General features: G+C 69.2%; 48 protein-coding genes (2 of these 48 cut by a window edge). 41 read left to right on the top strand and 7 right to left on the bottom strand.

What is annotated here, in order from left to right:
- From mraZ to FXO18_RS15380, 20 genes are all read left to right on the top strand, one after another.
- A protein-coding gene (gene mraZ / locus FXO18_RS15475) for a division/cell wall cluster transcriptional repressor MraZ (protein WP_149362042.1) crosses the window boundary here: on the top strand, positions 1 to 260 show its 3' portion. 172 nt of this gene lie to the left of the window's left edge; 260 of the gene's 432 nt are visible here — the last part of the coding sequence; the start codon falls outside the window, past its left edge; its stop codon occupies positions 258 to 260.
- Between the two features lie 233 nt (positions 261 to 493).
- Positions 494 to 1,486 carry a 16S rRNA (cytosine(1402)-N(4))-methyltransferase RsmH gene (rsmH, locus tag FXO18_RS15470; RefSeq protein WP_149362041.1) on the top strand — a complete coding sequence of 331 codons (993 nt, stop codon included), beginning with the start codon at positions 494 to 496 and terminating at the stop codon, positions 1,484 to 1,486.
- Positions 1,483 to 2,217 carry a hypothetical protein gene (locus tag FXO18_RS15465; RefSeq protein ID WP_149362040.1) on the top strand — a complete coding sequence of 245 codons (735 nt, stop codon included), beginning with the start codon at positions 1,483 to 1,485 and terminating at the stop codon, positions 2,215 to 2,217. The genes rsmH and FXO18_RS15465 overlap by 4 nt, the downstream gene beginning before the upstream one ends.
- A 104-nt stretch (positions 2,218 to 2,321) precedes the next feature.
- Entirely contained in the window at positions 2,322 to 4,094 is a 1,773-nt protein-coding gene (locus tag FXO18_RS15460; RefSeq protein WP_149362039.1) for a peptidoglycan D,D-transpeptidase FtsI family protein, read from the top strand.
- A 173-nt stretch (positions 4,095 to 4,267) separates the two neighbouring features.
- The gene (locus tag FXO18_RS15455; protein ID WP_235900718.1) at positions 4,268 to 5,866 is read left to right on the top strand and encodes a UDP-N-acetylmuramoyl-L-alanyl-D-glutamate--2,6-diaminopimelate ligase; all 1,599 of its coding nucleotides are present in this window, start codon (positions 4,268 to 4,270) and stop codon (positions 5,864 to 5,866) included.
- On the top strand, positions 5,863 to 7,407 hold the full coding sequence (locus tag FXO18_RS15450; protein ID WP_149362037.1) for a UDP-N-acetylmuramoyl-tripeptide--D-alanyl-D-alanine ligase: 1,545 nt from the start codon (positions 5,863 to 5,865) through the stop codon (positions 7,405 to 7,407). The genes FXO18_RS15455 and FXO18_RS15450 overlap by 4 nt, the downstream gene beginning before the upstream one ends.
- A complete protein-coding gene (mraY, locus tag FXO18_RS15445) occupies positions 7,404 to 8,486 on the top strand; it encodes a phospho-N-acetylmuramoyl-pentapeptide-transferase (protein ID WP_149362036.1) in 1,083 nt (360 codons plus the stop codon). Before FXO18_RS15450 ends, mraY begins: the two co-directional genes overlap by 4 nt.
- A 9-nt stretch (positions 8,487 to 8,495) precedes the next feature.
- Positions 8,496 to 10,004, top strand: a complete 1,509-nt coding sequence (gene murD / locus FXO18_RS15440) for a UDP-N-acetylmuramoyl-L-alanine--D-glutamate ligase (RefSeq protein WP_149362035.1) — start codon at positions 8,496 to 8,498, stop codon at positions 10,002 to 10,004.
- Complete coding sequence (gene ftsW / locus FXO18_RS15435; RefSeq protein WP_149362034.1) at positions 10,004 to 11,590, top strand: putative lipid II flippase FtsW; 1,587 nt, start codon at positions 10,004 to 10,006, stop codon at positions 11,588 to 11,590. The genes murD and ftsW overlap by 1 nt, the downstream gene beginning before the upstream one ends.
- Before the next feature lie 36 nt (positions 11,591 to 11,626).
- Positions 11,627 to 12,757 carry an undecaprenyldiphospho-muramoylpentapeptide beta-N-acetylglucosaminyltransferase gene (murG, locus tag FXO18_RS15430; RefSeq protein ID WP_149362033.1) on the top strand — a complete coding sequence of 377 codons (1,131 nt, stop codon included), beginning with the start codon at positions 11,627 to 11,629 and terminating at the stop codon, positions 12,755 to 12,757.
- The gene (murC, locus tag FXO18_RS15425) at positions 12,754 to 14,259 is read left to right on the top strand and encodes a UDP-N-acetylmuramate--L-alanine ligase (RefSeq protein ID WP_149362032.1); all 1,506 of its coding nucleotides are present in this window, start codon (positions 12,754 to 12,756) and stop codon (positions 14,257 to 14,259) included. Before murG ends, murC begins: the two co-directional genes overlap by 4 nt.
- Positions 14,256 to 14,939: a cell division protein FtsQ/DivIB gene (locus FXO18_RS15420; protein WP_235900717.1), complete on the top strand. Its 684-nt coding sequence runs from the start codon at positions 14,256 to 14,258 to the stop codon at positions 14,937 to 14,939. The genes murC and FXO18_RS15420 overlap by 4 nt, the downstream gene beginning before the upstream one ends.
- A 287-nt stretch (positions 14,940 to 15,226) precedes the next feature.
- A complete protein-coding gene (gene ftsZ, locus FXO18_RS15415) occupies positions 15,227 to 16,465 on the top strand; it encodes a cell division protein FtsZ (RefSeq protein WP_149362031.1) in 1,239 nt (412 codons plus the stop codon).
- 77 nt (positions 16,466 to 16,542) lie between these two features.
- Positions 16,543 to 17,253 (top strand): peptidoglycan editing factor PgeF, encoded by a 711-nt coding sequence (gene pgeF, locus FXO18_RS15410; RefSeq protein ID WP_149362030.1) that lies wholly within the window; start codon positions 16,543 to 16,545, stop codon positions 17,251 to 17,253.
- Positions 17,250 to 17,993, top strand: a complete 744-nt coding sequence (locus tag FXO18_RS15405) for a YggS family pyridoxal phosphate-dependent enzyme (protein ID WP_149362029.1) — start codon at positions 17,250 to 17,252, stop codon at positions 17,991 to 17,993. The genes pgeF and FXO18_RS15405 overlap by 4 nt, the downstream gene beginning before the upstream one ends.
- A 105-nt stretch (positions 17,994 to 18,098) precedes the next feature.
- Positions 18,099 to 18,767, top strand: coding sequence for a cell division protein SepF (locus FXO18_RS15400; protein WP_149362028.1), 669 nt, complete (start codon positions 18,099 to 18,101; stop codon positions 18,765 to 18,767).
- 67 nt (positions 18,768 to 18,834) lie between these two features.
- Positions 18,835 to 19,131, top strand: coding sequence for a YggT family protein (locus FXO18_RS15395; RefSeq protein ID WP_407936488.1), 297 nt, complete (start codon positions 18,835 to 18,837; stop codon positions 19,129 to 19,131).
- A gap of 21 nt (positions 19,132 to 19,152) precedes the next feature.
- Positions 19,153 to 19,929, top strand: coding sequence for a DivIVA domain-containing protein (locus FXO18_RS15390; protein ID WP_235900716.1), 777 nt, complete (start codon positions 19,153 to 19,155; stop codon positions 19,927 to 19,929).
- Between the two features lie 464 nt (positions 19,930 to 20,393).
- The gene (gene ileS, locus FXO18_RS15385) at positions 20,394 to 23,519 is read left to right on the top strand and encodes an isoleucine--tRNA ligase (RefSeq protein ID WP_149362104.1); all 3,126 of its coding nucleotides are present in this window, start codon (positions 20,394 to 20,396) and stop codon (positions 23,517 to 23,519) included.
- A gap of 216 nt (positions 23,520 to 23,735) precedes the next feature.
- On the top strand, positions 23,736 to 24,248 hold the full coding sequence (locus FXO18_RS15380; protein ID WP_149362026.1) for a hypothetical protein: 513 nt from the start codon (positions 23,736 to 23,738) through the stop codon (positions 24,246 to 24,248).
- 123 nt (positions 24,249 to 24,371) lie between these two features.
- Here the strand turns inward: FXO18_RS15380 and FXO18_RS15375 are convergent, their stop codons facing one another.
- The gene (locus tag FXO18_RS15375) at positions 24,372 to 25,379 is read right to left on the bottom strand and encodes a hypothetical protein (protein WP_149362025.1); all 1,008 of its coding nucleotides are present in this window, start codon (positions 25,377 to 25,379) and stop codon (positions 24,372 to 24,374) included.
- Between the two features lie 101 nt (positions 25,380 to 25,480).
- On the opposite strand from FXO18_RS15375, the gene lspA reads away from it, so the two are divergent.
- The 9 genes from lspA to FXO18_RS15330 all read left to right on the top strand — a co-directional run bounded on the left by lspA (position 25,481) and on the right by FXO18_RS15330 (position 36,002).
- Positions 25,481 to 26,086 (top strand): signal peptidase II, encoded by a 606-nt coding sequence (gene lspA / locus FXO18_RS15370; RefSeq protein WP_187774399.1) that lies wholly within the window; start codon positions 25,481 to 25,483, stop codon positions 26,084 to 26,086.
- On the top strand, positions 26,083 to 27,009 hold the full coding sequence (locus FXO18_RS15365; protein ID WP_149362024.1) for an RluA family pseudouridine synthase: 927 nt from the start codon (positions 26,083 to 26,085) through the stop codon (positions 27,007 to 27,009). The genes lspA and FXO18_RS15365 overlap by 4 nt, the downstream gene beginning before the upstream one ends.
- Positions 27,010 to 27,041: 32 nt before the next feature.
- The gene (locus tag FXO18_RS15360) at positions 27,042 to 27,635 is read left to right on the top strand and encodes a hypothetical protein (protein WP_149362023.1); all 594 of its coding nucleotides are present in this window, start codon (positions 27,042 to 27,044) and stop codon (positions 27,633 to 27,635) included.
- An 8-nt stretch (positions 27,636 to 27,643) separates the two neighbouring features.
- Complete coding sequence (rarD, locus tag FXO18_RS15355; RefSeq protein WP_149362022.1) at positions 27,644 to 28,588, top strand: EamA family transporter RarD; 945 nt, start codon at positions 27,644 to 27,646, stop codon at positions 28,586 to 28,588.
- 44 nt (positions 28,589 to 28,632) lie between these two features.
- Complete coding sequence (dnaE, locus tag FXO18_RS15350) at positions 28,633 to 32,175, top strand: DNA polymerase III subunit alpha (protein ID WP_187774398.1); 3,543 nt, start codon at positions 28,633 to 28,635, stop codon at positions 32,173 to 32,175.
- A 44-nt stretch (positions 32,176 to 32,219) separates the two neighbouring features.
- Entirely contained in the window at positions 32,220 to 33,491 is a 1,272-nt protein-coding gene (locus FXO18_RS15345) for a serpin family protein (RefSeq protein WP_149362020.1), read from the top strand.
- A gap of 53 nt (positions 33,492 to 33,544) precedes the next feature.
- On the top strand, positions 33,545 to 34,000 hold the full coding sequence (locus FXO18_RS15340) for a nitroreductase family deazaflavin-dependent oxidoreductase (protein ID WP_149362019.1): 456 nt from the start codon (positions 33,545 to 33,547) through the stop codon (positions 33,998 to 34,000).
- A 96-nt stretch (positions 34,001 to 34,096) separates the two neighbouring features.
- Positions 34,097 to 35,446: a threonine ammonia-lyase IlvA gene (ilvA, locus tag FXO18_RS15335; RefSeq protein WP_407936487.1), complete on the top strand. Its 1,350-nt coding sequence runs from the start codon at positions 34,097 to 34,099 to the stop codon at positions 35,444 to 35,446.
- A 100-nt stretch (positions 35,447 to 35,546) separates the two neighbouring features.
- Positions 35,547 to 36,002, top strand: a complete 456-nt coding sequence (locus tag FXO18_RS15330; protein ID WP_149362017.1) for a DUF6918 family protein — start codon at positions 35,547 to 35,549, stop codon at positions 36,000 to 36,002.
- A 24-nt stretch (positions 36,003 to 36,026) separates the two neighbouring features.
- Here FXO18_RS15330 and FXO18_RS15325 read toward each other — a convergent pair whose 3' ends face one another.
- A complete protein-coding gene (locus FXO18_RS15325; RefSeq protein WP_149362016.1) occupies positions 36,027 to 37,112 on the bottom strand; it encodes a hypothetical protein in 1,086 nt (361 codons plus the stop codon).
- Positions 37,113 to 37,157: 45 nt separating this feature from the next.
- Positions 37,158 to 39,206 carry an acyltransferase family protein gene (locus FXO18_RS15320; protein WP_187774397.1) on the bottom strand — a complete coding sequence of 683 codons (2,049 nt, stop codon included), beginning with the start codon at positions 39,204 to 39,206 and terminating at the stop codon, positions 37,158 to 37,160.
- A gap of 215 nt (positions 39,207 to 39,421) precedes the next feature.
- Here FXO18_RS15320 and FXO18_RS15315 point away from each other — a divergent pair, with 215 nt between their 5' ends.
- The 6 genes from FXO18_RS15315 to bsaP all read left to right on the top strand — a co-directional run bounded on the left by FXO18_RS15315 (position 39,422) and on the right by bsaP (position 45,329).
- The gene (locus FXO18_RS15315; RefSeq protein WP_149362014.1) at positions 39,422 to 40,459 is read left to right on the top strand and encodes a sigma-70 family RNA polymerase sigma factor; all 1,038 of its coding nucleotides are present in this window, start codon (positions 39,422 to 39,424) and stop codon (positions 40,457 to 40,459) included.
- A gap of 48 nt (positions 40,460 to 40,507) precedes the next feature.
- Positions 40,508 to 41,827 (top strand): adenosylmethionine--8-amino-7-oxononanoate transaminase, encoded by a 1,320-nt coding sequence (locus FXO18_RS15310; RefSeq protein ID WP_235900715.1) that lies wholly within the window; start codon positions 40,508 to 40,510, stop codon positions 41,825 to 41,827.
- Between the two features lie 62 nt (positions 41,828 to 41,889).
- Positions 41,890 to 42,966, top strand: coding sequence for an 8-amino-7-oxononanoate synthase (locus FXO18_RS15305; RefSeq protein WP_149362101.1), 1,077 nt, complete (start codon positions 41,890 to 41,892; stop codon positions 42,964 to 42,966).
- Positions 42,967 to 43,025: 59 nt separating this feature from the next.
- Positions 43,026 to 43,748, top strand: a complete 723-nt coding sequence (gene bioD, locus FXO18_RS15300) for a dethiobiotin synthase (RefSeq protein ID WP_149362013.1) — start codon at positions 43,026 to 43,028, stop codon at positions 43,746 to 43,748.
- A 125-nt stretch (positions 43,749 to 43,873) separates the two neighbouring features.
- Positions 43,874 to 44,917 carry a biotin synthase BioB gene (gene bioB, locus FXO18_RS15295; RefSeq protein ID WP_149362012.1) on the top strand — a complete coding sequence of 348 codons (1,044 nt, stop codon included), beginning with the start codon at positions 43,874 to 43,876 and terminating at the stop codon, positions 44,915 to 44,917.
- Between the two features lie 85 nt (positions 44,918 to 45,002).
- Positions 45,003 to 45,329, top strand: coding sequence for a biotin synthase auxiliary protein BsaP (gene bsaP, locus FXO18_RS15290; RefSeq protein ID WP_407936486.1), 327 nt, complete (start codon positions 45,003 to 45,005; stop codon positions 45,327 to 45,329).
- Positions 45,330 to 45,515: 186 nt separating this feature from the next.
- On the opposite strand, the gene FXO18_RS15285 is transcribed toward bsaP, so the two are convergent.
- The gene (locus FXO18_RS15285; protein ID WP_149362011.1) at positions 45,516 to 48,482 is read right to left on the bottom strand and encodes a type II toxin-antitoxin system Rv0910 family toxin; all 2,967 of its coding nucleotides are present in this window, start codon (positions 48,480 to 48,482) and stop codon (positions 45,516 to 45,518) included.
- Between the two features lie 209 nt (positions 48,483 to 48,691).
- Here FXO18_RS15285 and FXO18_RS15280 point away from each other — a divergent pair, with 209 nt between their 5' ends.
- The 5 genes from FXO18_RS15280 to FXO18_RS15260 all read left to right on the top strand — a co-directional run bounded on the left by FXO18_RS15280 (position 48,692) and on the right by FXO18_RS15260 (position 52,793).
- Complete coding sequence (locus FXO18_RS15280; protein ID WP_149362010.1) at positions 48,692 to 49,186, top strand: general stress protein; 495 nt, start codon at positions 48,692 to 48,694, stop codon at positions 49,184 to 49,186.
- A 4-nt stretch (positions 49,187 to 49,190) separates the two neighbouring features.
- Positions 49,191 to 49,814, top strand: a complete 624-nt coding sequence (locus tag FXO18_RS15275) for a suppressor of fused domain protein (RefSeq protein ID WP_149362009.1) — start codon at positions 49,191 to 49,193, stop codon at positions 49,812 to 49,814.
- Between the two features lie 38 nt (positions 49,815 to 49,852).
- The gene (locus tag FXO18_RS15270; RefSeq protein WP_149362008.1) at positions 49,853 to 50,710 is read left to right on the top strand and encodes a PHP domain-containing protein; all 858 of its coding nucleotides are present in this window, start codon (positions 49,853 to 49,855) and stop codon (positions 50,708 to 50,710) included.
- A gap of 29 nt (positions 50,711 to 50,739) precedes the next feature.
- A complete protein-coding gene (locus FXO18_RS15265; protein WP_149362007.1) occupies positions 50,740 to 51,186 on the top strand; it encodes a hypothetical protein in 447 nt (148 codons plus the stop codon).
- Positions 51,187 to 51,587: 401 nt separating this feature from the next.
- Positions 51,588 to 52,793: an NAD(P)-dependent malic enzyme gene (locus tag FXO18_RS15260; RefSeq protein WP_407936485.1), complete on the top strand. Its 1,206-nt coding sequence runs from the start codon at positions 51,588 to 51,590 to the stop codon at positions 52,791 to 52,793.
- Positions 52,794 to 52,860: 67 nt separating this feature from the next.
- Here the strand turns inward: FXO18_RS15260 and FXO18_RS15255 are convergent, their stop codons facing one another.
- Together FXO18_RS15255 and FXO18_RS15250 are read right to left on the bottom strand one after the other, a co-directional pair.
- Positions 52,861 to 53,700, bottom strand: a complete 840-nt coding sequence (locus FXO18_RS15255; protein ID WP_149362005.1) for an SDR family NAD(P)-dependent oxidoreductase — start codon at positions 53,698 to 53,700, stop codon at positions 52,861 to 52,863.
- Complete coding sequence (locus tag FXO18_RS15250) at positions 53,697 to 55,289, bottom strand: flavin-containing monooxygenase (protein WP_149362004.1); 1,593 nt, start codon at positions 55,287 to 55,289, stop codon at positions 53,697 to 53,699. The genes FXO18_RS15255 and FXO18_RS15250 overlap by 4 nt, the downstream gene beginning before the upstream one ends.
- Positions 55,290 to 55,364: 75 nt before the next feature.
- On the opposite strand from FXO18_RS15250, the gene FXO18_RS15245 reads away from it, so the two are divergent.
- Complete coding sequence (locus FXO18_RS15245) at positions 55,365 to 56,045, top strand: TetR/AcrR family transcriptional regulator (protein ID WP_149362003.1); 681 nt, start codon at positions 55,365 to 55,367, stop codon at positions 56,043 to 56,045.
- Between the two features lie 120 nt (positions 56,046 to 56,165).
- On the opposite strand, the gene FXO18_RS15240 is transcribed toward FXO18_RS15245, so the two are convergent.
- A protein-coding gene (locus FXO18_RS15240) for a multifunctional oxoglutarate decarboxylase/oxoglutarate dehydrogenase thiamine pyrophosphate-binding subunit/dihydrolipoyllysine-residue succinyltransferase subunit (RefSeq protein WP_149362002.1) crosses the window boundary here: on the bottom strand, positions 56,166 to 57,671 show its final stretch. It continues 2,172 nt past the right edge of the window; the window shows 1,506 of its 3,678 coding nt (coding positions 2,173–3,678); its start codon lies off the right edge, out of view — the gene reads right to left on this strand; its stop codon occupies positions 56,166 to 56,168.

Raw genomic sequence — 57,671 nt, 5'->3', positions numbered from 1 at the left:
TGTCGAGGAGTGACCCGAGCGCGCGCGCGTTCATCCGAGGCCTGGCCGCAGGAGCGGACGAGCAGCACCTCGACGCGCAGGGGCGGATCAGCATTTCGTCGGCACACCGGCGATGGGCTGGCTTGCAGAAGGAATGCGTGGTGGTGGGATCCGTCGATTTCATCGAGATCTGGGACTCCACCGCATGGGACAGCTATCTCTCGGACAACGAGGAGGGCTACTCGACAGCAGCGGACGAGGTGTTGAAAGAAATTCTGTAGCGACTGCAGTGATTGATGCCCGTGTCGGCACACGAGCGGATAGCGACCAGCCAGGTGCGGCGTGGCCTCTATCCGGTTCGGCCCCTGACGTACTTCCCCAACGCCAGGTGCTCTTACCGGATGGGGACCACGCCGCACACGATGAAGAATCCGCCACTCCTGGTCGCGAACCATCACCGCGTGTGCCCCGAGCCTTCAGCGATCCCCCCGCCGTCATTCGTGTAGGAGCGTGCATGAGCGATCCGATGCCCGAGCATCATCGCGAGACCGCCGAGCGTCACCTCCCGGTCATGGCGGACCGGGCGGTCGAGCTGCTGGGCCCCGCGATCGAACCACCCGGCTCGGTCCTGGTCGACGGCACGCTCGGACTCGCAGGACATGCCGAGCGATTCCTCATGGAGTTTCCGGAGCTGGTCCTCGTCGGGCTCGACCGTGATACGAACGCGCTGCGGCTCGCTGGCGAGCGCCTGCGACCGTTCCGCGATCGCATCCATCTCGTCCATACCCGTTTCGACGGTATCGACGACGCCCTGCGGGAGTCGGGGATCGCCGGTTCCGCGGTGTCAGCGGTGCTCCTTGACCTCGGCGTCTCCTCGATGCAGCTCGATGAGCAGGACCGGGGCTTCTCGTACTCGACGGACGCGCCGCTCGACATGCGCATGGACACCACGTCGGAACTGACAGCGGCGGATGTGGTCAATACTTACAGCGCTGCCGACATCGCGCGGGTCCTCTCGATGTATGGCGAGGAGCGATTCGCGCGCCGGATCGCTGCGGAGATCGTCAAGCAGCGCGCGCAGGAGCCGTTCACCACCAGTGGCCCGCTCGTGGAGCTGCTGTACCGGGCCATCCCCGCAGCGACCCGGCGAACGGGCGGGCATCCCGCGAAGCGCACGTTCCAGGCCCTGCGCATCGAGGTCAACGGTGAGCTCGACTCGCTGCGCGAGGTTCTCGGGCCGGCGCTCGACTCGCTGCGCATCGGCGGCCGGATCGCCATCATGTCCTATCACTCGCTCGAGGATCGCATGGTCAAGCGGGCGCTCGCCGATCGATGCGCCTCCCGGACCCCGCCGGGCCTGCCCGTCGAGCTACCTGGCGCTGGCCCCGAGTTCCGGCTGCTCACGCGTGGAGCGGAGCGGGCGGACGAGGCGGAGGCCGCATCCAATCCCCGAGCGGTGCCCGTGAGGCTCCGGGCCGCTGAACGGATCGCAAGGAGAGACGCATGACGACCTTCACCCCGCCACGCAAGCGCAAGGATTCCCCGCGGCGCGGCAGCAGGCCAGGTCCAGGGTCGGGGCTCTCGCCTGCCGCGCGGCGGGCATACGAGCGTCGCTCCAGCAGGGATGGCGGCGCGGCCGGAGGGTCATCGAGGACGCAGATCGCGAGCGTGGTGCGCAGCCAGGCCAGCCGCATCCCGTTCGTCGCGCTGATCATCGCGATGCTCGTCGCTGGGCTCGCGCTCACCTTGCTGCTCTCCACTCAGGCAGCGCAGCAGGCTTACCAGATATCCGAGCAGAAGCTCGAGACCAAGAAGCTGTCGGAGACGCGGGAGGCGCTATTTCGTGACGTCGCGCTCGGCCGCTCCGCGCCCGCGCTCGCCCAAGCTGCCAGCGAGCTCGGGATGATTCCCGCTCCCGTCCCGGCCTACCTGACGGTCGCCGCGGATGGAACCGTGACCCTCCACGGCGAGCCTACGGCTGCTTCGGGCTCGCCACTGCCACCATTCAATATCGAGCCTGCGAATCCGTCCGAGACTGGTCCTCGGTCGGGCTCGGCGGAGCGCGAGCTCGAGGTAGTGGTGCCGATCCCTGTCGATGAGCTGCCAACGCCTGGCCAGCTGCCAGCGCTGGGTATCGATGGTGTGCCCGTGGAGACGCTGAACCCCGTCGTTCCCGGGCCGGACGGCACCCCGAACGCCGTGAACCAACCACCGGAGAACAGCGCAGAGCAACCGTGACGACTGGCCGTCCGCAAGCACACCGACAACGCCCGAAGCGACCCCGGCGCAGTGCCGCCCGCCCCACCACCGCGGGGCCGCGCTATCGCATCGCTGGGTTCGCCATGTCCCTTGCGCTTGGCCTGATCGTCCTGCAACTGATCAATGTGCAGGGGATCTCGGCGAGCAAGCTCTCGGAGCAGGCCGCGCTGCAGCGGACGGTGTCGCTGATCGACCCGGCGAAGCGCGGTGCCATCACCGATCGCGATGGTGCCATGCTGTCGTTCACCACGCAGGCACGCGCGCTGACCTTCCAGCCGCAACGCATCCGCGAGCAGCTCGAGCAGCAGCAGGAGCTCGACCCCGAGGCGCCTGATCCCGACGCGCGGTTGCGGGAGATCGCCGGTGGCGTGTCCGAGGCTCTCGAGGGGCGGATCACCGAGCGGGCCCTGCGCCGCCAGATCTTCAGCGACGTCACCTTCGTCTACCTCGCGCGCAATGTGGATCCGGCCGTCGCCACCGCCATCCGGGAGGAGTATCCCGAGGTGGGCGCGGAGCGGCAGGACATCCGCCAGTACCCCGGCGGGGCGCTCGCGGCCAATGTCGTCGGCTCGACCGGCTGGGACGGTCATGGGCTGCTGGGGCTGGAGCGATCCATGGACGCGCAGCTCGCCGGGCGCAATGGTTCGCGCACCTACGACCGTAGCGAGGATGGCGCCGTCATTCCTGGCAGCACGCGCGATGTGGTGCCTGCCGAGGATGGCGTCACCATAGAGCTGACCCTGGACAATGATGTGCAGTTCTTCGCGCAGCAGCAGATCGAGCGGGCAGTAGACCTTTCCGGCGCGCGCGCCGGCTCCATCATGGTGCAGGACGCGACCACCGGCGAGGTCCTCGCGATCGCCAACGATGACACGTTCAACCCCGCGCTCGGTCTCGCGGCCCCGGAGAACCAGGTCTCGGTCCTCGGCAATCCCGCGGTGAGCACCCCCTTCGAGCCGGGCTCGGTCGCGAAGATCGTGACGGCCGCGGCGGCCATCGAGGATGGGCTCACCTCGCCCGACGAGGTGCTGCAGGTCGATGGCGAGATCGATATGGCCGGGGTAACGGTGAAGGATGCCTGGAAGCACGGAGTGGTCCCCTACACGACCACGGGCGTGTTCGGGAAGTCATCGAACGTCGGCACCCTGATGCTGGCCGAGCGCATCGGCGAGCAGCGCTTCGCGGAGATGCTCTGGCGCTTCGGGGTGGGCCTGCCCACCGGTATCGAGCTGCCCGGCGAGAGCGTCGGCATGGTCCCTCCGCTGGATACCTGGGGCGGGGGCACCTTCGCGAACATGCCGATCGGGCAAGGCATGTCCATGACCCTGCTGCAGATGTCCGGCATCTACCAGGCCATCGCCAATGATGGCGTACGCATCCCGCCGCGGATCATCAACGCGTTCGTCGATCCCTCGGGCAACCGCACCGAGCCCACGCCCCCCGAGCCAGTCGAAGTGGTGAGCCCCGAGACGGCCCGGATCGTGCGCGACATGTTCCGCAGCGTCGTCCAGTCCGACCCGATGGGATACCAGCAAGGAACGGGCGCGCCGGCCGCAGTGCCCGGGTACCAGGTCTCGGGCAAGACGGGCACCGCCCAGCAAGTGGATCCCGACTGCAGCTGCTACTCGGACTCGCTGCACTGGATCACTTTCGCGGGCATGGCCCCGGCCGAGGACCCCCGCTACGTCATCGCGATCATGCTCGATGCGCCAGTGCGAGGCGTCGACGGTGGTGGCGGCACATCGGCGGCCCCACTGTTCAGCACGGTCGCTTCCTGGCTGCTCCAGCGCGATAACGTGCCGCTCTCGCCCGAGGCGCCCCGGCTGGTCCTCGATACCAGCGCGCCAGGACTGTGAGCAGCACGAGCACGCGAGCCAGTGACGATTCCGCCGATTCCCGCGGGCGCTGTGTGAGCCGCGGGGCGGGGCGGTAACGTTTCGCAATGCCGGGCACGCGCCCGGCCCCGGCCAGGACAGCACCCGGCCCCTGCCAGGACAGCACGACGCAACGGATCGAGAGGAGCGGGCACGTGGCCCACGGACAGCACACGAGGACTCCGCGCCCCACTACCCTCGCCCCCGTTCCCCTGACCGAGCTAGCCAGCCTCGCCGACGCTACCCTCGCCGCCAGCGGGGGACAGGCGCCCGACGATCTGGCCGTGGCGGGCGTGGAGCTGCGCGCCCAGGACATTCGTCCCGGGGACCTGTTCGCGGCGCTTCCTGGCGCGCGGGCGCATGGGGCGTCGTTCATTGACCAGGCTGTGGGGAACGGTGCCATCGCGGTGCTCACCGACACCGCCGGGGCGGAGCTCATCGAGCAGGCGGGCGTGCAGGTGCCGTTGCTGCTCCACGAGGCACCGCGCTCGGTGCTGGGCACCGTGTCCGCGCGGATCTTTGGCAACCCGTCCGACCAGCTGACCCTCATCGGGATCACCGGAACCTCGGGCAAGACCACCACCGCCTACCTCGTCGAGGGCGGCCTCGCCGCGGCCGGGCACAAGGCGGGGCTGATCGGCACGGTCGAGACACGCATCGCCGGGGAGCCCATCGCCAGCGCGCTCACCACCCCCGAGGCCCCCCAGTTGCAGGCATTGCTCGCCGTGATGATCGAGCGCGGCATCAGCCACGTCGTGATGGAGGTCTCCAGCCATGCCCTCGCGCTCGGGCGCGTCGATGGCTGCCGGTTCGCGGTGGCCGGGTTCACCAACCTGTCCCAGGATCACCTGGATTTCCACAAGGACCTCGACGATTACTTCGGCACCAAGGCGCAGCTCTTCGACGGCCGGTCGCGCCCCGCACCGGGCTCCTCGGTGATCTGCGTCGACGATGACTGGGGCAGCCGCATGACCGAGCGCGCCGCTGGGGAGGTCACCACCGTCTCCGCGGACGGGCAACCAGCGAACTGGGTCGCGCGCGCGCCCGAGGTCACGGGTGTCGGGGTGCAGTCGTTCGTCGCCGAGACCGCTTCCGGCGATCAGTATCCCGTCACGGTGCTCCTCCCGGGCCGCTACAACGTCGCCAACGCGCTGCTCGCTCTCGCGCTGCTCGATGCCGCTGGGGTGGATGCCGCGGCTGCCGCGCGGGGGCTGGAGACCGTGCAGGTGCCGGGCCGGATGGAGCGGGTCGATCGTGGGCAGTCGTTTCTCGCGGTGGTGGACTACGCGCACAAGCCTGGCGCGGTGGAGGCGGTGCTCGCCACGCTGCGCGGACAGGCTCGTGGCAAGATCGTCCTGGTGCTGGGCGCTGGTGGTAACCGGGATACCGGCAAGCGCGGACCGATGGGGGCAGCGGCGGCCCGCGGCAGCGATCTCCTTGTGGTGACCGACGATAATCCTCGCGATGAGGATCCGGCCGCTATCCGGGCCGAGGTCCTCGCGGGGGCGCGGCAGGTGCCGGAGGAGGAGCGTGCTCTCATCGCGGAGACTGGCGATCGGCGCGCGGCCATAGCCGAGGCGGTGCGGTGGGTCCACGCTCATGGCGTGGGTGATGACGTTGTGGTCGTGGCGGGCAAGGGCCACGAATCGGGACAGGAAGCGAAGGGCGTGAAGCAGCCGTTCGATGACAGGGTGGAGCTGGCCGGGGCGATCGATGAGATCCTCCGGGCCACGGCGAGCGAGGACGTGCGATGATCCCGATGACGCTGCGACGGATCGCCGAGGTCGTTGGCGGTGAGCTGCATGATGCGCCGGACGACTCGGTGGAGGTCACCGGCACCGTGGAGTTCGATTCCCGCAAGATCGAGCAGGGCGATCTCTTCCTCGCGCTGCCCGGCGCGGCCGTCGACGGCCACGAGTTCGCCGCGCGTGCTGTCGAGTCGGGCGCGGTCGCGGTGCTCGCGGCGCGCCCGGTCGGGGTGCCAGCCATCGTGGCTCCTGCGGTATCGGGACAGCAGGGCGGGGAATGGGCGGGCACGGCCATGGCGCTCGAGCATGACACCGATGGCTCGGGCGCCGCGGTGCTCGAGGCGTTCGCCCGGCTCGCCCGCGCGAGCGTGGATGAGCTCGCCCGTGACCATGGCCTGACCGTTGTGGGGGTCACTGGCTCTGCCGGGAAGACTTCCACGAAGGACTTGATCGCCGCGACGCTGGCGCCGCTCGGTGCGGTCATAGCGCCGCCGGGCTCGTTCAACAACGAGATCGGCCACCCCTGGACGGCGCTGCGGGCGACGAGCGCGACCGATTTCCTCGTGCTGGAGATGTCAGCACGCGGGCCGGGCCACATCGCGGCGCTCGCGGAGACGGCCCCGCCGCGGATCGGGATTGTGCTCAACGTTGGCACCGCCCACCTCGGTGAGTTCGGCAGCCGCGAGATGATCGCGCGGACCAAGGGCGAGCTGCCCGCATCGTTGCCACCGGCCGATCAGGGCGGAGTCGCGATCCTCAACGCTGACGATCCGCTCGTCGCAGCGATGGCCGAGCGAACCACGGCGCGGGTCGTGCTCGTGGGGCAGTCGGAGAAGGCACAGGTGCGGGCGGTCGATCTGGTTCTCGATGACCAGGCGCGCGCCACCTTCCAGCTGGTCACCCCTGCGGGAGAGATCCCGGTACGACTCGCTGTCCATGGCGAGCACCTCGTGACCAACGCGCTGTGCGCGGCCGCGGTGGCGCTCGAGTGCGGCGCGACGCTGCAGCAGGTGGCGGACGCGCTGGCCGGCGCGAAGGGCGCTTCGGGGCGGCGCATGGAGGTCACCGAGCGCGCGGATGGCGTGATGGTCATCAACGATTCCTACAACGCCAACCCGGATGCGGTGCGAGCCGCGCTGAAGGCCCTGGTCACGATGGGCCGCGGCGGGCAGCAGCGGCGGCGGTGCTGGGCCGTGCTCGGCGAGATGGGCGAGCTCGGCGACGAGTCGGTGGTGGAGCATGACCTGATCGGGCGCCAGGCGGTCCGGTTGCTGATCGACAGGCTCATCGTGGTCGGAACGGGTCGCCCCTCGCACGCCATGCACCAGGGAGCCGTCATGGAGGGCTCCTGGAACAACGAATCAATGCTCGTCGATGATGCCGAGGCAGCGCTGTCCATCCTGCGGGATGAGCTCGCGCCCGGTGACATCGTCCTGGTCAAGGCATCGAAAGCAGTGGGCTTGTGGACGGTCGCGGAAGCGCTGATCGCTGATGCCCCGGCAGCTCCTGCCACTGAGTCCGCGGACGGAACGGAGAACATCCAGTGACACAGATCCTGATCGCGGGCGGGCTGGCCCTCGCGGTCTCCATCCTGCTCACCCCGGTGCTGATCCGGATCCTCTCGAAGCAAGGCTTTGGCCAGGAGATCCGCGTCGACGGGCCACAATCGCACCAGTCCAAGCGCGGCACCCCCTCGATGGGCGGCATCGCCATCGTGGCGGGCATCTGGGTGGGCTACTTCGGCTCGCACCTCTTCGGCTTCGGGCTCGATGGCGATGGGCCCACCGCGTCGGGCATCGTGGTCCTCGGCCTCACCACGATGCTCGGTGGCGTCGGCTTCCTCGATGACTACATCAAGATCCGCAAGCAGCGCAACCTTGGCCTGAACAAGACATCGAAGCTGGTGGGCCAGCTCGCCGCGGCGTTGATCTTCGGCGTGCTCCTGCTGCGGTTCCGCAACGAGGAGGGGCTCACTCCCGCGAGCCCCAACCTGTCCTACGTGCGTGAGATCTCGACGATGTCGATGTCCGCGATCCTGTTCGTCATCTTCGTGTACTTCGTGGTCACGGCCTGGTCCAACGCGGTCAACTTCACCGACGGACTCGACGGGCTAGCCGCCGGCACCACTGCGATGGTGGTGGGCGCCTACGTGATCATCACCTTCTGGCAATACCGGAACTCCTGCGCGAACGAGATCACCGCGGGCTGCTACCACGTGCGGGATCCGCTCGACATCGCCATCCTGTGCGCCGCCGCCGGTGGCGCGTGCATCGGCTTCCTCTGGTGGAACGCCGCCCCGGCGAAGATCTTCATGGGCGACACCGGATCCCTCGCGCTCGGTGGCCTCATCGCAGGCGTTTCCCTGACCACGAGCACCGCGCTGCTGATGATCATCGTCGGCGCGATCTTCGTCGCCGAGTTCCTGTCCGTCGTCATCCAGATCGCGGTGTTCCGCACCACCGGGCGGCGGGTGTTCCGCATGGCCCCGTTCCATCACCACTTCGAGCTCGGCGGCTGGGCCGAGACCACGGTCATCATTAGGTTCTGGCTGCTCACCGCCATCGCGTGCGCGCTCGGCATTGGCCTGTTCTACGGCGAATGGGTCGCCACATCAGGGGGCCTGTGATCCATGGACATGCCATCCATCGCTGAGCTCGCGGGCGAGCCTGTCGTCGTGGCGGGAGCAGGCGTCTCGGGCATTGCCACGGTACGTGCCCTGCTGCGCCTCGGCGCGGACGTCCGGATCGTCGATACCCGGCAGGAGGCCCTCGAGCCAGCCGTGTCGCTCGGCGCCACCGCCATCCTGCTCGCCGGCACCGACGATGTTCCCGGTGCGGTGCTCGATGGCGCCCGGCTCGTTGTCACCAGCCCCGGCTGGCGGCCCGACGCGCCCCTGCTCGCCAGTGCCGCCGAGCGTGGCATGCCCGTCTGGGGCGATGTCGAGCTGGCCTGGCGGCTGGACCAGTCCGGCATCCTGGGGCCCGCCCGCACCTGGCTCGCTATCACCGGCACCAACGGCAAGACCACGACGACCACCATGGTCCAGTCGATCCTGCGGGCCGCGGGCCTGCGCAGCGCCGCCTGCGGCAATATCGGCCTGCCCCTGCTCGACGCGCTCGCCGCGGGCACCGGGGGCGAGCCCGGCGAGCGCAACGATGTCCTCGCCATCGAGCTCTCCTCGTTCCAGCTGCACTGGGCCCCATCGGTGCGGCCCGCGGCCGGGGTCATCCTCAACATCGCCGAGGACCATCTCGACTGGCATGGCGGGATGGACGCCTACACCGTTGCCAAGCTGCAGGCCGTCACCGGGGGTGTCGGTGTGCTGGGCCTCGATGACCCGGTGGCTGGCCAGCTTGGTGATCGCGCCACCGCGGAGCGCATCGTGGGCTTCCGCCTGGGCTCGCCCGCGCCGGGCGAGCTGGGCATAGAGGACGGCCAGCTCGTTGATCGCGCGTTCGGCGATGGGCTGGTGCTGCTTCCCGCCGCAGAGGTGCGGCCAGGCGGCCGTCCCGGCGTGCTCGATGGGCTCGCCGCGGCCGCGCTGGCCCGTGCCATCGGCATCGGGGCGAGCGCAATCGCCGAGGGCCTGCGCGCCCACGAGACCGGGCCGCACCGCAACGCGATCATCGCGACCGTGGCGGGCATCCGCTACGTCGATGATTCCAAGGCCACCAACCCGCATGCCGCGGAGGCATCGCTGACGACCTATGAGCGCGTGGTGTGGATCGCTGGCGGACTGCTCAAGGGAGCCTCGGTCGAGGAGCTCGTGCCAGTTGTCCGGGATCGGCTCGCCGCTGCCATCGTGATGGGCGCCGATCGGGCCGCGATCATCGAGTCAATACAGCGACACGCGCCCGAGGTTCCGGTCGTCGAGGTCGCGGCAGGCCACGATGGACTCGTGACCGCGACACTGATCAACCCCGCGAGCGCGCTCGCGCCCTCGCTCGATATCCCTGGGCTCGCCGCTGGCGAGGCGAGCGCGGACGTGGTGATGCACCAGGCTGTCGCTGCCGCGCGCGTGTTCGCCCGGCCAGGCGATGCCATCGTGCTAGCGCCGGCGGCGGCCTCCCTCGACATGTTCCGCGACTATGGTCATCGCGGTCGCAGCTTCGCCGAGGCAGTCAGCGCGGAGGCGCGGCCCTGATGACCGCGCAACGCGCTGGCCAACCAGGCGTGATCGGTGCGGCATCCGCCAGGTTCGGGGCATGGCTGAACCGTCCGATGGCGTCGTTCCATCTGATCCTGTCCATCTCGGCCCTGCTATCGATCCTCGGCCTGGTCATGGTGCTCTCCGCGTCGAGCGTCTCCGAGTACACCCGATCCGGTTCGGCGTACTCGATGTTCATCCGGCAGCTCATGTTCATCACGGTCGGGTGGATCGCTTTCTACGTGGCACTGCGCCTGCCGGTGCGGTTCATCAAGCGCACGGCGTTCCTCGGCGTCGTCGTGTCCACTATCATGCTCGCGCTCGTCCTGGTACCGGGGATCGGTGTCACGGTCAATGGCGCGCGCAGCTGGTTCCAGCTAGCGGGCTTCGCGTTCCAGCCCTCGGAGATGGCAAAGATCGCGCTCGCCCTGTGGGGCGCGGTGCTCCTCGGCGAGCGCGCGGTGCGTACCCGGAGCTCGCGGGACATGCTGTTCCCGCTGGTTCCCGGAGCGCTCGTCATCTTCACTCTCGTGGCATTGCAACCGGACTTCTCCACGCTGGTCGTGCTGTTCTTCATCCTGCTCGCGCTGCTGTGGTTCGCCGGGCTGCCGCTGGGATACTTCGTGGTCGGCGTGGGCGCTGTCCTGTCCATCGCGGTGGTCATGGCTTTCGCCGAGGGATACCGGACGAGACGCCTCACGTCGTTCCTCAACGCCGATGATGATCCGCTGGGGGCGAGCTACCAGGCCCGGCAGTCGCAGTTCGCGCTTGCCGACGGTGGGCTCTTCGGGACCAGCCTGGGGCAGAGCCGCGCCAAGTGGAAGTTCCTGCCCGAGGCCCACAATGACTTCATCTTCGCGATCATCGGCGAGGAGCTCGGCTTCGTGGGCGCCGCGGCGGTCATCGGCATCTTCGGGCTCTTCATCTACACGGGACTGCGCATCGCGGCCCGCTCGGTCGATCCGTTCCTCCGGCTGTTCGTCGCGACCTCCACGGTGTGGGTGATCGGGCAGACTTTCATCAATCTCGGCTACGTCGTGGGATTGCTCCCGGTCACGGGCCTGCAGCTGCCGCTGATCTCGGCGGGCGGAACCTCGGCGGTGCTGACGTTGTTCATGCTCGGGATCATGGCCAGCGCGGCCCGGCACGAGCCGGAGGCGATCGCCGCGTCACAGGTAGCGGCGCGGCGGAGCCGGGTACCGCGGTTCCTGCGGCTGCCGCTCCCCGAGAAGTACAACCCGCCGCGGCCGGCGCCTCGCCGTCCCGACCCCTACGCAGGCGGGCCCGGCCTGGCCATGCCCGTGGCCCCATGGGAATCGATGCCGCCGGCCCCCGGCCCCTATGGCGAGGCACGCCAGCGCGGTGCCGCCCCCGGACGAGGGGGAGCCGCACGGGCGCCCCGCTACCAGGATCATCTCCACAGCGATCATCTCCACGGCGAGCACCGCTACGGGCCCGCCATTCCCGGCAACGGCGCTCCCCAGGCGCGTCGCTACCGGGCGCCCCACCGCCCCGCCGACCCGCGGGCGGGCGCCCCCCACTACGGGGAGCCGCCACGAAGGCGGAGCACGCGCGGCTACTAGCGGAACAGTGATCGACGTCGAGGAGGAATCAGCGCAGTGAACGGAACAAGCAAGCCCACGTTGTCCGTCGTGCTTGCCGGCGGGGGCACCGCGGGGCACATCGAGCCGGCGATGGCCGTGGCCGATGCGCTGCGCGAGCTCGATCCAACGATCCGCATCACCGCCCTCGGGACCGCGCGGGGGCTCGAGACGACGCTGGTGCCGCAACGCGGCTACCCCCTGGTGCTGATCCCTCCGGTGCCGTTGCCACGGAAGCCATCGAGGCAGATGATCGATCTCCCCCTGCGCGTGCGGCGCGCGATCAAGCAGACCCGGGCAGCGATGGACGAGGCCGAGGCGGACGTCGTGGTCGGGTTTGGCGGATATGTCTCCCTGCCGGCCTACCTCGCTGCCGGGCCCGGCATGCTGCGCCGTCGCCGCAGGATCCCCATCGTGGTGCACGAGGCCAACGCGAGCGCCGGCCTGGCCAACAAGGTCGGTGCCCGCCGCGCGGCAGCGGTCCTCACGGCGTTCCCGGACTCGGGCCTGCCTGGTGGGCGCATCGTGGGCATCCCGGTCCGCTCGTCGATCACCTCGCTCGACCGGGCCGCGCTGCGCGCGCAGGCACGGGAGCACTTCGGGCTGGATCCCGATGCCCCGACGCTGCTGGTGTTCGGTGGCTCCCAGGGCGCGCGGTCGCTGAACGAGGCCATCTCCGCAGCGGCCCCGGAGCTCGCCGCCGCCGGGATCGGGGTGCTGCATGCGCATGGGCCGAAGAACAGCCTGGAGCTGCCCGAAGCGACGAGCGGCCCCCGATACGTATCGGTGCCCTACCTGAGCCGGATGGATCTTGCCTACGCCGCCGCCGATGCAGTGGTGTGCCGCTCGGGCGCCATGACCGTGGCGGAGGTCTCCGCGGTGGGATTGCCCGCGGTCTACGTGCCGCTCCCGCATGGCAACGGGGAGCAGGAGCTCAATGCCCGGCCGGTCGCCGAGGCGGGCGGCGGGATCATCGTCAAGGATGCCGGGCTCACCAAGCAGTTCGTGCTCGATACGGTGGTACCACTGCTCACTGACACGGAGGCGCTGTCCCGGATGGGGCGGGCCGCGGCGCGCGCGGGGCACAGGTCAGCGGCCGGAGAGGTCGCTCGGATAGTCATGGATGTGGCGAGAGGACGGGTCGGATGACGGGGTCGAATGGCGTGGAACTGCCCGAGCAGCTCCAGCGCGTCCACATGATCGGGATCGGTGGCGCCGGGATGTCGGGCATCGCTCGCATCCTGATCGCGCGGGGCGCGGAGGTCTCCGGCTCGGACGCTAAGGAGAGCCGGGTGCTGCTTGACCTGCGCGCGCGCGGCGCGTCGGTCCGTGTGGGCCATGACGCGTCCGCGCTCGACCTGCTCGAGGGCGGACCGACGCTGGTGGTGAGCACCGAGGCCGCGATCAAGAAGGACAATCCCGAGCTTCTCGAGGCGCAGCGGCGCGGCATCCCCACGACGTATCGGCCCGATGTTCTCGCCCAGCTGATGGAGGGCAGCGATCCGGTTCTCGTCGCGGGCACGCACGGCAAGACGTCGACGACCTCGCTGCTGGTGGTGGCGCTGCAGCATTGCCATCTCGATCCCTCGTTCGCGGTCGGTGGCGAGCTCAACGAGGCCGGCACCAATGCTCACCACGGTACCGGTGGCATCTTCGTCGCCGAGGCGGACGAGAGCGACGGCTCCCTGCTCCGCTACGAGCCGCGGGTAGCGATCGTCACCAATGTGGAGGCGGATCATCTCGACTACTACGGCTCGGCCGAGGCGTATGTGAAGATCTTCGACTCCTTCGCGGACCGGGTGGTCGAGGGCGGCGTGGTCGTCGCTTGCATCGAGGATCCGGGGTCGCGCGAGTTCGCCGTGCGCACGGCTGCCCGGGGCATCCGGGTGGTCGGTTATGGCTCCACCGATGAGCCGCTCGGCGGGGTGGAGCTCGGTGCGGAGCTGCTGGGCTGGGAGGCCCGCGATGGTGGCGGGGTCGGCCAGGTCCGGCTGGCAGGGGCCGAGGAGCCGGTGGTGATGCGCCTGGCCGTGCCCGGCAGGCACATGGCGCTCAATGCGCTCGCGGCGCTGCTCGCCGCCCGTGAGATCGGCGCTCCCACCAATGAGGTGCTCGAGGGCCTCGAGGGGTTCGGGGGAGTGCGTCGCCGCTTCCAGTACGTGGGCCGGGAGGCGGGCGTGCGGTTGTATGACGACTACGCGCATCACCCCACCGAGGTGCGGGCCGTGCTGCGCGCCGCGCAGGACATGATCGCCGAGGAGAAGGCCGCCGCCCCGGAGTATCCGACCGGCAAGGTCGTAGTGGTCTTCCAGCCGCACATGTACTCGCGGACCGAGATCTTCGCGACCGAGTTCGCCGCGGCGCTCGATCTCGCGGACGAGGTGATCGTGCTCGATGTGTACGGCGCGCGCGAGGAGCCGAGGCCGGGCGTGACGGGTGATCTCATCGCGCGGCAGGTCACCAAGCCGGTGCATTACCAGCCTGATGTGTCGGAGCTGCCGGTGCAGCTGGCGGGGCTCGCGCGCCCCGGTGACCTGGTGCTGACGATGGGCGCGGGCGATGTGACGATGCTGGGCCCGGTGATCCTCGATGGGATCCGGTCGCGGCGCAACCTCGCGCGGCCAGGCGAGGGTGCCCGGGAGGGCCGGTGACGGCGGTTCGTTCCTTCCTGCACCGCTGGCGGTTCGTGCTGGCGGGATTGCTGGTCGTGGGCCTGCTGGCAGGGGCATTCGCGGTGGCGTGGTTCAGCTCGCTGCTGTCGGTGCGCTCGGTCGAGGTCCAGGCTGCCCCGTCGGTCCCGGAGGAAGCGGTGCGTGGGGTGATCGACGTCGCGGAGGGCACGCCGTTGCTGCAGGTCGATACTCATGAGGTCGCTGCTCGTGTCGCCGGAATACCGAAGGTGGCCGAGGCGCGGGTCTCGCGGGTGCTGCCGTCGACGTTGCGCGTCGAGGTCGTTGAGCGCGTGCCGGCAGTGTTCTTCGATGGCCCTGGCGGTTCCCACCTGATGGACGCTGGGGGTGTTGTTTTCGCGGTGGAGCCGCCGCCGGAAGGCCTGCCGCGCTTGGTCACCGAGGAGCCTGGCGAGGATGATCCGGCGACGCGCGCCGCGCTGGATGTACTGGCGTCGCTGGCGGGGGAGATGCGCGGAATGGTCGAGGAGGCTCGTGCGGGCTCGCGGGTCGATGTGCAGCTCCTCCTGACCGATGGCAGGACCGTGATCTGGGGGGATGCAGGGGATTCGGCGTACAAGGCCCGGGTGGCGGAGGCGTTGCTGACGCAGCCGGGGCAGGTGTATGACGTCTCGAGCCCGAGCTTGCCGGTGATTCGCTGATCGGTGGTGCTGGCCCCCGCGCGAGATGGTGGCGCGGGGGCCTTGTCGTGCTCGTCGTGGCGCGCTGGTGCCCGCTGATCGGAGGACAAGGTTTCGGCAGGAAGAAATAACTGTGCGGTATCGGCGCGCCTAATGGCGTTGCGCATCCGTGATGCCTAGCGTTTCCGGCAGTCAGGTACTTGACATAACTCTAACCCTATGGTTGAGGTTGAGGGTTAGATCCCAAGCTTCCTGCCGAAAGTCCCGTAGAACGCTGATAGAGCAAGACACATGGAAGGCGAGAGCCCATGACGCCCCCGCACAACTACCTCGCCGTTATCAAGGTCGTCGGCATCGGCGGCGGTGGGGTCAACGCTGTCAACCGAATGATCGAGGCAGGACTCAAAGGAGTTGAGTTCATTGCCATCAACACGGATGCACAAGCACTGCTGATGAGCGATGCCGACGTCAAGCTCGACGTCGGCCGAGAACTCACCCGAGGACTCGGCGCTGGAGCAGACCCCGAGGTCGGTCGCAAGGCAGCCGAAGACCACAAGAACGAGATCGAGGAAGTGCTCAAGGGCGCTGACATGGTCTTCGTCACCGCCGGTGAAGGTGGTGGAACCGGCACTGGCGGCGCGCCAGTCGTCGGGAGCATCGCCCGAAAGCTCGGTGCGCTCACCGTCGGCGTGGTCACCCGGCCGTTCTCCTTCGAGGGGAAGCGGCGCGGTGCTCAGGCCGAGGCTGGCATCGCCGCGCTGCGCGAGACCTGCGACACCCTCATCGTGATCCCCAACGACCGGCTGCTCCAGCTCGGCGACGCCGCTGTCAGCCTGATGGATGCCTTCCGCTCCGCCGATGAGGTGCTCCTCAACGGTGTGCAGGGCATCACTGACCTCATCACCACCCCCGGCCTGATCAACGTCGACTTCGCCGACGTCAAGGGAGTGATGTCCGGTGCCGGAACGGCACTGATGGGCATCGGCTCCTCCCGCGGCGAGGGCCGTGCGGTCAAGGCGGCCGAGGCAGCGATCAACTCCCCGCTGCTCGAGGCCTCCATGGACGGCGCGCACGGCGTGCTCCTCTCCATCGCAGGTGGCTCCGATCTCGGCCTGTTCGAGATCCACGACGCCGCGAGCCTCGTGGAGGAGGCCGCGCACGTCGATGCGAACATCATCTTTGGCACGGTCATCGATGACTCGCTCGGCGACGAGGTGCGCATCACTGTCATCGCGGCAGGATTCGACGGTGCTCCCGCGGCGCGCAGCGCCCGCGACGAGCGGCGCGAGCCCCAGCGGCAGGCAGCTGCCCGCCAGCCGGAGCAGCCTGGCCGTCGCAGCGGCCCGGATCTCGGCCGGGACCGTGACTACGGCTCGGGCCGCGGTGGACGCTTCGGCGGAGACCTGCCATCCGTGCCTGACCGCGGTCGGCGGGGCGACGTGCCAGGCCGCCGCGATGAGGTCCCCGTCAGTCGTGGACGTAGTCGTGGCAACGACGGTTTCATCGATGATGATCCCGATCTGGACGTCCCTGACTTCATGCGCTGACGCTACGGGACCGCGCGGCACTGCGAAGGCAGGTGGCACAATCGAGCCAAGGCCGTGCGGAACCAAGGGGAGCGACGATGACCATCCACCAGCTCATCACCACGCGCCACGGTGGAGTGTCGCCAGCTCCCTTTGAATCCCTCAACCTTGGTGTGCACGTGGGAGACGCCCCGGAACTCGTGACCGAGAACCGGCGGCGTCTCTCGCTGTTGATGGGCATGGAAGCATCCCGCATAGTCTGGATGGACCAGGTGCATGGCACGCGCGTGGCCGTGGTGCGGGAGCCCGTTGACGGCCCCCTGCCCAGCACTGACGCGGTGGTCACCGACGTGCCCGGCCTCGCCCTGGCCGTGCTGACCGCCGATTGCATACCGATCCTGCTCGCCGACCACTCCGCTGGGATCATCGGTGCCGCGCATGCCGGGCGCAAGGGCGCCGAGGACGGCATCGCGCGGGAGACCGTGACCGCGATGATCGGTCTCGGGGCGACCGCGGGCGCCATCGAGGCGTACCTCGGGCCAGGAGCATGCGGCCAGTGCTACGAGGTGCCCGCATCCATGCGTGACGAGGTCAGTGCCCGGTTGCCCGGCAGCGCCGCCGAGACCAGCTGGGGCACGCCCGCGCTCGATCTGCCCAACGGGCTCCATGAGCAGCTCGAGGCCCTTGGCGTTGCGCGCATCCGGCGCGACCCGCGCTGCACCATCGAGTGCGCGGACCTGTTCAGCCACCGCAGGGAGGCTCCGACCGGAAGGCTTGCCTCGGTCATCTGGCAGGATGCCGCATCGTGAGCAACATCCTCGAGACGCCCCGGGCCCACGAGATCGCCAAAGCCCTCGACGACCAGCGAGCACGCATCGCCGAGGCCTGCCGCGAGGCGGGCCGGCCAGCCGGGAGCGTGCAGCTGCTGCCCGTGACGAAGTTCTTCCCCGCCTCCGATGCGCGGATCCTGCGCCTGCTCGGGTGCGCCGAGCTCGGTGAGTCCCGCGCGCAGGAGGCCGGGCCGAAGGCGGAGGAGCTCGCCCTCGCTGAGCCTGGCGCGCCGATCGCCTGGCACATGATCGGTCGGCTCCAGCGCAACAAGGCGAGCAATGTGGTCCGGTGGGCCGCCGTGGTCCAGTCCGTGGACAATGAGAAGCTCGCGCGCGCTCTGTCGCGAGCAGCAGCCACCGCTCTCGACGCGCGCGAGCGCGACACTGTGCTGCGGGTCTGCCTGCAGGTCAGCCTCGATGGCGATCCGTCGCGCGGCGGCGCCCGCATCGAAGACTTGCCCCGGCTCGGCGAGATCGTCGCGGCGCTGCCCGGGCTCGAGCTCGCTGGGCTCATGGCCGTGCCACCGCTGGGCAGCGACACCGAGCAGGAGTTCGCCAGGCTGCGGCAGGTCCATGACCGGTTCGTCGCGACCTTCCCGTTCGCTACCACGCTCTCGGCGGGAATGTCGGCGGATGCCCCGATCGCAATACGCCATGGATCAACTTGTGTGCGTGTCGGTACCGCATTGTTAGGGCCGAGGCCGATAACCTCGCCGTAACCATCAATGGTGAACCGGCTTCCCCCGCCATCACGAACGGTGCCCGCTCCGGGCCACGTCCATCGACCAGGCCATGCCTCCTCGTCGCCCCAGGAAGGTCAATCCATGAGCGCAATGCAGAAGATCAAGGAGTACTTCGCTCTCGTGCCCCCCGCGGAGTACGAGGACGATTACGTCGACGACGTGGATCAGCGCGGCCGCGGCCGTCGTGACCTGCCGCCCGGACGCTTCGACGAGCCGACCGGATACCGGCCCGGCACCTACGTCCCCTCGCAGCGGCGTCCCGAGCCTGCCCCGTTCCCGCCCCAGGGTGGCTTCGAGCGCGATCCCTACGACCGCGATCGCTTCGGTGGCGATCCCCGCCAGATGCGCCCCATGGCGCCCCCGCCCGCCGTCGAGGACTTCGATCGTGTCCAGCCCCCGCGCCCCGTGGCCCCGCCGCGCCGCAGCGAGCCCGATCGCAGGATGGCAGCACCCGCAGAGGACGTGAGCGTGCTGGCCAAGATCACGACGCTGCGCCCCCGGGACTTCAGCGAGGCCCGCACCATCGGCGAGCAGTTCCGCGACGGCATCCCGGTCATCATGGACCTCAACGACATGCCTGGCGCTGATGCCAAGCGGGTGCTCGACTTCGCCGGTGGCTGCGCGTTCGCGCTCAATGGCAACTTCGAGAAGGTCGCCTCGAAGGTCTTCCTGCTCTCCCCGGCCGACATTGATGTCTCGGCCGAGGACCGCCGCCGGATCGCGGAGACCAGCCTGAACCAGGGCAGGTGAGGGTGGCGCCGAGCGGGCTGCAACATGGTTTGTTCCTACCGGCGAATTCAGGCAGAGTGACGGCATGGTGCTGATCCTCTCCGCGCTCTCGACGCTGCTGTTCATCTACTCGCTGTTGCTGATCGCGCGGGTGGTCGTTGAGTTCATTCGCATGTTCGCCCGCGATTGGCGGCCATCCGGCCCAGTGGTGGTGATCCTCGAGTTCATCTTCATGACGACTGACCCACCAATCCGCTTCCTGCGCAGGATGATCCCGCCGCTGACGCTCGGGAGCGTGCGTCTCGATCTGTCCGTGCTGATCCTGTTGATCGGAATCGCGATCCTCCAGAATGTCCTCGGCGCCATTGCCGCGGGTCTCGCGTAGGGTATTGCCCGGATCATCGGCATGAGCGTGCCGGGAGGGCTCTCGCATCGTGCCGGGCCCGTCGGTGCGCGAGAGGAAGGCGAGGTACAGCAGATGCGTCTTACTCCTTCGGATGTGCGCAATGTCGCATTCAAGAAGCCCCCGCTGGGCAAGCGTGGCTATGACGAGGACGAGGTCGACGCCTTTCTCGAGCTGGTGGAGCAGGAGCTGACCCGCCTCGGCGAGGAGAACGCCCACCTTTCCGAGCGGGTATCGAGCCTCGAGGAATCGGTCGCGGGCGCCCAGGCCGCCACCGGGGACCGGGAATCGCCCAGCGCCCGCGCCATCAAGATCATCGATCATGCCGAAGCGGTCGCTGACCGCGTCACCTCGGACGCGCAGGAGGAAGCAGAATCCCTGCTGACCCGGGCGCGCGAGGAGACCAAGGCAATGACCACCGAGGCCCGGGACAAGTCCGAGGCCATGGTGACCGATGCGCGGGAGAAGGCCGACCTCATCGTCTCGCGCGCCACCGAGAAGGCCGAGGCGCTGCGGGCGGAGTCCGAGAAGGAGCACGCCGACCTGCTCGCATCGGTCGCCGAGCAGCGCACCACCCTCGAGGGCCGGATCAACCAACTGCGTACCTTCGAGCGCGAGTATCGCGTGCGCCTCAAGGCATACCTCGAGGCACAGCTCGAGGACCTCACCTCATCGGGAGCGCCGGCCCAGCAGGGCCGGGGAGCAAGCGCGGACCAGCAGGATCGTGATGCCACCGAGGCTCCGGGCGAGGCACCGGGCCTGGTCAACAACGCCTCCTGACTCCCGCGCCACGGCCGTCCCGGACGCTGGCATGCACCCGCTCGGGTGCCGTATCATCAAGCCCGTCCCCGGCGATCGCGCATGAGCACGACGTCATGAGCACGATGCGCCGGGATGAGCAATGGCGTTGATCCGGCGATCACCGGGGAGCCTTCGGAAGAACAGCTGATCAGGCGGCCTCCGCGCGGCACGATCAGCCCAGTAGACCCGAACGGGATGGCCCGTCATAGCCAACGCAGAGAGGCGGGGCGCGCATGCGTCCCGCAAGCGGGGTGGTACCGCGGTGCGCGCAGCAGGATGCACGCATCGTCCCCGTGCCAGGGTTACACCATGCAGGCCGCACGGCCGCAGGCACGAGGAGCAGAGTGGTGTCCGACACCGGTACCGGAAGCACAGCAGGCAGCACGAGCGCGGCGCGCGACAGCGCGGGCACGGGAGCAGCAGCGCCCGGAGGTTCCTACCCCATGGTCGCCTATCCCGGGGCAGCGGATGCCTCGCCGCGGTTTCCCGATCTCGAGAAGGCCGTTCTTGCCCAGTGGGACGCCGAGGGCACCTTCCGTCGCAGCATCGAGCAGCGCGCGGACGCCCCGGAGTTCGTTTTCTACGACGGGCCCCCGTTCGCCAACGGCCTGCCGCACTACGGGCACCTGCTCACCGGCTACGTCAAGGATCTCGTGCCCCGCTTCCAGACCATGCGCGGCAAGAAGGTCGAGCGCCGCTTCGGCTGGGACTGCCATGGGCTGCCCGCCGAGGTCGAGGCCGAGAAGCAACTAGGCATCACCCACAAGTCGGAGATCGACTCGATGGGCATCGCCGAGTTCAACGACGCCTGCCGCACCTCGGTGCTGCGCTACACCCAGGAGTGGCGCGACTACGTGACCCGGCAGGCACGCTGGGTCGATTTCGACAATGACTACAAGACCCTCGACACCGACTACATGGAGTCGGTGATGTGGGCGTTCCAGTCGCTCTGGGACAAGGGCCTGATCTTCGAGGGCTTCCGGGTGCTGTGGTACTGCTGGCGCTGCGAGACTCCGCTCAGCGCCACCGAGACCAAGATGGACGACGTCTACAAGATGCGGCAGGATCCTGCCGTGACCGTGGCGATGCCCCTGCACGAGTCGAAGGTCGGCGACGGCATCCTCAATGGCGCGAGCGCCCTGATCTGGACCACGACGCCGTGGACCCTGCCGTCGAACCTCGCGATCTCGGTGCACCCTGGCATCGACTACGTGCAGGTGCGCGCGGAGGACGGCGAGCGCTACCTGCTGGCCGAGGCGCGCCTGGCGCACTACGCGCGCGAGCTGGGCAAGCACCCCGAGATCGTCTCCCGCCACACCGGTGCCGAGCTCCTGGGCATCACCTACGATCCGCCGTTCTCGTTCTTCGTCGGCCGGCCCAACGCGCACCAGATCGTTGCGGCCGACTACGTGACCACCAGCGACGGCACCGGCATCGTCCACATGGCGCCCGCGTTCGGCGAGGACGACAAGCTGATCACCGACGCCGCAGGCATCGAGGTGGTGGTACCGGTCAACGAGCGCGGCGAGTTCACCAGCGAGGTACCCGCCTATGCCGGGCTGCAGGTGTTCGAGGCCAACAAGCCGATCATCGCTGACCTCAAGAACGCCGGGATACTCCTGCGCCACGAGACCTACGACCACCCCTACCCGCATTGCTGGCGCTGCAACACCCCGCTGATGCAGAAGGCCGTCTCGTCCTGGTTCGTCGACGTGCCCGCGATCCGTGACCGCATGGTCGAGCTGAACAAGCAGATCACCTGGGTGCCCGAGCACATCCGCGATGGGCAGTTCGGCAAGTGGCTCGAGGGCGCGCGCGACTGGTCGATCAGCCGTAGCCGCTACTGGGGCAGCCCCATCCCGGTATGGCGCTCCGACGACCCCGCTTATCCGCGCATCGACGTGTATGGCTCGCTCGACGATCTCGAGCGTGACTTCGGCGTGCGCCCCGCCGACCTGCACCGCCCGCAGATCGACGAGCTCGTCCGTCCCAACCCGGACGATCCGACCGGCAAGTCCATGATGCGCCGCGTGCCCGAGGTCCTTGACTGCTGGTTCGAGTCCGGCTCGATGCCGTTCGCCCAGGTGCACTACCCGTTCGAGAACCGTGAATGGTTCGAGAGCCACTACCCGGGTGATTTCATCGTCGAGTACAACGGGCAGACCCGCGGCTGGTTCTACACCCTCCACGTCCTCGCCACCGCCCTGTTCGACTCGCCGTCGTTCCGCACCGTCGTGGCGCACGGCATCGTGCTGGGCGATGACGGGCTGAAGATGAGCAAGTCCAAGGGCAACTATCCCGACGTCAACGAGGTCTTCGACCGCGATGGCTCCGATGCGATGCGCTGGTTCCTCATGTCCTCGCCGATCCTGCGGGGCGGCAACCTCATCGTCACCGAGCAGGGCATCCGCGAGGGAGTCCGCCAGGCCCAGCTGCCCATCTGGAACGCCTGGAGCTTCCTGCGGCTCTACGCCGACCGGCAGGCCACCTGGCGCACCGGCTCGCAGCATGTCCTCGACCGCTACATCCTCGCGAAGCTGCGCGATACCCGCGACGTGATGACCGAGGCGCTCGATGGCAATGACATCGCCACCGCCTGCGATGCGCTGCGATTGTTCAGCGACGCGCTCACCAACTGGTACGTGCGCCGGTCGCGGGCCCGCTTCTGGGCCGGGCAGGATGCTGATCCGGAGGCGTTCGACACCCTCCACACCGTGCTGGAGATCACTTGCCGGCTCGCGGCGCCGCTGCTGCCCATGATGAGCGAGGTCGTCTGGCGCGGTCTCACCGGTGGGGAATCGGTGCACCTGCAGGACTGGCCGGGCGCCGATGAGGTGCCGCTCGACGGGGAGCTCGTCGCGGCGATGGACGAATCGCGGGCGGTGTGCTCCGCGGTGCTCAGCGTGCGCAAGGCCCAGAAGCTGCGGGTGCGCCTGCCCCTGGCGTCGCTCACCATCGCTGCCGAGGATGCTGACCGCTTGCGCCCGTTCACCGGCATCATCGCTGACGAGGTGAACGTCAAGCACATCGACCTGACCACCGATGTCGATATCCACGGCAGGTTCGAGCTCGCCGTGAATGCCCGGGCCGCGGGGCCGCGGCTCGGCAAGGAGGTGCAGACCGTCATCCGGGCGGTCAAGTCCGGTGACTGGACGGCCAACCCGGACGGAACCGTCACCGCGGCGGGGATCACCCTGGAGCCCGGCGAGTTCACCCAGCGGCTCGTCGCGGCCGAGCCCGAGTCCACCGCTGCGCTGCCGGGCGGGGCTGGGCTGGTAGTACTCGATCTCGACGTGACCGAGGACCTGGAGTCCGAGGGCTGGGCGAAGGACCGCATCCGTGAGCTCCAGGAATGCCGCCGGGCCCTCGATCTCGCGATCTCCGACCGCATTACCGTCGAGCTAGCGGTTCCCAAGCACCGGCTCGCCTGGGCGGAGCGCCACCGCGACCTGATCGCGGGCGAGGTCCTCGCGACTGTGCTGAGTATCACCGATGCGGAAGGGATCACGCCCGGCCGCCATCGCGATGTGGGCGACGGCGCGTGGGCGCTGATCACCAGGGACAGCTAGCAGGGCAGGCCAGCGGGCGGGGGAGACCTGCTCGCTGGCCCGGCCCCCGCTGGCCTAGCCGCGTAAGGCAAAAAGTAAGAATCGCGTGTGGATACCCGCGCCGCGGCACGGAACAGGCCAGCCCACCCAGTAGTATCGAGCGAGAGCCAGACCGTGTCACCGCTCGGTGCCCGCACCTAGGCGGTAGACCTGAGACGAGATGCAAAGGACACTGCATTGAAATTGCGAAACATCATGGTCGTGGGCATCGCTGCACCAGCGCTGATGCTGACTGCATGCGGATCAGAGGACGGCGGCACGTCCGAGGGCCCCGCGCAGACCAACGATGCTGCACCCTCGGCGCAGTGCGAGGTTCCGGAGGGTGACATCCCCACCGGGCCCGAGCTCCTCGAGATCCTCAACAAGGCACTTGATCCTGCCGTGCCCGAGGATGAGAAGGCAATGCTCATCGAGGGTGGTGGCGACGACCCCGAGCTGTGGTCGCAGCTGTCCGAGGAAGCGGGCAAGAACCCCGACATCCAGTACGAGATCCCCGACACGCCTGATGCCGTGTTCCCTCTCGATGAGTGCACGCTGAGCGCGAACTTCACCCTGCAGATCTCGCCGGACCAGCCCGCCAACACCGGCAGCCTCTTCTTCGTGGCCGAGGACGGCCGCTGGAAGCTCTCCCGCGACGACGCCTGCAACTTCGTGACGTCGTTCGCGCTCGAGACCGACCTCTGCGGCTGAGAAGCCAGGAACTAAGACGTCCTTCGACGTCAGGAAGCAGGCCCCGCGATTCGCTCGCGGGGCCTGCTTCTCTCTCCGTGCTGCTGCTCGTCGTGCTGCAGATGGTCGCGCGATGAGGTGACCTCAGGGCTGCGACCAGTTCAGCGCGATGCCAGTGCGCTGCTGGAGCGTGAATCCGGTGGCCGGGTCGGAGTACTGCTGCTCCCCGCGGACCTCGACCTGGCCCGAGACCGGCAGCGGCTTCTCCAGGTCAACGGTGATCGTGCCTGAACCATTGCTCGAGAACGTATCGATCAGCAGCCGTCCGGCCCCGGGGGTATCGAAGTACTCGAGGCTCGGCTGCTGGTTCACCGACACATCGAGCACGAGCACGTCGTCGGTCTTCTCCCGCAGGGTGACGGTGGTGGATTGAACGATGTCCGTGGCGCTCTCGATGGGCTGCTCGATCAGCCATCGGGCACCGATGCCGACTGGTTCGCTGGGCATCACCCCAACGCCATAGACGGTCTGGAACAGCGCGTGCTCGAGCGCCTCGCGGGCGGTGTCATTCGATGCCGGGCTCGGTGAGAGAGTCAGCTCGTGCACGGCCCCGCTCAGCGACATGCGCAGGGTGGCCTCGGAGCCGGGGGCATCCTGCAGAGCGGCCCGGGTGCTGTCATCGGGGCTCGTCGCGTCGCCCACGGTGAGGGTGACGTTCTGTCCCATCGCATTGCTCGCGCCGATGCGCGCGGTCAGGGGCAGCGTCACCTCGGGGCGGGAGAAATCTTGCTCCGGATCGCCCCCGAGCACCTGCGCGATGGTCGACCGTGCCGTGATGAGGTGCTCCGACTCGGTGCCGTGCACGAGCTGGTAGGCGAGGACACCGCGCGGCTCGGCACCCGGGTCCAGCAGCGTCACCGTCGTGGGTGGCACCGGCAACGTGACGGTGACCCGCTCGGCGGAGCCATCGCCGGCATCGTCCTGGCCCGTCGAGCACGCGGCGGGCAGCACAGCGGCCGCGGCGAGCACGATACCCAGGGCAACCGTGCCCCACTTCCGGCCACGCGGCCGGGCCGCGCGATGCGCCGAGTGCCCGTGGGGAACCGGTGATCGCGCCGCAGGGGCGTCGGGATCTGGAGAACGTGGGTCCACAATGCGAGGTTAGTGCACCAACCGGCTTATTCCCTACTGCTCTGCGCGATCGGGCGATCGCGACGTGGAAGGATGCGGTGCCGATAGTGGATGATGTGGGGGTGAGCGAACAACCCACCGACCCCGTGCAGGCCCATCCGCGCCGGGCCCGAACCATCATTGCCCTCGGCCTCGGCGTGCTCGTCCTCGACCTTGCCACGAAGATCCTTGCCGTGCGCTTCCTCGAGGAGCGCGAGCCCGTTCGCGTTCTCGGAGGGCTGCTGTACCTGACGCTGCACCGCAATCCTGGGGCGGCGTTCTCGATGGCGACGAGCCTTACCTGGCTGCTATCGGCCATCACGCTGCTCGTGGCGGTGGTCATCGTGGTGGCGAGCCGCCGGATCCGTTCCCTGCCCTGGGCGATCGGTCTTGGCGCGATCCTCGGTGGAGCGCTCGGCAACCTCGTCGATCGCGTGTTCCGCGAGCCCGGGGGCTTCCAGGGGCACGTCGTGGACTTCCTGTCCCTGCTGGCCCCGGACGGCAGTGTCTGGCCGGTGTTCAATGTCGCCGATCCGGCGATCGTGGGCGGCGCCATCCTGCTGGTGCTGCTGACCGTGATCGGCGTGGAGCCCGATGGCACGCGCCACCGGTCGTCCAAGGCAGCCCACGAAAAGACTGCCCAGGAGAAGCCAGCGCCGGAGAAGACTGAGCAGGGGGAGGAAGCATGATGGACACGCGCTCGATGCCCGTGCCCGATGGTCTCGTGGGCATGCGGGTCGATGCCGGGCTGTCACGCCTGCTCGGCCTCTCCCGCACGGTGATCGCCACGATGACGGAGGAGGGCGCGGTCCTGGTCGACGGCGCCGCGGCGGGCAAGTCCGACAAGCTGCATGCCGGTGCCTGGCTGGAGGTCCACCTGCCGCAGCCGCGCCGGGAGCCCGAGAACAGGCCCGAGCCCGTCGAGGGGATGACAATCCTGTATGCCGACAGCGACCTGGTGGCGGTGAACAAGCCCGTGGGTGTCGCTGCCCACGCCAGCGTCGGCTGGAAGGGGCCCACCGTCCTCGGGGGGCTCGCCGCGGCCGGATATCGCATCTCCACCTCGGGGCCCCCGGAGCGCCAGGGCATCGTGCATCGCCTGGACGTGGGCACATCCGGCGTGATGATGGTCGCGGTGTCCGAGCGCGCTTACAGCCTGCTCAAGCGGGCGTTCAAGCAGCGCACCGTCAAGAAGCAGTACCACGCCCTGGTGCAGGGCCATCCCGATCCGAGCAGCGGCACCATCGATGCCCCGATCGGTCGGCACGGGAGCAACGACTGGAAGTTCGCCGTGCGTGCCGATGGCAAGCACAGCGTCACCCACTACGACACCCTCGAGGCGTTCCAGGCGGCGAGCCTGCTCAGCGTGGATCTCGAGACCGGGCGCACCCACCAGATCCGGGTGCATTTCTCCGCGCTGAAGCATCCCTGCTGCGGCGATCTCACCTACGGTGCTGATCCGCGGCTCGCGCAGCGCCTGGGCCTGCAGCGGCAGTGGCTGCACGCCTGCACCCTGGAGTTCGCGCACCCGGCGGACGGCCGGTGGATGACGATCACCAGCGACTACCCGGATGATCTGCAGCATGCCCTTGATGTGCTGCGGGAGCACTGATGCGCCAGCGGGCGACGAATATCCTGCTTGTCGTGGCAGTGCTCGCAGTGGCGCTCGCCGGGGCAGCGGTGGTCGGCGCGCTCAATCCGGTGCCGCCGCTTCCGGTGGCGACCGATGCGCTCGGGCCCGCCGCGGGCGAGCCGCTCGACGAGTACCGGCAGCGGGCGGCGGCAACGCTCGATCCCGCTGGGGACGAGCAACCCCGCTGGGCGCTCGTGCTGCCGGAGCAGCCGGTCGATGCGGCCACCGCTGCTGCGGTCGTCGCGGGGACGCGCGCCTCCCGGCTCGTCCTTGATGGGGGTGGCAACGGCGCACTGGCTAGTGATCCAGCGGTGAGCCTGCCAGCGCCCGCGCCGGGTAGTGACGATGGGGCCGCCTTCCGCGAGGGCGTGGCTCGAGGCATCTCGCTGCTGCGGGAGCAGGGGGGCGACCTTGATGCCCAAATGCTTGATGCCCAGCTGCCTGATAGCCAGCCGCTTGGCCCCGGTTGCGCGTGCATTATTGGCGTTGTCGTCCACGCACCTCTTGGCGCGCTGGGCGGGGTAGCGGGCCGGCCGGGGGTGGCCAGCGTCGAGGCGCTGCCCGCCGATTCCCGATGGGGCGCGTTCGCGGTGCGGGCCCGATAGGGCATGGCATGACGCGCGCGCAGCGCGAGGCCTCTCCCGAGCCCCCCGCGCAGGATCCCCGTGGAGTGCTGCTCGGGGCGTCGGCCTATGCCTGCTGGGGGTTGTTCCCCGCATTCTTCGGGCTGCTGGCGTTCGCCGCGCCAGTGGAGATCCTCGCGCACCGCATCGTGTGGACGATGCTGCTCATGCTCGTAGTGGTGCTGGTCCTGGGGCAGGGCCGGGCGCTGCTCCGGATGGGTGCCCGCAACTGGGCGCTCGTCGCGGCGGCATCGTTGTTCATCAGCATCAACTGGGGCATGTACATCTATGGAGTCGTCAGCGGCCGGGTGGTGGAGACCGCTCTCGGGTACTTCATCAATCCGCTCGTCAGCGTCCTCATCGGTGTGATCGTTTTCCGCGAGCGCCTCTCGCGCGCCCAGGCCGTGGCGCTCGGTCTCGCCGCGATCGCGGTGCTCGTGCTGACGCTCGACTACGGATATCCGCCGTACATCGCCTTGAGCCTCGCGTTCTCCTTCGCGCTCTACGGGGTCACCAAGAAGCTCATCCCGATCGATCCGCGGCAGAGCGTGGCGGGGGAGACGCTCGTGGCCGCGCCCTTCGCGCTGATGCTGCTGGGCTGGCTCGCGCTCCACGGCCAGGGGAGCTTCCTCGACGGGGGCATGCCGCACGCGTTGCTGCTCATCGCGGCGGGGCCGGTCACCGCGATCCCGCTGCTTCTGTTCGCTGGCGCCGCGCAGCGCGTGCCGCTGGTCACCATGGGAATGCTGCAGTACCTCACCCCGAGCCTGCAGATGGCCTGGGGAGTGATCGTGCTGCGCGAGGACATGCCGCTCACGCGATGGCTCGGCTTCGCGCTGATCTGGCTCGCGCTCGCCATCCTCACCACGGACCTGGTGCGGCGCTACCGGGGGCGGCGGGCGAGGCGCATGCGAAGTGTCGGTGCCCCCGCCTAGAGTGGGGGCGTCACATCAGGAGTCGGCGGGACCGAGGGGCATACGTGGCTGGTTCGCAGCATGGATCGTTCGTGCATCTGCACAATCACACCGAGTACTCGATGCTCGATGGAGCGGCAAAGGTCAAGCCGCTGTTCGCGGAGGCGCAGCGGCTCGGCATGACCGCGGTGGGCATGACCGACCACGGCAACATGTTCGGCGCGAGCGATTTCTACAACGTGGCGACGAAGGCCGGCATCAAGCCCATCATCGGCATCGAGGCTTATGTGGCGCCGGAGTCCCGGTTCAACCTCAAGCGGGTCAAGTGGGGCGAGCCGTCGCAGAAGTCCGATGATGTGTCCGGCAGCGGCGCCTACACGCACATGACGATGGTGGCCCGCAACGCGACGGGGCTGCGGAACCTGTTCACCCTGTCCTCGCTGGCATCGATCGAGGGTCAGCTCGGCAAGTGGCCGCGCATGGACGCGGAACTGATCGCGCAGTATTCCGAGGGCATCATCGCCACCACGGGCTGCCCGTCGGGCGAGGTGCAAACCCGATTGCGGCTCGGCCATGACAAGGAGGCGCTCGAGGCCGCGGCGAAGTGGCAGGAGATCTTCGGCAAGGAGAACTTCTTCCTCGAGCTGATGGATCATGGCATCTCCATCGAGCGGCGGGTGCGCGACGGACTGCTCGAGGTGGGGCGCAAGGCTGGCATCCCGCCGGTGGTCACCAACGACTGCCACTACGTGACGATGGACCAGGCCAAGAGCCATGAGGCGCTGCTGTGCGTGCAGACCGGCAAGACGCTCAGCGACCCCAATCGCTTCCGGTTCGACGGCGATGGCTACTTCCTCAAGTCGGCCGAGCAGATGCGTGCTGCCTGGGACGATATGGTCCCCGGGGCGTGCGATAACACGCTGCTCATCGCCGAGCGCGTCGAATCCTACGAGGACGTGTGGAAGCACCGTGATCGCATGCCCGTCTTCCCCGTGCCCGAGGGCGAGACGCAGGGCAGCTTCCTCGCGCGCAGCGTCCACGAGGGCCTGCAGCGTCGCTTCCCGTCCGGCGTGCCCGAGGACTACACCCGGCGGGCAGAGTACGAGCTCGACGTCATCATCCAGATGGGCTTCCCCGCCTACTTCCTCGTCGTCGGCGATCTCATCCGGCACGCCCAGGAAGTAGGCATCCGGGTGGGGCCCGGCCGTGGCTCAGCGGCCGGCTCGCTCGTGGCGTTCGCGCTCGGCATCACCAACATCGACCCGATCCCGCACGGGCTGCTGTTCGAGCGGTTCCTCAACCCCGAGCGCGTCTCCATGCCCGATATCGATATCGACTTCGATGATCGCCGCCGTGGCGAGATGGTGCGCTACGCCACCGAGCGGTGGGGCAGCGATCGAGTCGCGCAGGTGATCACCTTCGGCACCATTAAGACCAAGGCCGCCATCAAGGATTCCGCGCGCGTGACGCTCGGGCAGCCCGGCTATGGCGTCGCCGACAGGATCACCAAGGCTCTGCCGCCGCCCGTCATGGCGAAGGACATCCCGCTCCACGGCATCATGGACCCCCAGCACGAGCGGTTCAAGGAGGCCGCCGAGGTGCGCGCCCTCATCGAGACCGACCCCGAGGTGCGCCAGATCTACGAGACCGCGCTCGGCCTCGAGGGCCTGATCCGCAATGCCGGCGTGCATGCCTGCGCGGTCATCATGTCGTCCGAGCCGTTGATGGAATCGATCCCGCTGTGGAAGCGCGCGCAGGACGGGGCGATCATCACCGGGTGGGACTACCCCTCCTGCGAGGCCATCGGCCTGCTCAAGATGGACTTCCTCGGCCTGCGCAACCTCACGGTCATCGGCGATGCCATCGACAACCTCAAGTCCAACCGCGGCATCGACATCGATCTCGACACGCTCGCCCTCGACGACCCCAAGGCCTACGAGCTGCTTGCCCGCGGCGACACCCTCGGGGTGTTCCAGCTCGACGGCTCGGCCATGCGCGACCTGCTGCGCCGCATGCAGCCCACCGGGTTCGAGGACATCGTCGCCGTGCTCGCGCTCTACCGCCCCGGCCCGATGGGCATGAACGCCCACAACGACTATGCCGACCGCAAGAACGGCCGCCAGCCCGTCAAGCCGATCCACCCCGAGCTCGAGGAACCCCTCAAGGAGATCCTCTCGGAGACCTACGGCCTGATCGTCTACCAGGAGCAGATCATGCAGATCGCTCAGAAGGTAGCCGGGTACTCCCTCGGGCGCGCCGACATCCTCCGGCGCGCCATGGGCAAGAAGAAGGCCGAGGTGCTCGCCGCCGAGTTCGAGGGCTTCGAGAAGGGCATGCAGGACAACGGCTTCGGCAAGGCCGCCATCAAGGCACTGTGGGACACGATCCTCCCGTTCGCCGGCTACGCGTTCAACAAGTCCCACGCCGCCGGGTACGGGCTCGTCTCCTACTGGACCGCCTACTTCAAGGCGAACTTCCCCGCCGAGTACATGGCGGGGCTGCTCACCTCTGTCGGTGATGACAAGGACAAGGCTGCTATCTACCTGTCCGATTGCCGCAAGATCGGTGTCACGGTGCTGCCTCCGGACGTCAACGAGTCCGAGCGAAACTTCACCTCCGTCGGCGACGACATCCGCTTCGGGCTCAATGCCGTTCGCAACGTCGGCTCCAATGTTGTCTCCGCGATCATCGAGGGCCGCACCGAGAAGGGGCACTACACGTCGTTCTCCGACTACCTGAACAAGGTCGATGCCGCCGCCTGCGGCAAGAAGGCCGTCGAATCGCTCATCAAGGCCGGCGCGTTCGACTCCATGGAGCATCCCCGCAAGGGGCTCGTCCACATCCACTCCGATGCCGTCGATGCCGTGATGAGCACCAAGAAGGCCCAGGCGATGGGCCAGTTCGACCTCTTCGGCGGCGACGATGCGGAGGACGTCACCAGCGTTTTCGAGGTGAAGGTCCCGGATGAGGAATGGGACACCAAGCACCGCCTCGCCCTCGAGCGCGAGATGCTCGGCCTCTACGTCTCCGGGCATCCGCTCAACGGAATCGAGCACCTGCTCGCCGCCCAGACCGACACGCCGATCACTGCCATCCTCGACGGCACCATCAAGGACGGCGCCCAGGTCACCGTTGGTGGCATCTTCGCCTCCGTCACCCGGCGCGTCAACAAGAACGGCCAGCCCTGGGCAGCCGCTCAGCTCGAGGATCTCGAGGGCGGCATCGAGATCATGTTCTTCCCGCAGTCCTACTCCCTCTACGGCATGGACGTCACCGAGGACGCCATCGTGCTCGTCAAGGGGCGGCTCAAGCGCCAGGATGATCGGCTCTCCATCATCGCCAATGATCTGGTGGTGCCCGATCTCTCCGACGTTGGCGTGGCCCAGCCCATCGCGCTGACCATGCCCACCCGGCTGTGCACTCCGGACAAGGTCGGCGCGCTCAAGCAAGTCCTCACCCGCCATCCCGGCAGCGCCGACGTGCACGTGCGGCTCATCGCCGGGGACCGCACCACCACCCTCAAGCTCGACGACAACTATCGAGTGGCCCCATCGTCGGCGCTCATGGGCGACCTCAAAGCACTCCTCGGACCAGGCTGCCTGGGGTAGGAATAGGAAGAACGACCACGGCACCCCACAGCACGGGAGCGGACATGCGCAGAATCGCACCAGGCAGGCTCGCCATGCTCGGCGCCGCGGCAGCCCTCGTGCTGAGCACGTCGTGCGGGAGCATCGACGAGTCCGCGCCCGCGGAACCGAGCAGCGTCCCTGGCAGCGCTGCCGGGGACGTGGAGGCAGCGCGCGATGGGATCCAACGCTTCACCGAGCGTTTCAGCCAGGAGCTGGCCAGCCAGGACCAGGCCAACACGGTGTACTCCCCGCTGAGCATCGCCACGGCGTTCGCCATGCTTCGCGCGGGAGCAGGCGGCACAACCGCTGAGCAGCTCGACACCGTGTTCGGCTACCCCGGGACCACTCCGGCGCAAGCGTACGGCGATCTGCTCGACACGATAGGCACTACTAGCGAGCCGCCCGAGCCTACCGATCCTGGCGCCACCCGTGGCAGCGATGACCCGCCAGCACCCACGGTCGTTGCCCTCGCCCAGGGCCTCTTCGTTCAAGAGGGGCTCGACCTCGGCGATGAGTTCACCGACACCCTCTCTGACCAGTTCGGTGCCCAGCCCGAACAGGTGGACTTCGCGAGCAGCGATGCGGTGCAAGTGCTCAACGACTGGGCCAGCGACAACACCGCGGGGCGCATCACCGAGATGTTCGACCGGCTCGACCCCGCCACCGTCGCGGTCCTCGCCAACGCCACCTACATGAAGGCCGAATGGCAAGTGCAGTTCAGCGAGAACGAGACTCGTGACGAGCCGTTCACCCGTCCGGGCGGGGCCACCGTCACCACACCCATGATGAACAAGCAGAACCTGCGGGTGCGGCACATCGAGGCGCCAGGCTGGACGGCCATCGCCCTGCCCTACCGCGGTGACGAGCTGGTGATGTGGATCGCCCTCGACCCCACCGACGAGGCCGCCGCGCCGCCCGCCGTCACCGAGGCAATGCTCGCGGAGCTCGCGCGCGGCGGCACCGAGCGATCCGCGCAGGTGGCCGTGCCCCGGTTCCGCATCGATACCAGCACCGGGCTGCTCGACACGCTCGCCCGGCTCGGCCTCACCGACCTCGGTGGCCTCGACGACATCGCGCCCGGCTTCACCCTCAGCGATGCCATCCATCGCGCCACCATCACCGTCGACGAGGCCGGCACCGAGGCCGCGGCCGTCACCGGCCTAGCCGGAGTGACCAGCATGCCCCCGCAGTCGCAGATCACCTTCCGTGCCGACCAGGCATTCTCCTTCGTGCTGATGCACCAGCCCACCGGGATGCCACTGTTCGCCGGCACCACCACCGACCCCACCGCCTGACCCCGCATCACCGATCCCGCCGCCGAGCCCCGCCGACCGAGGAGACCCGCGCCATGCCACTGTCCGGAACCTACGAGCCGCCCGCCACTGACTTCGTCCGCCAGCAGATCGAGACCTACGAGGCCAGCGACGGCGCCGAAGGCAACACCATGGGCGGCAAGCCCGTGGTCGTTGTCACCATGCGCGGTGCACGGAGCGGAAACCTGCGCAAGGCCTGCCTCATGCGCGTCGAGCACAACGGTGAGTACGCCCTCATCGCCTCGATGGGCGGCGCGCCCCGGCACCCTGCCTGGTACCACAACATCCTCGCCCACCCGCACGTCGAGCTGCAGGACGGCGCCAACCGCAAGGACTATGACGCCCGCGAGGTCCAGGGCGAGGAGCGCGATCTCTGGTGGCAGCGTGCCGCCGAGGTGTGGCCCGACTACAACGAGTACCAGGCCAAGACCGACCGCATCATCCCCGTCCTCGTCCTCGCCCCGCGCGACCAAGGGCCCGCTCGCGACTAAGGGCCTGGGCGCGGGACGCTACCGGGAACGTCACGGAACGGACCAACCAGTCCAACGACTGGATACTGGTGCACCCGGGATGGCAGCATGGACCGAGTGTCAACTGCTCATGATCTCCAGGCCCCCACGTCCACGGCGCTGCTGACCGCGGACGATATCGACGCTGCCGCAGCGCGCATCAGCGGCGTCGTCGCGGAAACGCCCCTCGAGCGGTGCGAGCGCCTCTCCGAGATCACCGGCGCCAACATCTGGCTCAAGCGCGAGGACCTCCAGCGGGTCCGCTCCTACAAGCTGCGCGGCGCCTACAACCTCATGGTGCAACTGACCGACAAGGAGCGCGCCGCCGGTGTGGTGTGCGCCAGCGCCGGCAACCACGCGCAAGGAGTCGCGCTCGCTTGCAAGGCCCTCGGCATCCAGGGGCGCATCTACCTGCCCTCCAACACGCCCAAGCAGAAGCGCGACCGCATCCGAGCGCACGGCAACAGCTTCGTCCAGCTGAAGATCACCGGCCCCACGTACGACGAGGCCGCCGCGGCCGCTGCCGAGGATTGCGAGCAGACCGGCGCCACCCTCGTTCCGCCGTTCAACGACCCGCGCACGGCGGCAGGCCAAGGCACCATCGCCGCCGAGATCCTCGCCGAGCTCGACGGTGATCTCGACGCCATCGTGGTTCCTGTCGGTGGGGGAGGGCTCATCGCCGGTGTCACCACCTACCTGCGGGAACGATCCCCCCGCACCACCATCGTCGGTGCCGAGCCCTCCGGGGCGGCCTCGATGATCGCCGCGCTCGCGGCCCACGGCCCCGTCACGCTCCGCGACATCGATCCCTTCGTCGATGGTGCGGCCGTCCGGCGCGTCGGCGACTTCACCTACTCCGTCCTCGCCGCCGCGGGAGCGACCGCGCTCACTCACGCATCGCTGCCGCTCGTCGCGTCGGTTCCGCGCCCGAGCCACCCGGGAGATCTCTCTCTGATCAAGGTCGACGAGGGCGCCGTATGCACCGCCATGCTCGACCTCTACCAGAACGAGGGCATCATCGCCGAGCCGGCGGGGGCGCTCGCCACCGCAGCGCTCGAGCAGATGACCTTCGAGCCCGGGCAGAACATCGTCTGCATCGTCTCCGGCGGCAACAATGACGTCTCCCGCTACGGCGAGATCCTCGAGCGCTCGCTCGTCCACATGGGGCTCAAGCACTACTTCCTCGTCAACTTCCCGCAGGAGCCCGGTGCGCTGCGCCGGTTCCTCGACCAGGTCCTTGGCCCCGATGACGACATCACCATGTTCGAGTACGTCAAGCGCAACAACCGCGAGACCGGGGGAGCCCTCGTCGGCATCGAGCTCGGTGAGCGGGAGGGGCTCGCGCCGCTGCTCGCACGGATCCGCAAGTCCGGGATGGACGTCGAGCGCCTCGAGCCGGGCAAGCCCGCCTTCCGCTACCTGATCTAGGGGCCATTCGCGCTGGCCTGTCGCCGCGTGGGCGGGGGAGCGATTCGCTACGGTTGTCCGGAGGTACTGGCGCCGATGGCGCCGCCGCGACTAGGAGGACATGATGGCTGGATCGTTGCGCGAGGAATTGCTGGCGGAAGGCACGAGGGATGCGTTCGTCGCGGAGGCGCGCGCGGTGCTCGATGCCGAGGTGAAGGCCAAGCGTGGCCCCGGCGGCATGATGATCAAGGGTGCCTACAAGACGGTCAACGCGGTGCACGCGTCATTCGTCGACTCCGTGCTGCGGGCGCTCCTGCCAGATTTCCTCGCGGACCTGCAGCCGCACTGGGATGCGTTCCAGGCCGACGGCTCCGAGGATTTCGGCAAGTACCTGGCGCAGCATGGTGACGCGGCCGCCGATTCGCTGCTCGCTGTCGTTGATCGTCGCGCGGAGGGCTCGTCGTACAAGAGCGTGGTCAAGCTGTATGGCCAGTTGCGGGGCCAGGCGCACAAGCATGTGGTGCAGGCGCTTCCTGCCGTGGGCGAGCTGATCCAGCGCAACATGCTCCGTCCGTGACGGTGGGCTAGCCCGCCCGCTGCTCTAGCTCGTTCGAGGGCGCAGCTCGCGCGGGGGTGGTTGGGGCTCGCCGCCACGCACGTACAGTGCCATGCCCGAGCCCGGCAGCGCGTCCGGGATGCTGACCCCTTGGTCGTCGGGGGAGCAGTGGATGGTCCGGTCGGTGGCGATATCGTGCCAGGTGCCGGGCGGGAAACGGATGAGGGTGCGCGCCCACTCGGCGGGGTCGTCGTCGATATCGGTGGCGATGTCGTGGTTCAGCGATCGCAGGACGAGGCATATTGCTTCGGGCAGGGCGTGGGGCCTGCCGCGCGCGAACGCGACGACATGGGTCTGGCGGGGACCGGTGGCCGACAGGGGCTCGTACTCCCCTCCGCCGAAAACCTCGGGCCGCTCTGCGCGCAGGGCGAGCGCGGCGGCCAGCAGCGTGCCGCTCCCCTCCGACTCGTGGGTGATGATCGGGCTGCCTGGCCCGAGCGCGTCGATGAGCCGCGCCTCCGGGGTGCTGCCGGCGGGCACGAGGGTTCGTGGCCAGTGGCGCGCGACGTGGGCCCGCATCAGGTGGAACTCGGAGCGTGGCACGTAGTGCTTGGCGAGAGTGTGGTCGCGACCGTTGTGCCCGGCGAGGACGCCTGCGGTGGTGCGGGTGAGCTCGATGGCTACCGTGCCGTCGATGCCCGCGGGCAGATCGGGATCGCCGGAGCGGGGCAGGGGCATGGGGGCCTGGACCAGCACGAGCTTGTCGCGGCCGACGAGCGCGCGCAGGCGCGCGGTGGCATCGGCGAGGGAATCGACCGTGCCGATGCCGATGAGGACCACGCCATCGAGGAGCTCATGCTCGAGCGCCCGGCGCAGCTCGCTGGCTTCGGGCGTGCCTGCGGCTGGCAGCGCGGCGAGCGAGGGGAGCGCGATCAGCAGCCGGGCCGAGGTGCCGGGCTCGTCGAGCAGGCGCGTGAGCCCGGCAGTGCCCGCGCCGAGGACGGTTGACGGGTGCACGGCGGCGTGGGAGCAGCGCGCGGCATCGGCGTGGCCCCGGAGACGGGCGAGCGCTTCGGTGGCATCCTGCCCGGTCCTGGGCGGGGCCACCCGCGGCCAGTAGACGCTGGTCACGCTTGGTCGGCTGGGGCTGCTAGGGGGGCTCACGGCTCCATCGTCTCACCACCAGGCGGTGGCGTCCCCGAGTTGCCGGTCAAGCTCCGGGATCATCGACCGCACGTAGCTAGCGGTGAGGTGGTTGAAGTCTCGGTAGACCGCGATATTGCCCTCCGCGGCACGGCAGGTGGTGGGCCGGCAGATCGCATCGGACATGTCCAGCGAGACCATGCCGGGAATCTGCTCGGCCCATTCGTCGGCAGGGTTGGTGGCCTTGAGCACGGTGCTGCGGGGCGCGCCGCACTGCTCGGGGGTGTTGCGCCCGGCGAGGCAATCGGCAGGACCGGGAAAGGGCCACAGCCATGGGTTGTCGCGCAGGCCGAGGACGTTGATCCCCGCGCTGGATAGTGCCGTGAACGCCTCGATGTAGTTGCCGGGAATGAAGTCGCCGGTGCCATCGTGGAGGGGCCGCGTGCTGTTGGTGAGCACGAAGCCGGGCTGGGTGGCGACGAGGTGCTCGGCGAGGCGGAGGTTCCAGTCGCGGCACTCGGGGTAGGGCAGGCCGTCGAAGTGACGGGGGTCGGGCTCGTCCCACATGGGGCAGCCCATCTTGACGATGACGGTGACGCGGAAGCCACGAGCGAGGCCGATGGGGTGCAGCGCGCTGATCCACTGCTCGGCGTGGGAGCCGCCGACGAGAGCGAGCGTGCGGGAAGCGCTCGTATCACCGTATTCGCAGATGATCAGTTCCGCGGTGAAGTAGTCGGCGATGCATTTGTCCTCGGCGGTGACCGGATGGTCCTGCTGGATGTCGAGCGGGTCGGGGAAGATGCGCGCCTCGGGCACGGGCGCGGCGTCGGTGAGGGCGAGGGCGCCGGGGTGCGTGCGCGAGCCCGGCGGATCGAGGAGCGAGGAATCGCGGTTGGCGATGTAGCCGAGCCATCCTCCGGCCGCGGCGAGCATGAGGACCGTGGCGAGACCGAGCGCGATCGCGGGGTAGGTGGAGCGGCGCTTCCAGCGGCGACGGGATTCGCTGGGGGCGGGATTGCGGGAGCTGTAGCGCAGCGGTGCCTCGATGTAGCGGAGAGTGAGCCACGCGCAGCCCAGCGATACCGCGATGATCGCGAGGCCCTCGATGATCGTCGCGGCGGGCTTGCCGGTATGGATCAGGTAGAAGATCAGGATCGGCCAGTGCCACAGGTAGAAGGCGTAGGCCAGCGTCCCGAGCCACACCAGGGGCCCACTGCCGAGCAGGGCGCGCACGGGATCGCTGCGTGTGGCGTTCGCCCCGGCGATGATGATCGCGATCGCACCGAGCACCGGGACCAGGGCCCAGGGGCCCGGGAACTGGGCGCGCCCGTCGAGGAGGAGCCCGGTGGAAGCGATGGCGGCGAGGCCGCCGAGGGCGAGCGCGGGCCGGGCGGGGCCGGGCACCCGGATGAGCGGGAGGAGCGCGGCGATGGCCCCGCCGAGCAGGAGCTGCCAAGTGCGCGCGAACGTGTCGTAGTAGTTCCAGGAGGGACGCGAGACGACATGGATCGCGGCGTAGGAGAACGAGGCGATGGTGACCGCGAGGATGACGCCGGTCGCGGCGCGGGCGGACCAGATGTGGCGGCGGGGGTGGCGCCGTGCGACGGCTTGCGCGATCCACGCGGTGGCGTAGGTGGCCAGGAGAGTGGCGAGGAAGAACTGCCCCTGCACCGACATCGACCACAAATGCTGCAATGGGCTGGTGGAGGGGTCGGCGGCGAGGTAGTCGCCGGCCTCGATGGCGAGGTACCAGTTCTGGTAGTAGCCCGCGCTCGCGAGGAGTTGCTGCGCGATGTCGTCCCAGCGGGTGAACGGGATGAGCAGGTATGCCGCGATCATCGTGGCAACGAGCACGGTGAGCAGCGCGGGCAGCAGGCGCCGGGCGAGCCGCTTGATCACGGGCAGGGGGGAGAGGTCAGTGCCCCGCCGGATGGTGCGCAGCAGCATGCCGACGAAGAAGAACCCGGACAGGGCGAGGAAGACGTCGACGCCGCCGGAGACGCCGAGCGCCCAGACGTGGTAGGCGACGACCAGCAGGATCGCGAGCCCGCGCAGCCCGTCGAGGTCCAAGCGGTACTGCATGGCCGGAGCAGGCATCCGGGTGTCGGTGGCAGAGTGTCGCGTGATCGGCGCGTTCATGGCGAGTATTCACGATACCTTGGGCGGGATTCATGCTGACGCCGTGTGAGCAATTGCCGGACTTGTACGTAATGCGGCTTTTCCAGGCCCGGTGAAATTTGCGTTGTCGCCCGTCCGAAGCACCAGGAATGTCGGACCGCCGGACTACCGTATGCATCATGTCGACCACTCTGGATCACCATCCGGATGGGCCCTCCCGGCCCGCCGCGACAACGCTCGACGAGGCGTTCGCCCCGCTGCGCCGGGAACTGCTCGCGCACTGCTACCGGATGCTTGGCTCCTTCCATGACGCCGAGGACGCTGTGCAGGAGACCTACCTGCGCGCCTGGCGCTCGTACGCGAGCTTCGAGGGACGCTCCTCGGTGCGCACGTGGCTGCACCGGATCGCCACCAACGTGTGCCTGACCATGTGCCAGTCCCGCAAGGCTCGCGCGCTGCCACGTGGGCTGGGCCAGGAACGCAGCGATCCCCGGGCAACGCTCGAGCAGAGCAACGAGATTCCCTGGCTCGAGCCCTTCCCTGGTACGGCTACCTCCTCTGGTGCCGACCCCGCGACCGCGGCCACCGAGCATGCCCGGGTCCGGCTCGCCCTCATCGCGGCGCTGCAGCACCTGCCCGCCCGGCAGCGCGCCGCCCTGCTCATGAAGGAGGTCCTCCAGTGGAAGGCCAGCGAGATCGCCGATGCACTCGGCACCACCACCACGTCGGTCAATAGCAGCATGCAACGGGCGCGTGCCCACCTCGCGGAGCTCGCGCTCGACGAGGACACTCTCGCCGAGCCCGATGACCACTCAGCCCGCGAGCTGATCGGTCGCTACGCCGCAGCCCTCGAGCGCAAGGACATCCCCGCCATCGTCGAGCTCTTCACCGCGGACGCGATCTGGGAGATGCCCCCGTTCCTCGGCTGGTACCAGGGGCCCGCCGATATCGGCGCGCTGATCGACACGCAATGCCCCGCCGGGCCCGGGGAGCTGCGTGCCCTTCCGGTCATCATGAACGCGCAGCCCGCGCTCGCCGTCTACATCGCCGCGCCCGGCAACCGGTGGGAGGCATTCCAGATCCAGGTCCTCGACGGCGATGGCCAGGGCAAGCTCTCCCACGCCTACGTCTTCTTCGACACCGCCCTCTTCACCGCGGCAGGGCTGCCCCTCGCGCTCTCCGGTGCGGAGATGCGGCTCCGCGAGCGCCGCGCCTGATCCGGCCTGGCTCGATTTCTGCCACGCGCGGCGATACTGTCGTGCATCGTGGTGGACTACGCACAGACCCGGGTCGCGAAGTGGGATGCCCGCGCGATCAGCGAGGCCGACGCCGCGCACGTCTGGCACCCCTACGGCGCGTTCCCCCCGACGACGCGGCCCCTGGTCGTCGATAGTGCCCGCGGGACGCGGCTTCGCCTCGCCGACGGCCGCGAGGCCATCGACGCCATGAGCTCTTGGTGGGCCGTCATCCACGGCTACCAGCACCCCCGGCTCGACGCTGCGGCGCACGCGCAGATCTCCCGCATGTCCCACGTCATGTTCGGAGGCCTCACCCACGAGCCCGCCGCGCGCCTCGCGTCGCTGCTCGTCGACATCACCCCGGAGCCGCTCACCAAGGTGTTCTTCGCCGACTCCGGCTCCGTCTCCATCGAGGTCGCGGTCAAGATGTGCCTGCAGTACTGGCGCAGCCTCGGCAAGCCCGCCAAGAACAAGCTCCTCACCTGGCGGGGCGGCTACCACGGCGACACCTTCACCCCGATGAGCGTGTGCGACCCCGACGGCGGCATGCACTCCATGTGGACCGATGTGCTGCGCCCCCAGGTGTTCGCGCCACGCCCGCCCGCCGAGCATGACCCTGCCTACACCGCCGAGCTCGAGCGCTTGATCGCCACCCACGCCGATGAGCTCGCCGCAGTGATCGTCGAGCCCGTCGTGCAGGGCATCGGCTCGATGCGCTTCCACCATCCCGGCCACCTCGCTGACCTGCGTCGACTCTGCGACAAGCACGGCGTGCTGCTCATCGTCGATGAGATCGCCACCGGGTTCGGCCGCACCGGCAGCCTCTTCGCCATCGAGCAGACCGGAATCGCCCCGGACGTGATGTGCATCGGCAAAGCGCTCACCGGCGGCTACCTCACCCTTGCCGCCGTGCTGTGCACCGACGAGATTGCCGGGACCATCAGCGACTCTCCCGCCGGGGGACTGATGCACGGCCCCACCTTCATGGCCAACCCGCTGGCCTGCGCCATCGCCGTGGCCTCCACCGAGCTCCTGCTCGAGCAGGACTGGGCGACCACCGTGTCCGGCATCGAGAAGCAGCTCGCGGAGGGGCTCGCCCCGGCCCGCGACCTGCCAGGCGTGGTCGATGTGCGCAGCAAGGGAGCCATCGGGGTGATCGAGATGCGCGAGCCCGTCGACATGCAGCTCGCCACCGACATCGCCCTCGAGCACGGTGTCTGGCTGCGCCCGTTCCGGACCCTCGTCTACACCATGCCCCCCTACATCAGCACCCCCAGCGACCTCGCCGCGATCACCACAGCGATGGTCGCGGTCGCCGCGGCCCACTCCGGCGGGCCGGGCGCGTGAGCGGCCCCGTGGACCCCCTCGGCTGGCTCGACGACGCGGCAGCGCTGCGCCGGGAGCGGGGCATGCAGCGCGTGCTGCGGCCACGCCAGCCGCACGAGACCGTGATCGACCTCGCCTCCAACGACTACCTCGGCCTCTCGCGGCATCCCGAGGTCATCGACGGCGCCATCGAGGCCGTCCGGAAGTGGGGCGCGGGCTCCACGGGATCACGCCTGGTCACCGGCGACACCATCGAGCACGAGCAGCTCGAGCAGGAGCTCGCCGCGTTCACCGGTGCCGCCACCGGCTTGGTGTTCGCCACCGGGTACGCCGCGAACCTCGGCGCAGTGACCGCGCTGAGCGGCCGCGACACCCTCGTGGTGTCCGACCGCACCAACCACGCCTCCCTCGTCGATGCCTGCCGGCTCTCCCGCGCGCGCACCGTGATCGTCGCGCACCGCGACCTCGGGGCGATGCGCGCGGCCCTCGAGGACCGGGACGAGGAGCGCGCGCTGCTCGTCACCGATTCCGTGTTCAGCGCGGACGGGGACCTCGCGCCGCTGCGCGCCATGCACGCGATCTGCCGGCAGACCGATGCGGTCCTCATCGCCGACGAGGCGCACGGCATCGGCGTGCGTGGCGACGGTGGGCGCGGCCTCGTGCACGAGTGCGGCCTCGCCGGCGAGCCCGACGTCATCATCACTCTCACCCTGTCGAAAGCACTAGGCAGCCAGGGCGGCATGGTGCTCGCCGATGAGAGGGTCCGCGACCACCTCATCAACACCGCGCGCAGCTTTATCTTCGACACCGGGCTCGCCCCCGCCCCGGTTGGTGCGGCGCGTGCCGCTCTGCGGGTGCTGCGCCGCGAGCCGCAGCGGGCCTCTGCCGTGCTCGACCATGCGCGCGCCCTCGCGGCCGCCGCCGACGTCACCGAGATCCCGGAGTCTGCCGTGGTCTCGGTCGTGCTCGGGGACGCCGCCACCGCGGTCGCCGCGGCGGAGCGATGCGCGAAGCTCGGCGTGCGCGTCGGCTGCTTCCGGCCGCCGTCCGTGCCGCCAGGTACCTCGCGGCTCCGGCTGACCGCGCGGGCGGACCTCACCGAGCCCGAGATAGCCACCGTGGTGGAGGTGCTGCGCACCGTGCTCGGTGAAACCCGATAGACGACCCCCGGAACACCCCCCGGAAACCCCCATTAGGTACCCCAGCGCAGGGAGCAACAGTGAGCATCCTGATCGTCACCGGAACCTCCACCGAGGTAGGCAAGACCGCCGTCACTGCCGTGCTCGCGGCCATCGCGCACGACGCGGGAGCCAGCGTCGCGGTGTGCAAGCCCGCGCAGACCGGCATCGACGACAACGAGCCAGGCGATCTCGCCGAGATCGAGGCGCGCGTGCCGGGCATCCACACCGTGGAGCTCGCGCGGTACCCCGAGCCGCTCGCCCCGCTCACCGCCGCCCGGCGCTCTTCCCGGCCACCGCTGCGGCTGCCGGACCTGATCGCGGCGGTGCGGGAGCTCGACGAGCTGCATGACCTCGTGCTCGTCGAGGGCGCCGGCGGCCTGCTCGTGCAGCTCGGCGCCGAGGGCTTCACCCTCCGCGACCTCGCCCGCGCGCTCGATGCACCAGTAGTGATCGTCGTAGCGCCCGGCCTCGGTACCCTCAACCACACCGCGCTCACCGTGGAGGCACTGCGCCACGGAGAGGTCGGCATAGCAGGCATCGTGATCGGATCATGGCCCGCGGAGCCCGATCTCGCCATGCGCTGCAACCGGACCGACCTGCCCGGGATCACCGGCGCGCCCATCGTCGGAGCAATCCCGGCGGGCATGCCGCTCACTGAGCGAGACACTTTCGCCAGCGCCGCGCGGGGCTGGATCGAGCCGCGATTCCAGGATTCCTACCTGCGCCGACGCGACACGTCGGCGGGAGCATTCACACTTTAGTGAGACGGTAAGGCACACTGAAATAGCGTGGGGCAGGTCACGAGGTGCTCGGACCACTGCCCCCGAAACCCGCGCGGCCAGGGATAGGATCGTGCGGCGCAGTACACCGAAGAGGAGAGCTCCTAGTGACCCAGGCACCCGCTCAGACCACCGAAACAGGCGAGCCCGGCGCGGCCACCGACATTCTCGCGATCGCGCGGGAACAAGTGCTCGAGCGTGGCGTGCCGCTGCGCACAGAGCAGGTGCTCGAGGTGCTCCAGCTCGACGATGATCGGCTCGAGGAGCTCCTCGCGCTCGCCCATGATGTGCGCATGCGCTGGTGCGGCCCCGAGGTCGAGGTCGAGGGCATCATCAGCCTCAAGACCGGCGGCTGCCCCGAGGACTGCCACTTCTGCTCGCAGTCCGGGCTGTTCCAGTCGCCCGTGCGCAGCGCATGGATCGACATCCCCAGCCTCGTCGAGGCCGCGAAGCAGACCGCCAAGAGCGGCGCCACCGAGTTCTGCATCGTCGCCGCCGTCCGCGGTCCCGACGCCCGGCTCATGTCGCAGGTCGCTGCCGGCATCGAGGCGATCCGCAACGAGGTCGATATCCAGATCGCGTGCTCGCTCGGCATGCTGACCCAGGAGCAGGTCGACCAGCTCGCCGCGATGGGCGTGCACCGCTACAACCACAACCTCGAGACCGCGAAGTCACACTTCCCGAACGTTGTCACCACCCACTCGTGGGAGGAGCGCTGGGACACCCTGCGCATGGTCCGCGAAGCAGGCATGGAAGTGTGCTGCGGTGGCATCCTCGGCATGGGCGAGAGCCTTGAGCAGCGCGCGGAGTTCGCCGCCCAGCTCGGCGACCTCGAGCCCGATGAGGTTCCGCTGAACTTCCTCAACCCGCGCCCCGGCACCCCCTTCGGTGACCTCGAGGTGCTGCCCGCGACCGAGGCGCTCAAGTCCATTGCCGCGTTCCGGCTCGCGCTGCCGCGCACCATCCTGCGCTTCGCCGGTGGCCGCGAGATCACCCTCGGCGACCTTGGTGCCAAGCAGGGCATGCTTGGCGGCATCAACGCCGTGATCGTGGGCAACTACCTCACCACCCTGGGGCGCCCCGCCGAGTCCGATCTCGATCTGCTCGGCGAGCTCGAGATGCCGATCAAGGCGCTCAACGCCACCATCTAGCACGATCAGTGATGCATATAGCCCCCTGGCCGCCCACGGTGGCCAGGGGGCTGTTCCAGCCAAGCAGGAGGGCACAGCGGTGACGATGACAAGCATCCCGGACAGCACGGCCGGAGATCCGCGCGTGCCCGCTCCCCGGCGCGAGCGCATTGCCAAGGTCCCCGCGGCCAAGGAGATCGCTCCGCGCGACGGCGGGCCGCTCGGCAGCGAGCAGCGCTTCAGCGTATACACCGGCAGCGAGCTGGCTGCCGACGCGACGATCCCGTCCGCCGCGCAGCTCGGGCTCGAGCCGCCGCGCTACTGCGGGCAGTGCGGGCGCCGGATGGTCGTGCAGATCGATCCCGTCGGCTGGTGGGCGCAGTGCTCGCGCCACGGCCGCATCCACAGCAACGAGATCGCCGGCTACCGGTAGCTCTCGGCGGATTCTCGCGCGTGGCTCGCTGGCCTGCCCGGACCGCGAGTGTGCGGGGGTCTGCCCAGCCCGCGAAGGTGCGAAAAGCGACACGTTTCCGCTCGGGAGCTGTCGTTTTTCGCACACTCGCGGCCGAGCGCCGAGCGCCAAGCGCCAAGCGCCAAGCGCCAGGCGCCTAGGCAGGCCTCACCGCCCGGTCCATCGCGGCTCCCGGCGCTCATCGAACGCAGCCATGCCCTCCTGGGCATCGTCGGAGAAAGTCGCTTCCGAGGCGATGTCGGATTGCCGCTCGAACGCCTCCTCGGCGGGCCAGCCGGATGATTCGTCGACGATGCGGCGGGTCAGGGCGAGCGAGAGCGGGGCATTCGCCGCGATCTGGCCTGCCAGCACCCGTGCTTCCCTGAGCGCCTGCCCGGGCTTGGTGAGCCGGTTGACGATGCCGAGCTGGTGGAGCCGCTCCGCCGGGATCTCGCGGCCCGTGAGGGTGAACTCGAGAGCGGAGGCCCGCGGCAGGCGCTGGGCGAGCCGGAGCACGCCGCCCGCGGCAGCGACGAGCCCGCGGGAGGGCTCGGGCAGCCCGAAGCGGGCATCGCGCGCGGCGACGATCATGTCGCACGCCAGCGCTACCTCGAACCCGCCAGCGAGGGCGTGTCCTTCCACCGCGGCGATCGTCGGCAGGGCGGGTGGCAGCGCTGCGATGCCGAGCAGTCCGCGACGGGGCGCCACGGGGAATTCGCCGCGGGCGGCGGCGCGCAGGTCCATTCCGGTGCTGAAGTCCCCGGCAGCGCCGGTGAGGATGACGACCTGAGTCTGCGGATCGGATTCGGCGTCGTCGAGGGCTTGCTCGAGGGCGAGCGCGAGATCGAGGTCGATGGCATTGCGGGCGCGGGGCCGGTTGAGGGTGAGGGTGCAGATGGGCCCATCCCAGTCGCGCAGGAGAGCGGGCGTGGCGCGGGTGGCGCGCGCATGCTCCGCCGCGCGGGCGAAGCCCTCGCCGTCGACGCTGCTGATGGTCACTTGCTCGCCGTCGCGGAGGAGGTCCATGCCGATGAGATCCTCGGCGAGGGCTCGCTCGATCAGCGCGGGGTCGGTGGATCGGGTGAGGATCCGGGTGCCGTCGTCGGCGAGCGAGGCGAGGATGGCGGCGTCGGGTGTGCCGTCGGAGCCGTGGGTGACGGTCCAGGCCTCGATGATGCTGGTGCCGTCGTGCTCGGCGGTGGCGGGGCGCGCGGGCGGGCGCGACCAGCGGGCGGCGGCATCGATGTCGGTGAAGGGGATGGCGGGTGGCGTGGTGGATACCGCGGTGGCGGCGTGCTTGGTGGCGTACCAGCCGAGCGCGGTGGATATCCCGATCGTCCCGGGCTCGCGGCGGGCGGCCCGGATCACTCCGGCGAGCCCGTGGGTGGCGTAGTTGTTGAGCGGGCCGCCGGCGAAGGTGAGCCCGCCGGTGCAGGTGAGAGGCCGCGCGGCGTCGCTCGGGTCGAGGCCGAGCTCGCGGGCGGCGGCGATCACGGCATAGGGGAAGCAGGAGTACAGGTCGATGTGGTCGGCTTTCGCGGGCTCGATGCCGGTGTGGTCGCGCAGCGCGTCGCCGATGCGTCCTATCGCGGGGATCGTGGCGAGGTCGTTGCGCTCGGAGACGAACCATTCCTCGGTGGCGTGCGCGCCGCCGTGGGGGAAGACCCAGCGGTCCTGGGGGATTCCGGCCTGCTCGGCGGCGTGAGCGCTGCACAGCAGGATCGCGCCGCCCTGGTCGACGGCCGGGTTGGCGGTCATGAGCTTGGTGTAGGGCGTGGCGACGGGGCGGTTGCGGGCGGTGGGGGTGCTGATCTGCTCGGCGGTGTGTGGCTCGGGCAGCCAGGCGGCGGGGTTGGTGGCGGCGACCCCGGAGAACCGTGACCACAGCTGGGCTTCCCGGGTGGTGTGCTCGTGGGGGGCGAGCTGGAGGCTGGCGCGCAGGGCGCTGTCCATGAGCGCGTACATGGGGGCTGGGGCGAGCAGGCCGACGGCTTCCTCGGCCGCGTTGTTGCCTTCCTTGTCGGAGCCGAGCAGCAGGGGGGCGAAGGGCGTGTGGTGGTCGGTGTCCCATTGCTGCGGGCCGTGCTCGGCGAGGGTGGCGAAGGCTTCGGCGCCGACGGTGATCGCGTGGTCGAGCTCGCCGCGGGCGATGGCGGTGGCGGCAGCGTTGGTGAGCCGGAGCGGTCCGTCGCCACCGAGGGGCGCGGACTGGGCGAGGTCGGCGCCGGGGGTGCCTAGCATGGTGGCGATCAGTGAGGCGTGGTGGGGGCCGTAGGTCCAGGAGGTGCTGGGCACGGCGCTGATGCGGGTGCGGAGCGTGTCGGGCAGGTGGTCGAGGTCGGCGTCGGCGAGCGCTGCCCGGGCCGCTGCGGTGGCGAGCTCAAGGGGGGAGCGGGGTCCGGATTCGTCGGGCCGGTGGGTGATCTCGCCGATGCCGACGATGACGGGTGTCCAGGGGTCGATGCGGGTGCCGCTGGCGTGGTGGAGGATGGGCTCGGGCCGGGATCCGGGGATGGTAGGGGCGGGTCGCTCGGCGAGCGCGGCAGCGTTCCCGCCATCGGTGAGCATGGCCTGGAACCGGGCGAGGGAGTCCTTGGTGGCGTTGTTGAGCGCGCGGGCCACGAGCGCGCCCATCGGCCCCTTGAGGGAGTCGCTGTGGAACCCGCTGGTGATGGTGAGGGTCGCGGTGTCGCGGGGCGCGCTAGTGACGCTCACGCCGATCCCGGCCTGGGTGTTGAGCGGGCCGGCGCCCTCGAGGACGAGGGTGCGCGGACCGATGCTGGTGATGCGCCATTCCATGCGGATCGGGGTGCCGAGGACGCGGAGGGTCTGGGCGAGGGTCGTGCCGGTGGCGAGGCTGGTCGGGGGCGGGGTGCGCCAGCTGGCGTGGAGGGTGAACCATTCGTCGAAGCGCGCGAGGTCGGTGACGGCGTCCATGACGGCTTGCGGCGTCGCCTCGATGCGCGCTTGCTCGGTGAGCGCGTGCGCGTACTCGCGGCTGAACGTGATGGCGGGCGCGGGAACCTGGGCGGAGCGCTTGCCGGCGCCGGGGGCGAGTGCTGCGATGAGCTGGCCGGGCAGCGCGAGGATGCGCCGGGGCGAGGGTAGCGAGAGTGTCGGGCGTGAGGGGTTCATGGTCGGCCTTCCCGCATCGTGAGGTATGTGAGACTACTTGTATCACCATAGTGGTCGGGCGCGGGATGGCCATCACATTTCAACCGCGGCGGGCACTAACGAGTTGCGCGGATCGTTGAGACACTAAAGGGTGCATACCAGCACCAGCGCGACGCGGCGCCCGGGGGAGACCACGGGCGCACCGGACCCTCACGATCGAGGAGACAACAATGAGCAGCCCCATGAGCAACGCCGCCCGGCTCGGGCTTCCCACGCCCCCCACCGGCTGGCCCATCGGCTCCTACACCACCTACGCCGAGGCCCAGCGGGCCGTGGACTACCTTTCGGACAATCAATTCCCCGTGCGCGATGTGACCATCGTCGGCGTTGACCTGATGCAGGTCGAGCGGGTCGTGGGCCGCCTCAACTGGCCGCGCGTCATCGGTGGCGCTGTCGTCTCCGGCGCCTGGATCGGCATCTTCATCGGCCTGCTCATCGGCCTGTTCACCGAGCAGCTATGGGGCGCGCTGCTCACCGGTGTCACCTTCGGCATCCTCTTCTGGGTCGTCATGCAGTCGGTGCAGTACGCGGCATCCCGCGGTCAGCGCGATTTCCAATCGACCATGCAGCTCGTCGCGGGGCGCTATGACGTGCTCTGCGACCCCCGCACGGCGGAGCAGGGACGGGACCTGCTCGCGTCGCTCTCCGGCGGTACCGCACACTAGCAGCATGCCGAGCTTCCCCGATTTCTCCGATCCTGGCCCATCCGGCGCCCAGCCCGACGTTCCCGCGCTGGTTCGCGCGCACGTTACCCAGGCGCTCGATCTGGGCGAGCCCGCAGCGGCCTCCGTCACATTCCTCGGGGTGGAGCCGATCACGGTTCTGCGGTACGGGCCGTCCGCGAGCCGCATGGTGCACTACGTGAGCTGCGGGTGCAGCGCGAGCCCCATGGGCGACCCCGCGGACATGCTCGCCGACCCGCAGCGGGGCCCGCGCGCCGAGATCGTGCTGCGCCTGCTCGGTGGTGCCGACGAGGTGCTCCGGTCCCTGGCGGTCATCTCGGCGGCGCCGGCCGTGGAGGGACTCATCCTTGCCGAGGATGCGCTCGTAGACCTCAGCGAGCCGCTGTGGCCGGGCTCAGCGTTCACCGCGGTCCTGCTCGGCGCCAGCCTCCTGCCGCCCATGGAGCTGCCGGAACCGAGCAGCCCCGTCGAGTTCCTCGACGCCGTTCCGATCACCGCGACCGAGGCGGCGTGGATGCGCATCAAGGGCGCGGGAGCGCTCCGCGATGCATGGGCCGAAGCAGGCATCGACACCACCGACCCGGGACGGTCCGCCGTGCGGATGACCTGAGCGGGAGCCTGGAGCCGCTAGGCGGGCACAATGAGGTGATGCGCATCGACCTGCACGCCCATTCCACGGCCTCCGATGGCACGGATACCCCTGCGGGCCTCATCGCCGCGGCGGCGCGCGCAGAGCTCGATGTGGTCGCGATCACCGATCATGACACCACCTCCGGCTGGCAGGAGGCCGCGGCAGCGTTGCCCGCGGGCCTCGCCCTGGTCCGTGGGATGGAGATGTCCTGCCTCGGCCATGGCGAGGACGGCTACCCGGTGGCGGTCCATCTGCTGGCCTACCTGTTCGACCCCGGCCACGAGGCGTTCGCTGCCGAGCGGCAACGGCTCCAGCAGGCACGGCGCGAGCGCATCCGGCTGATGGCCCAGCGCATGCGCGACGACGGCATCCCCGTCGATCCTGACGCGATCATCGCCGGAGCCGGGAACGTGGTGGGGCGGCCCCATCTCGCCCGCGCCCTGCTGGACCTGGGTGTCGTGGAGACGATCGGGGATGCGTTCCTGCATCACCTCTCGCCGCGCGGCCCCTACTTCGCGCGCATGGCCGATACCTGGCTCGACGATGCCGTAGCGATGGTCCGCGCGGCCGGTGGGGTTCCCGTCCTCGCGCATGCCCTCGCGCGCAAGCGAGGACGCGTGCTCGATCTCGAGCATGTCCGCGTGCTCGCGGAATCCGGGCAGCTCGCCGGGCTCGAGGTCGATCATCCCGACCATGAGGAGAAGGATGCGGCGATCCTCGCGCGCCTCGCCGCCCGGCATGGCCTGATCACTACTGGCTCGTCTGACTACCATGGCGGGAACAAGACCATCGCGCTGGGCGCGCGGACCACTGCGGCCGATCAGCTCGACGAGCTCGTCGCCCGCGCGACCGGCGCAGGGATCATCCAGCGCTAGCGGCCCAGGCCTGTCCGAAAGGGGAATCGGTGGCGTACTACCCGGCTACCGGGGGCGCTCCCGGGGACGATGACAATGTCGTTCCCGTGGCGCGTTCTGCCCGCGAGCGCGATGCCTTGCTCTGGGCGCGGCAGCCTGCCCCGGGATCCCGGCCCGCGCGCGAGCACGAGGAGCGCCACCGGTGGCCGCGGCGCCGTGATGCGTGGCCGGTGCGGCTGCTCCGGTGGGCATCCGGGCTGGTGGCGGGAGGACTCGTGGCCCTCGCGCTCGCGGTCGGCCTCGTGGCGACGTTCTCCGATGACTGGTCGATCGCTGGGCCGGGCCCGGCGTCCATCGCCTGGCATGCCATCGGGGCGGTGATCGCGGTGGGGGCTCAGGTCGCCGCTGACCGTTCCCGCGGCCCCATCGCGGCATCCTGGAGTGTGCTGGTGCTCACAGCGGGAGCTCTCTTGCTGCTCACGCAGTGGTGGAGCTAGGTTTCGATGCGGTATACGGGTTGAACGCGGCAGGCGCGGAGTGGCAAACTGTGAAGGCTGAAGCCGGTGCCACAGCCCCAGGCGGAGGTACGATCGCCGCACCAGGCTGGCGCGGCCCGGGTAATCCCCGCGGCCAGCGCGATCTGCTGCGCGGCGCGAGCCCGACTGATGCGATCTTCATCAGGTTCTCCGGCTGTGAAGCGCAACCAGGCTCACCATCCAATTGCTGGCCAGCGCTGCCGCGAGTCCTGCGCCGCATGAGGCGGTACCGCGTACTCCGCGCGAGCAGTGCGGGTAATGTCTGACAGACCAAAGTGTCGTTCCGCGATGTTTCGTGCCCGCGGTTCGCCAACGCTACCGGCCGGGCAATGCCAGGCCGAGACAGTGTAGGAGTGTTCAACGTGTCCACCGATGCCGCCCAGGGCAGTGCTACCACCGCGTCAACGGATCCCGGTCCGATCACCGAGGCCGAGATCTTCGCGAGCCATGAGGGCGGCAAGCTTTCCATTGAGCTGACGTCCCCGCTCGATACCCAGCGGGACCTCTCGATCGCCTACACCCCGGGAGTGGCGCAGGTCAGCCGTGCCATCGCTGCCGACGAGACCCTCACCGCCCGCTACACCTGGACGAGCAGGCTGGTCGCTGTCGTCAGTGATGGCACCGCGGTGCTTGGGCTCGGGGATATCGGCCCGCGCGCGTCGCTGCCGGTGATGGAGGGCAAGGCCGCGCTGTTCAAGTCCTTCGCCGGGCTCAACTCGATCCCCATCGTGCTGGACACCAAGGATGTCGATGAGATCGTCGAGACGCTGGTCCGGCTGCGCCCGACGTTCGGCGCCGTCAATCTCGAGGACATCTCGGCGCCGCGCTGCTTCGAGATCGAGCGCCGCGCCAAGGAAGCCCTCGACTGCCCCGTCTTCCACGATGACCAGCACGGCACCGCGATCGTGGTCCTCGCTGCCCTCAACGGCGCGGCGAAGGCCCTCGGCCGCGAGCTCGCTCCGATGCGCGTGGTCATCGCGGGCGCGGGCGCTGCGGGCGTGGCGTGCGCCAACATCCTCCTTGCCGCGGGCATTCCCGATGTGGTGGTGCTCGATTCCAAGGGCATCGTCGAGCCCGGGCGGGGGGATCTCAACGATGTCAAGCGCGAGCTCGCATCCCGCACGAACCCGCATGGCCGCACCGGTGGCGTTGCCGAGGCGCTCGATGGCGCTGATGTGTTCCTCGGGGTCTCGGCGGGCAAGGTTCCCGAGGCGCTGATCGCGACGATGGCTCCGGGCTCGATCGTGTTCGCCCTGTCCAACCCTGATCCGGAGATCCATCCCGAGATCGCGCGCAAGCATGCTGCCGTCGTGGCGACCGGCCGCAGCGACTTCCCCAACCAGATCAACAACGTGCTCGCGTTCCCGGGCATCTTCAAGGGCGCGCTCGATGCGGGGGCGCGCGCCATCACCGAGGGCATGAAGCTCGCCGCGGCGGACGCGATCCTCGCGGTGCTCGGCGACGAGGTGTCCACCGACAAGATCGTGCCGAGCCCGCTCGATCCCCGCGTGGCTCCAGCCGTGGCCGAGGCCGTGGCGCGCGCCGCTCGCGAGGAAGGCGTCGTCTAGCTGCTCGCTCGCATGTGGCAACGCGATGGCCCCCGATCCTCGGATCGGGGGCCATCGTCGTGATCGGCTAGGAGACCTGGCCGGCCTTCTTCATCACGCGGCCCGCCACGACCGCGAAGATGCGCTCGTACCCGGCGCCAGTGGTGCGCTGGAAGATATCGAGGGCGCGCGCATCGAGGCCGATGAGGCTGCGGGCCCGCTTGCGCCGCACGTCCTTGAGGATGCGCTTGGCAGCGGCCTCGGGGCTGGTGCGGGCGAGGTGCTTGTCGAAGAACTCACCGAGCGAGGCCGCGTCGGTTCCCTCGGCAGCGGTGGCGGTGCGGGCGATGGCGGTCTTGATGCCGCCCGGGTGCACGCACGTCACGGCGACGGGGTGCTTGTTGGTGATCATCTCCATGCGCAGCGCCTCGGTGAATCCGCGCACCGCGAACTTCGCGGCGTTGTAGGCGGACTGCGACGGGATGGCCACGAGGCCGAAGAGGCTAGAGATGTTGACGACGTGGCCGTCGCCGGAGGCGATGAGGTGCGGCAGGAATGCCTTGGTGCCGTTGACGACTCCCCAGAAGTCGACGTCGATGACGCGCTCGATGTCCTTGAACTCGCTGACCTCGACGTCGCCGGTGAAGGCGATCCCGGCGTTGTTGAACACCATGTTGATGGTGCCGAAGCGGGCGGCCACCTCGTCGGCGTAGTGGAGCACGGCCTCGCGCTCCGCGACGTTGAGGTGCGCGGTGTGGACCTCGGCGCCGAGCGCGCGGACCTGGTCCGCGGTCTCCTCGAGGCCGACGCTGTTGACATCGGAGAGGGCGAGCCGGGCACCGTCAGCGGCGAGCTGGAGGGCGAGCGCCCGGCCGATGCCAGAGCCTGCGCCCGTGATCACTGCGGTCTTGCCGGAGAAGGTGCTCATGCGTGGGTCCCCTTGGAGTTGTCGGCCAGCGCGCCGGTCGTGGCTGAGCTGGTGGTGGTCTGGTGGGTGGTGGGCAAGCCCTGGTCATCCATCACGGTAATCGCGTAGGCCTGCTGATCGAACCGCTTCAGCATGTTGCGGAACGAGAAGGTGAACCCGGGCCACAGGGTGGTGTTGTTGCCGTGCTTGTCGAGGTACCAGGAGCCGCAGCCGCCGGTCATCCAGACGGTGCCGCGCAGGTCCTTCTGCAGCCCGGCGTTGAACTCGTCCTGGGCCTCGGGCAGCACGTCGAAGGTGGCGATGTTGTTCTTCTGGATCTTCTTCAGCGCGTCGACGAGGTAGTTGAGCTGCGACTCGATCATGTAGACCATCGAGGTGTGGCCGAGACCGGTGTTGGGCCCGACGAGGAAGAAGAGGTTGGGGAAGCCCGCGACGGTGGTGCCCTTGTAGCCCTTCATGCCGCCCTCCTCGAACACCTCGGCGAGGGAGCGCCCGTCCTTGCCGAAGATGCCGGCGAACATGGGGGAGTCGGTGACGTGGAAGCCGGTGGCGACGATGAGCGCGTCGATCTCCCGCTCGGTGCCATCGGCGGTGACGATCGAGCCGGGCCGGACCTCGCGGATGCCGTCGGTGATGAGATCAACATTGTCGCGATCGAGGGCCGGGTAGTAGGCGTTGGAGATGAGCATGCGCTTGCAGCCGATGCGGAAGTCCGGGGTGACCTTGCGGCGCAGCTCGGGGTCGCGGATCTGGGCGCGGATCATGCCCTGGGCGAGCACCTGCAGGCCGAGCATCAGCTTGGGCGCCTTGGCGAGGCCGACGACCTGCGTCTCGCGGGCGGCGTAGATCGCTGCGCGGACGGCCTTCTGGAAGCCGGGGACCTTCTTGAACGCGAGCTTCTCGATGCCGGTGTAGGGCCGGTCGAGGCGGGGGAGGAGCCAGGGGGCGGTGCGCTGGAAGACGTCGAGGGTGGCTACCTTCTCGGCGATCGCGGGCACGATCTGGATGGCGGAGGCGCCGGTGCCGATGATGGCGACGCGCTTGCCGGCGAGATCGGCGGAGTGGTCCCAGCGAGCGGAGTGGAAGAGCTGGCCCTCGAAGTCCTCGATGCCGGGGATCGAGGGGAGGGAGGGCTCGCAGAGGGCGCCGACGCCGGAGACGAGGAACCGGGCGGTGACATGGCCCTGGCTGGTGTCGAGGTGCCACTGCTGGGCAGCGTTGTCCCAGCGGGCCTCGCGCACGTCGCAGCCGAACTGGTGGTGGTCGAGCACGTCGGCGTCCTGGGCGACGGTGCGCAGGTACTGGTAGATCTCGGGCTGCGCCGAGAATGACCGCGACCATTCCGGGTTGCGGGCGAAGGAGAACGAGTACAGCTGCGAGGGCACGTCGCAGGCCGCGCCGGGGTAGGTGTTGTCGCGCCAGGTGCCGCCGACATCGGCGCCGCGCTCGAGGACGATGAACGAGTGGGTCCCGAGCTTCTTCAGCTTGATGGCTGCGCCGAGACCGGAGAATCCGCTGCCGATGATGGCGACGTCCACGTGGCGGGCGCGCTGCGTGGCGGTTGAGGCGGGGCGGGGCTTCGATGTCATGGGAACGACGATAACGGGCCTACTGAGCGTAAGTCAATAGTTTATTGAATCGAGGTCAACAGCTATCATGGGACGATGACCACCACCAAGCGAACCCGCCTCGCCCCGGGGCAGCGGCGCGCTCAGCTCATCGAGCTCGGCCTCGCGCTCCTCCGGGAGAAGCCCATCGAGGAAATCTCGGTGGAGGACATCGCCGCCCAGGCCGGCGTCTCGAAAGGCCTGCTCTTCCACTACTTCGGCTCCAAGAACGAGTTCCAGGCCGCTCTCGTCCAAGCCGTCACCCACCAACTCCTCGACGCCACCCAGCCCGACTACTCCCGGACCCCCCTGCGCGCCCTCGAGGCCGCGCTCGACAGCTACATCTCCTTCGTCGAGCAAGCGCCCAACCTCTATATCTCCATGCTGCGCGGCGCTCTCAGCAACATGCCTGCCATGGTCGCCTCCGTCGAGGCCTCCCGCGCCAGCATCGCCGAGCGCATCCTCGCGCTCGTCACCAGCCTCGGCATCGACGACACCACCGCGCTGCGGGTCTCCCTCCGCGGCTGGATCGCGCTGGTGGAGGAAGCCGTCATCGACTGGCTCACCAAGCGCGAGCTCGAGCGCGGCGAGCTGATCGAGCTGCTCACCGGCGCTCTCATCGGAGTCATCCTCGGCCCGATGCTCGCCCGCGAGGGCACGCTCACGCACCTGTTCCCCGAGTTCGACCGGCCCCTCGCCGAGACCATCGGGCCTCCTGCCGAGGACCAGGCCGGCTAGCCCCGATCGGCGCGACGCGCACCGTGGCGCTCGCGCCCCTGCCGCTTGCTCAACGACGGAGCCCGCCCCGGCGCTCGTGGCACCAGGACGGGCTCGATGGTCATCGCTCGGACCAGACGGCTACTCGACCTCGAACGCGGTGTCGATCAGCTGCTGCTGCTCGACAGCATGCACCTTCGCCGAGCCCGACGACGGGGCCGACATCGGCCGCCGCGAGACCCGCTTGAGCATGGGGAACACGTCAGGAAGGATCTCCGGCAGGTTCAGCCCGAAGAACGGCCACGCGCCCTGGTTGGCCGGCTCCTCCTGCACCCAGCGGAACTCCTTGACGTTCGGGTAGTTCGCGATCGCCTCGCGCAGCCGATGCCGCGGCACCGGGTACAGCTGCTCCACGCGCACGACCGCGATGTCCTCGCGCTGCTCCTTCTCCTTGCGGGCCGCGAGCTCGTAGTAGAGCTTGCCGCTGCACAGCAGGATGCGCGTGACCTTCTTGCGCTGGTCCTCGGACGTCCCCTCCAGCGTCGGATCGTCGATCACGCTGCGGAACTTGCCCTCGGTGAAATCCTCGATCGGACTGACCACGGCCTTGTTGCGGAGCATCGACTTCGGGGTGAACACCACCAGCGGGCGATGCACCCCCGCGTTCGCGTGGCGCCGCAGCAAGTGGAAGTAGTTCGCCGGGGTGGAGGGCACCGCGACGGTCATCGAGCCCTCGGCGCACAACTGCAGGAACCGCTCGATGCGGCCCGAGGTGTGGTCGGGGCCCTGGCCCTCGTGGCCGTGCGGCAGCAGCATCACGACGTTGGACCGCTGCGCCCACTTCGCCTCGCCCGAGGAGATGAACTCATCGAGGATGGTCTGCGCGCCGTTGACGAAGTCGCCGAACTGCGCCTCCCACAGCACCAGCGCATCGGTGTTGCCCACCGAGTACCCGTACTCGAAGCCCAGGCCAGCGAACTCGGTGAGCGCCGAGTCATACGCCATGAACTTGCCGTCCGAGTTCTCGGCGAAGGCCGTGACCGGGCTGTACTCGGCCTCGGTGGTGCGATCGATGATCACCGCGTGGCGCTGGGTGAACGTGCCGCGCCGTGAGTCCTGCCCGGCGAGCCGCACGGTGCGGCCCTCGTGCACCAGCGTGCCCATCGCGAGGAGCTCACCGAACGCCCAGTCGACATTGCCCTTGCGGCTCATCTCGTACCGGCGGTCGTACACCGGCTTGACGCGGGTGTGCGGGTGGAAGCCCTCGGGCAGGTTCACGTGCAGGTCGCCGAACGCCTCGAGGACCTCCTGGGAGATCGATGTCTGCACGTTCGTGCGCAGCACCTGATCCTCCTCGACCGACGGGCTCGGTGCCGGCGGATACTTCTCGAGCTCGCGGACCTCGTTGAACACCCGCTCGAGCTGGCCCTGGTAGTCGCGCAGCGCGTCCTCCGCCTCCTTCAGCGAGATATCGCCACGACCGATCAGCGCCTCGGTGTAGGTCTTGCGGACACTGCGCTTGCTGTCGATCAGGTCGTACATCTGCGGCTGCGTCATCGACGGGTCGTCGCCCTCGTTGTGGCCGCGGCGCCGGTAGCAGATCAGGTCGATGACGACGTCCTTGCGGAACTTCTGCCGGAAGTCCAC

Origin of the sequence: Lolliginicoccus suaedae (genome assembly GCF_008312885.1) — a bacterium.
Lineage (GTDB): Bacteria > Actinomycetota > Actinomycetes > Mycobacteriales > Mycobacteriaceae > Lolliginicoccus > Lolliginicoccus suaedae.
This window is presented reverse-complemented; position numbering and strand designations above follow the sequence as displayed.

What these genes read in the sequence shown, in the direction of transcription:
- rsmH (WP_149362041.1), top strand. Translation starts at nt 494, where the DNA reads ATGAGCGATCCGATGCCCGAGCATCATCGCGAGACCGCCGAGCGTCAC.
- FXO18_RS15465 (WP_149362040.1), top strand. Translation starts at nt 1,483, where the DNA reads ATGACGACCTTCACCCCGCCACGCAAGCGCAAGGATTCCCCGCGGCGC.
- FXO18_RS15460 (WP_149362039.1), top strand. Translation starts at nt 2,322, where the DNA reads ATGTCCCTTGCGCTTGGCCTGATCGTCCTGCAACTGATCAATGTGCAG.
- FXO18_RS15450 (WP_149362037.1), top strand. Translation starts at nt 5,863, where the DNA reads ATGATCCCGATGACGCTGCGACGGATCGCCGAGGTCGTTGGCGGTGAG.
- murD (WP_149362035.1), top strand. Translation starts at nt 8,496, where the DNA reads ATGCCATCCATCGCTGAGCTCGCGGGCGAGCCTGTCGTCGTGGCGGGA.
- ftsW (WP_149362034.1), top strand. Translation starts at nt 10,004, where the DNA reads ATGACCGCGCAACGCGCTGGCCAACCAGGCGTGATCGGTGCGGCATCC.
- murC (WP_149362032.1), top strand. Translation starts at nt 12,754, where the DNA reads ATGACGGGGTCGAATGGCGTGGAACTGCCCGAGCAGCTCCAGCGCGTC.
- ftsZ (WP_149362031.1), top strand. Translation starts at nt 15,227, where the DNA reads ATGACGCCCCCGCACAACTACCTCGCCGTTATCAAGGTCGTCGGCATC.
- pgeF (WP_149362030.1), top strand. Translation starts at nt 16,543, where the DNA reads ATGACCATCCACCAGCTCATCACCACGCGCCACGGTGGAGTGTCGCCA.
- FXO18_RS15400 (WP_149362028.1), top strand. Translation starts at nt 18,099, where the DNA reads ATGAGCGCAATGCAGAAGATCAAGGAGTACTTCGCTCTCGTGCCCCCC.
- FXO18_RS15390 (WP_235900716.1), top strand. Translation starts at nt 19,153, where the DNA reads ATGAGCGTGCCGGGAGGGCTCTCGCATCGTGCCGGGCCCGTCGGTGCG.
- ileS (WP_149362104.1), top strand. Translation starts at nt 20,394, where the DNA reads ATGGTCGCCTATCCCGGGGCAGCGGATGCCTCGCCGCGGTTTCCCGAT.
- FXO18_RS15365 (WP_149362024.1), top strand. Translation starts at nt 26,083, where the DNA reads ATGATGGACACGCGCTCGATGCCCGTGCCCGATGGTCTCGTGGGCATG.
- rarD (WP_149362022.1), top strand. Translation starts at nt 27,644, where the DNA reads ATGACGCGCGCGCAGCGCGAGGCCTCTCCCGAGCCCCCCGCGCAGGAT.
- FXO18_RS15345 (WP_149362020.1), top strand. Translation starts at nt 32,220, where the DNA reads ATGCGCAGAATCGCACCAGGCAGGCTCGCCATGCTCGGCGCCGCGGCA.
- FXO18_RS15340 (WP_149362019.1), top strand. Translation starts at nt 33,545, where the DNA reads ATGCCACTGTCCGGAACCTACGAGCCGCCCGCCACTGACTTCGTCCGC.
- FXO18_RS15330 (WP_149362017.1), top strand. Translation starts at nt 35,547, where the DNA reads ATGATGGCTGGATCGTTGCGCGAGGAATTGCTGGCGGAAGGCACGAGG.
- FXO18_RS15320 (WP_187774397.1), bottom strand. Translation starts at nt 39,206, where the DNA reads ATGCAGTACCGCTTGGACCTCGACGGGCTGCGCGGGCTCGCGATCCTG.
- FXO18_RS15315 (WP_149362014.1), top strand. Translation starts at nt 39,422, where the DNA reads ATGTCGACCACTCTGGATCACCATCCGGATGGGCCCTCCCGGCCCGCC.
- FXO18_RS15305 (WP_149362101.1), top strand. Translation starts at nt 41,890, where the DNA reads ATGCAGCGCGTGCTGCGGCCACGCCAGCCGCACGAGACCGTGATCGAC.
- bsaP (WP_407936486.1), top strand. Translation starts at nt 45,003, where the DNA reads ATGACAAGCATCCCGGACAGCACGGCCGGAGATCCGCGCGTGCCCGCT.
- FXO18_RS15285 (WP_149362011.1), bottom strand. Translation starts at nt 48,482, where the DNA reads ATGAACCCCTCACGCCCGACACTCTCGCTACCCTCGCCCCGGCGCATC.
- FXO18_RS15280 (WP_149362010.1), top strand. Translation starts at nt 48,692, where the DNA reads ATGAGCAGCCCCATGAGCAACGCCGCCCGGCTCGGGCTTCCCACGCCC.
- FXO18_RS15275 (WP_149362009.1), top strand. Translation starts at nt 49,191, where the DNA reads ATGCCGAGCTTCCCCGATTTCTCCGATCCTGGCCCATCCGGCGCCCAG.
- FXO18_RS15270 (WP_149362008.1), top strand. Translation starts at nt 49,853, where the DNA reads ATGCGCATCGACCTGCACGCCCATTCCACGGCCTCCGATGGCACGGAT.
- FXO18_RS15255 (WP_149362005.1), bottom strand. Translation starts at nt 53,700, where the DNA reads ATGAGCACCTTCTCCGGCAAGACCGCAGTGATCACGGGCGCAGGCTCT.
- FXO18_RS15250 (WP_149362004.1), bottom strand. Translation starts at nt 55,289, where the DNA reads ATGACATCGAAGCCCCGCCCCGCCTCAACCGCCACGCAGCGCGCCCGC.
- FXO18_RS15245 (WP_149362003.1), top strand. Translation starts at nt 55,365, where the DNA reads ATGACCACCACCAAGCGAACCCGCCTCGCCCCGGGGCAGCGGCGCGCT.